The organism is Parvibaculum sp. (genome assembly GCF_030694575.1).
Taxonomy (GTDB): domain Bacteria; phylum Pseudomonadota; class Alphaproteobacteria; order Parvibaculales; family Parvibaculaceae; genus Parvibaculum.
In genome coordinates this window covers 55961-104509 of record NZ_JAUYUS010000016.1, presented here as the reverse complement: position 1 = coordinate 104509, position 48549 = coordinate 55961, and the positions used below count along the sequence as shown (strand labels likewise).

General features: G+C 63.3%; 52 protein-coding genes, 1 other RNA gene and 1 pseudogene (1 of these 54 running past the window's edge). 17 read left to right on the top strand and 37 right to left on the bottom strand.

Annotation, left to right across the window (positions count from 1 at the left end; all coding sequences use genetic code 11):
* The 10 genes and pseudogenes from Q8S60_RS03195 to purT all read right to left on the bottom strand — a co-directional run.
* Positions 1 to 266, bottom strand: a pseudogene (locus Q8S60_RS03195) (penicillin-binding protein 2); the annotation flags it as partial.
* Between the two features lie 23 nt (positions 267 to 289).
* Positions 290 to 823 (bottom strand): rod shape-determining protein MreD, encoded by a 534-nt coding sequence (gene mreD, locus Q8S60_RS03190; RefSeq protein ID WP_305276543.1) that lies wholly within the window; start codon positions 821 to 823, stop codon positions 290 to 292.
* Positions 824 to 827: 4 nt separating this feature from the next.
* Positions 828 to 1808, bottom strand: a complete 981-nt coding sequence (gene mreC, locus Q8S60_RS03185) for a rod shape-determining protein MreC (protein WP_305276542.1) — start codon at positions 1806 to 1808, stop codon at positions 828 to 830.
* 81 nt (positions 1809 to 1889) lie between these two features.
* On the bottom strand, positions 1890 to 2930 hold the full coding sequence (locus tag Q8S60_RS03180; protein WP_012111399.1) for a rod shape-determining protein: 1041 nt from the start codon (positions 2928 to 2930) through the stop codon (positions 1890 to 1892).
* Positions 2931 to 3087: 157 nt separating this feature from the next.
* Entirely contained in the window at positions 3088 to 4635 is a 1548-nt protein-coding gene (locus Q8S60_RS03175) for a 2-isopropylmalate synthase (RefSeq protein ID WP_305276784.1), read from the bottom strand.
* A gap of 498 nt (positions 4636 to 5133) precedes the next feature.
* Positions 5134 to 6093, bottom strand: coding sequence for a LysR family transcriptional regulator (locus tag Q8S60_RS03170; protein WP_305276541.1), 960 nt, complete (start codon positions 6091 to 6093; stop codon positions 5134 to 5136).
* Between the two features lie 86 nt (positions 6094 to 6179).
* Entirely contained in the window at positions 6180 to 7130 is a 951-nt protein-coding gene (locus Q8S60_RS03165) for a calcium/sodium antiporter (protein ID WP_305276540.1), read from the bottom strand.
* 134 nt (positions 7131 to 7264) lie between these two features.
* A complete protein-coding gene (locus Q8S60_RS03160; RefSeq protein WP_305276539.1) occupies positions 7265 to 7636 on the bottom strand; it encodes a DUF1330 domain-containing protein in 372 nt (123 codons plus the stop codon).
* Complete coding sequence (locus Q8S60_RS03155) at positions 7637 to 8401, bottom strand: YafY family protein (protein ID WP_305276538.1); 765 nt, start codon at positions 8399 to 8401, stop codon at positions 7637 to 7639. It abuts the gene before it with no gap.
* A 106-nt stretch (positions 8402 to 8507) separates the two neighbouring features.
* Positions 8508 to 9713: a formate-dependent phosphoribosylglycinamide formyltransferase gene (gene purT, locus Q8S60_RS03150; RefSeq protein WP_305276537.1), complete on the bottom strand. Its 1206-nt coding sequence runs from the start codon at positions 9711 to 9713 to the stop codon at positions 8508 to 8510.
* Positions 9714 to 9939: 226 nt separating this feature from the next.
* On the opposite strand from purT, the gene Q8S60_RS03145 reads away from it, so the two are divergent.
* From Q8S60_RS03145 to Q8S60_RS03130, 4 genes are all read left to right on the top strand, one after another.
* A complete protein-coding gene (locus Q8S60_RS03145) occupies positions 9940 to 10281 on the top strand; it encodes a helix-turn-helix transcriptional regulator (protein ID WP_305276536.1) in 342 nt (113 codons plus the stop codon).
* Positions 10282 to 10465: 184 nt separating this feature from the next.
* Positions 10466 to 11395: a cation diffusion facilitator family transporter gene (locus Q8S60_RS03140; protein ID WP_305276535.1), complete on the top strand. Its 930-nt coding sequence runs from the start codon at positions 10466 to 10468 to the stop codon at positions 11393 to 11395.
* Between the two features lie 100 nt (positions 11396 to 11495).
* A complete protein-coding gene (locus tag Q8S60_RS03135) occupies positions 11496 to 12233 on the top strand; it encodes a triacylglycerol lipase (RefSeq protein ID WP_305276534.1) in 738 nt (245 codons plus the stop codon).
* Positions 12234 to 12323: 90 nt separating this feature from the next.
* Entirely contained in the window at positions 12324 to 12761 is a 438-nt protein-coding gene (locus tag Q8S60_RS03130) for a globin (protein ID WP_305276533.1), read from the top strand.
* 142 nt (positions 12762 to 12903) lie between these two features.
* Here the strand turns inward: Q8S60_RS03130 and Q8S60_RS03125 are convergent, their stop codons facing one another.
* The 5 genes from Q8S60_RS03125 to miaA all read right to left on the bottom strand — a co-directional run bounded on the left by Q8S60_RS03125 (position 12904) and on the right by miaA (position 18092).
* Positions 12904 to 13596, bottom strand: a complete 693-nt coding sequence (locus tag Q8S60_RS03125) for an aspartate/glutamate racemase family protein (protein WP_305276532.1) — start codon at positions 13594 to 13596, stop codon at positions 12904 to 12906.
* 78 nt (positions 13597 to 13674) lie between these two features.
* Positions 13675 to 14694: a ketol-acid reductoisomerase gene (ilvC, locus tag Q8S60_RS03120; protein WP_012111386.1), complete on the bottom strand. Its 1020-nt coding sequence runs from the start codon at positions 14692 to 14694 to the stop codon at positions 13675 to 13677.
* A 29-nt stretch (positions 14695 to 14723) separates the two neighbouring features.
* The gene (gene ilvN, locus Q8S60_RS03115) at positions 14724 to 15236 is read right to left on the bottom strand and encodes an acetolactate synthase small subunit (protein WP_305276531.1); all 513 of its coding nucleotides are present in this window, start codon (positions 15234 to 15236) and stop codon (positions 14724 to 14726) included.
* 58 nt (positions 15237 to 15294) lie between these two features.
* Entirely contained in the window at positions 15295 to 17052 is a 1758-nt protein-coding gene (locus Q8S60_RS03110; RefSeq protein WP_305276530.1) for an acetolactate synthase 3 large subunit, read from the bottom strand.
* A gap of 95 nt (positions 17053 to 17147) precedes the next feature.
* Positions 17148 to 18092: a tRNA (adenosine(37)-N6)-dimethylallyltransferase MiaA gene (gene miaA / locus Q8S60_RS03105; protein WP_305276529.1), complete on the bottom strand. Its 945-nt coding sequence runs from the start codon at positions 18090 to 18092 to the stop codon at positions 17148 to 17150.
* Between the two features lie 25 nt (positions 18093 to 18117).
* On the opposite strand from miaA, the gene serB reads away from it, so the two are divergent.
* Complete coding sequence (gene serB / locus Q8S60_RS03100; RefSeq protein ID WP_305276528.1) at positions 18118 to 19005, top strand: phosphoserine phosphatase SerB; 888 nt, start codon at positions 18118 to 18120, stop codon at positions 19003 to 19005.
* Between the two features lie 7 nt (positions 19006 to 19012).
* On the opposite strand, the gene Q8S60_RS03095 is transcribed toward serB, so the two are convergent.
* The 4 genes from Q8S60_RS03095 to hflK all read right to left on the bottom strand — a co-directional run bounded on the left by Q8S60_RS03095 (position 19013) and on the right by hflK (position 22850).
* Complete coding sequence (locus tag Q8S60_RS03095; protein WP_305276527.1) at positions 19013 to 20488, bottom strand: DegQ family serine endoprotease; 1476 nt, start codon at positions 20486 to 20488, stop codon at positions 19013 to 19015.
* Between the two features lie 90 nt (positions 20489 to 20578).
* The gene (locus Q8S60_RS03090) at positions 20579 to 20764 is read right to left on the bottom strand and encodes a DUF2065 domain-containing protein (RefSeq protein ID WP_305276526.1); all 186 of its coding nucleotides are present in this window, start codon (positions 20762 to 20764) and stop codon (positions 20579 to 20581) included.
* A gap of 20 nt (positions 20765 to 20784) precedes the next feature.
* The gene (gene hflC / locus Q8S60_RS03085) at positions 20785 to 21657 is read right to left on the bottom strand and encodes a protease modulator HflC (RefSeq protein WP_305276525.1); all 873 of its coding nucleotides are present in this window, start codon (positions 21655 to 21657) and stop codon (positions 20785 to 20787) included.
* Positions 21657 to 22850: an FtsH protease activity modulator HflK gene (gene hflK, locus Q8S60_RS03080; protein ID WP_305276524.1), complete on the bottom strand. Its 1194-nt coding sequence runs from the start codon at positions 22848 to 22850 to the stop codon at positions 21657 to 21659. Before hflK ends, hflC begins: the two co-directional genes overlap by 1 nt.
* A 166-nt stretch (positions 22851 to 23016) precedes the next feature.
* Between hflK and apbC the strand changes: the two genes are divergently transcribed.
* The gene (apbC, locus tag Q8S60_RS03075) at positions 23017 to 24165 is read left to right on the top strand and encodes an iron-sulfur cluster carrier protein ApbC (RefSeq protein ID WP_305276523.1); all 1149 of its coding nucleotides are present in this window, start codon (positions 23017 to 23019) and stop codon (positions 24163 to 24165) included.
* A gap of 56 nt (positions 24166 to 24221) precedes the next feature.
* Here the strand turns inward: apbC and Q8S60_RS03070 are convergent, their stop codons facing one another.
* From Q8S60_RS03070 to Q8S60_RS03030, 9 genes are all read right to left on the bottom strand, one after another.
* Positions 24222 to 24557, bottom strand: a complete 336-nt coding sequence (locus Q8S60_RS03070; protein WP_305276522.1) for a hypothetical protein — start codon at positions 24555 to 24557, stop codon at positions 24222 to 24224.
* Between the two features lie 113 nt (positions 24558 to 24670).
* Entirely contained in the window at positions 24671 to 25588 is a 918-nt protein-coding gene (locus Q8S60_RS03065) for an SMP-30/gluconolactonase/LRE family protein (protein ID WP_305276521.1), read from the bottom strand.
* A 47-nt stretch (positions 25589 to 25635) separates the two neighbouring features.
* The gene (locus Q8S60_RS03060; protein WP_305276520.1) at positions 25636 to 26913 is read right to left on the bottom strand and encodes an NAD(P)/FAD-dependent oxidoreductase; all 1278 of its coding nucleotides are present in this window, start codon (positions 26911 to 26913) and stop codon (positions 25636 to 25638) included.
* On the bottom strand, positions 26910 to 27749 hold the full coding sequence (gene fghA, locus Q8S60_RS03055; protein ID WP_305276519.1) for an S-formylglutathione hydrolase: 840 nt from the start codon (positions 27747 to 27749) through the stop codon (positions 26910 to 26912). The genes Q8S60_RS03060 and fghA overlap by 4 nt, the downstream gene beginning before the upstream one ends.
* Entirely contained in the window at positions 27749 to 28858 is a 1110-nt protein-coding gene (locus Q8S60_RS03050) for an S-(hydroxymethyl)glutathione dehydrogenase/class III alcohol dehydrogenase (RefSeq protein ID WP_305276518.1), read from the bottom strand. Before Q8S60_RS03050 ends, fghA begins: the two co-directional genes overlap by 1 nt.
* Positions 28859 to 28977: 119 nt before the next feature.
* Positions 28978 to 29565, bottom strand: a complete 588-nt coding sequence (locus Q8S60_RS03045; RefSeq protein ID WP_305276517.1) for a nuclear transport factor 2 family protein — start codon at positions 29563 to 29565, stop codon at positions 28978 to 28980.
* A gap of 182 nt (positions 29566 to 29747) precedes the next feature.
* Positions 29748 to 30257, bottom strand: a complete 510-nt coding sequence (locus tag Q8S60_RS03040; RefSeq protein ID WP_305276783.1) for a dihydrofolate reductase — start codon at positions 30255 to 30257, stop codon at positions 29748 to 29750.
* 2 nt (positions 30258 to 30259) lie between these two features.
* A complete protein-coding gene (locus Q8S60_RS03035; protein ID WP_305276516.1) occupies positions 30260 to 30424 on the bottom strand; it encodes a hypothetical protein in 165 nt (54 codons plus the stop codon).
* Complete coding sequence (locus tag Q8S60_RS03030; protein ID WP_305276515.1) at positions 30424 to 31218, bottom strand: thymidylate synthase; 795 nt, start codon at positions 31216 to 31218, stop codon at positions 30424 to 30426. The genes Q8S60_RS03035 and Q8S60_RS03030 overlap by 1 nt, the downstream gene beginning before the upstream one ends.
* Positions 31219 to 31409: 191 nt before the next feature.
* Between Q8S60_RS03030 and Q8S60_RS03025 the strand changes: the two genes are divergently transcribed.
* Positions 31410 to 32576 carry a dipeptidase gene (locus tag Q8S60_RS03025; RefSeq protein ID WP_305276514.1) on the top strand — a complete coding sequence of 389 codons (1167 nt, stop codon included), beginning with the start codon at positions 31410 to 31412 and terminating at the stop codon, positions 32574 to 32576.
* Position 32577: 1 nt separating this feature from the next.
* Here Q8S60_RS03025 and Q8S60_RS03020 read toward each other — a convergent pair whose 3' ends face one another.
* Positions 32578 to 33177 (bottom strand): DUF1287 domain-containing protein, encoded by a 600-nt coding sequence (locus Q8S60_RS03020; protein WP_305276513.1) that lies wholly within the window; start codon positions 33175 to 33177, stop codon positions 32578 to 32580.
* A 26-nt stretch (positions 33178 to 33203) separates the two neighbouring features.
* Between Q8S60_RS03020 and ssrA the strand changes: the two genes are divergently transcribed.
* The 4 genes from ssrA to Q8S60_RS03000 all read left to right on the top strand — a co-directional run bounded on the left by ssrA (position 33204) and on the right by Q8S60_RS03000 (position 35981).
* Positions 33204 to 33559, top strand: a transfer-messenger RNA (tmRNA) gene (ssrA, locus tag Q8S60_RS03015).
* Positions 33560 to 33722: 163 nt separating this feature from the next.
* Entirely contained in the window at positions 33723 to 34205 is a 483-nt protein-coding gene (locus Q8S60_RS03010) for an SspB family protein (RefSeq protein ID WP_305276512.1), read from the top strand.
* A gap of 118 nt (positions 34206 to 34323) precedes the next feature.
* Positions 34324 to 35724 carry a class II fumarate hydratase gene (gene fumC, locus Q8S60_RS03005; RefSeq protein WP_305276511.1) on the top strand — a complete coding sequence of 467 codons (1401 nt, stop codon included), beginning with the start codon at positions 34324 to 34326 and terminating at the stop codon, positions 35722 to 35724.
* A 2-nt stretch (positions 35725 to 35726) separates the two neighbouring features.
* Complete coding sequence (locus Q8S60_RS03000) at positions 35727 to 35981, top strand: ribbon-helix-helix domain-containing protein (protein WP_305276510.1); 255 nt, start codon at positions 35727 to 35729, stop codon at positions 35979 to 35981.
* Position 35982: 1 nt separating this feature from the next.
* On the opposite strand, the gene Q8S60_RS02995 is transcribed toward Q8S60_RS03000, so the two are convergent.
* Positions 35983 to 39435, bottom strand: a complete 3453-nt coding sequence (locus tag Q8S60_RS02995) for an AsmA family protein (RefSeq protein ID WP_305276509.1) — start codon at positions 39433 to 39435, stop codon at positions 35983 to 35985.
* 129 nt (positions 39436 to 39564) lie between these two features.
* Between Q8S60_RS02995 and Q8S60_RS02990 the strand changes: the two genes are divergently transcribed.
* The 5 genes from Q8S60_RS02990 to Q8S60_RS02970 all read left to right on the top strand — a co-directional run bounded on the left by Q8S60_RS02990 (position 39565) and on the right by Q8S60_RS02970 (position 43570).
* The gene (locus tag Q8S60_RS02990; RefSeq protein WP_305276508.1) at positions 39565 to 39825 is read left to right on the top strand and encodes a DUF4169 family protein; all 261 of its coding nucleotides are present in this window, start codon (positions 39565 to 39567) and stop codon (positions 39823 to 39825) included.
* A gap of 187 nt (positions 39826 to 40012) precedes the next feature.
* Complete coding sequence (locus Q8S60_RS02985) at positions 40013 to 40648, top strand: TetR/AcrR family transcriptional regulator (protein ID WP_305276507.1); 636 nt, start codon at positions 40013 to 40015, stop codon at positions 40646 to 40648.
* Positions 40649 to 40651: 3 nt separating this feature from the next.
* Positions 40652 to 41461, top strand: coding sequence for an HlyD family secretion protein (locus Q8S60_RS02980; protein WP_305276506.1), 810 nt, complete (start codon positions 40652 to 40654; stop codon positions 41459 to 41461).
* Positions 41462 to 41466: 5 nt separating this feature from the next.
* Positions 41467 to 42432, top strand: a complete 966-nt coding sequence (locus Q8S60_RS02975) for an ABC transporter ATP-binding protein (protein ID WP_305276505.1) — start codon at positions 41467 to 41469, stop codon at positions 42430 to 42432.
* A gap of 4 nt (positions 42433 to 42436) precedes the next feature.
* Positions 42437 to 43570 carry an ABC transporter permease gene (locus Q8S60_RS02970; protein ID WP_305276504.1) on the top strand — a complete coding sequence of 378 codons (1134 nt, stop codon included), beginning with the start codon at positions 42437 to 42439 and terminating at the stop codon, positions 43568 to 43570.
* A 321-nt stretch (positions 43571 to 43891) separates the two neighbouring features.
* On the opposite strand, the gene Q8S60_RS02965 is transcribed toward Q8S60_RS02970, so the two are convergent.
* On the bottom strand, positions 43892 to 45286 hold the full coding sequence (locus tag Q8S60_RS02965) for an FAD-binding oxidoreductase (RefSeq protein WP_305276503.1): 1395 nt from the start codon (positions 45284 to 45286) through the stop codon (positions 43892 to 43894).
* A gap of 11 nt (positions 45287 to 45297) precedes the next feature.
* On the opposite strand from Q8S60_RS02965, the gene Q8S60_RS02960 reads away from it, so the two are divergent.
* Positions 45298 to 45639, top strand: a complete 342-nt coding sequence (locus tag Q8S60_RS02960; protein ID WP_305668364.1) for a hypothetical protein — start codon at positions 45298 to 45300, stop codon at positions 45637 to 45639.
* A 79-nt stretch (positions 45640 to 45718) separates the two neighbouring features.
* Here the strand turns inward: Q8S60_RS02960 and Q8S60_RS02955 are convergent, their stop codons facing one another.
* From Q8S60_RS02955 to Q8S60_RS02930, 6 genes are all read right to left on the bottom strand, one after another.
* Complete coding sequence (locus Q8S60_RS02955; protein ID WP_305668363.1) at positions 45719 to 46342, bottom strand: lysis system i-spanin subunit Rz; 624 nt, start codon at positions 46340 to 46342, stop codon at positions 45719 to 45721.
* On the bottom strand, positions 46339 to 46635 hold the full coding sequence (locus Q8S60_RS02950) for a hypothetical protein (protein ID WP_305668362.1): 297 nt from the start codon (positions 46633 to 46635) through the stop codon (positions 46339 to 46341). Before Q8S60_RS02950 ends, Q8S60_RS02955 begins: the two co-directional genes overlap by 4 nt.
* 2 nt (positions 46636 to 46637) lie before the next feature.
* Positions 46638 to 46991 carry a hypothetical protein gene (locus Q8S60_RS02945; RefSeq protein ID WP_305668361.1) on the bottom strand — a complete coding sequence of 118 codons (354 nt, stop codon included), beginning with the start codon at positions 46989 to 46991 and terminating at the stop codon, positions 46638 to 46640.
* Entirely contained in the window at positions 46992 to 47546 is a 555-nt protein-coding gene (locus Q8S60_RS02940) for a DUF5675 family protein (RefSeq protein WP_305668360.1), read from the bottom strand. It lies immediately after the preceding gene.
* Positions 47547 to 47682: 136 nt separating this feature from the next.
* Positions 47683 to 47970 (bottom strand): hypothetical protein, encoded by a 288-nt coding sequence (locus Q8S60_RS02935; RefSeq protein ID WP_305668359.1) that lies wholly within the window; start codon positions 47968 to 47970, stop codon positions 47683 to 47685.
* A gap of 16 nt (positions 47971 to 47986) precedes the next feature.
* Positions 47987 to 48549 carry the 3' portion of a hypothetical protein gene (locus tag Q8S60_RS02930; RefSeq protein ID WP_305668358.1) on the bottom strand. Its footprint extends 217 nt past the window's final position, so 563 of the gene's 780 nt are visible here — the last part of the coding sequence; its start codon lies off the right edge, out of view — the gene reads right to left on this strand; its stop codon occupies positions 47987 to 47989.

Here is a 48549-nt window from a genome sequence, read left to right as displayed (position 1 = left end):
GAAATCAACATCGCACGGTAGTTCTGCCGGTTGGAGGCCAGCACCCGGCCGAAACGATCCACTATATCGCCGCGCAGCGGTGCGAGAAGGCGCATGCTGACGCGGTTTTCCTCGGCAAGCATCCGGTATTGATCCGTCTTCCTTACCTGGAGGTAGTACATGCGGCCCGCCAGCGCGACAAAGGCAATGCCTTGCACGCCGGCGAGGAGCGCTGCCCGCCGGGTGAACGTCTGATAGCGCCCGCTGTCCCGCCCGCTTATCTGCATGACCAGCTTCCCATCGTCCCGCCCTAATTACCCTGCAGGACGCGCGTCTGAATACGCCCGAAAAGCATAACAAAGATCGGGAATACCGCCACCGTGACCGCCATGTGCCGGGCCACGGAACCTGGCGGAACGAACATGCCGTGAATAATGGAAATGATTGCCCATGCAAACGCGCCAGCGAAAGCCGCCGCGAACAGGAAGCCGACCCAGAATACCGAGAATGGCGCATTGACCACGAGCATGCGCTGCGAAATCACCACTGCATATGTGACGACATAGACGAAGGCCCAGAGACCGATCGCACCGCCGGACAACAAGTCGAAGATGAGCCCGACGGCAAATACGGCCAGCGGCGGAAACATCTCCGGCCGCACGATGGCCCAGTAGTAGATGGCCATGAGCGGAAAGGCCGGTGTGAGCGGCGAACCGACGATGCGCCCCAGCGGCACGAACGAAAGCAGGACGCAGGCCAGCCCCATCGCAAACGGCATCACCGTCATGACGATACGTCCGGCGCGGGCAGCGGGTGTCGGTGAATAGGGTTCGAGGCGGGGCATGGATTTACTGCGCTCCCGCCGTCGGCGCCGGTGAGGCACCACCTGCATTGCTGCCAGTGTTGGTGCCGGCTGTGCCCGGGCCCGGCAATGTCACAGGGCCGGGTGGCGGCGCGGAGGTTACCGGCGGTCCCTTCAGCACTTGGGGCGGGTCCTGCCGTTTTACCTGTGACGGAAATTCATATTGCAGCACCCGCACGAAATCGAGCCTGCCCCTGTCGCTGAACGTCTGTACGCGCAATCCGCCGTCGCTTGTCTGGATAACGAGGCCAACCGGCAGCCCGGCGGGAATCAACCCGCCGTCACCCGACGTGACCACGCGGTCGCCCGGCGACACCGCACTTTGCGCCGCAAGATATTCAAGCCTCGGCCAGGCTGTATTATCGCCGGCCAGGACGGCATTGTAATGCGCGGGTTCAATGATGACCGGCACGCGGCTGTTGAGATCGGTGAGCAGCAATACACGGCTCGCCTTGGGTCCGGTCGAGACGATCCGGCCGATGAGCCCATCCGTGTCGATGACGGCCTGCCCGCTCTCGGCGCCCTTGTCGGAACCGACATTCACCAGCACCGTATCGACAAAGGGCCCCCCGGAATCGCTGACAACCCGCCCGCTCACATAATTGATCGCCGGGTCCACCTGCACGTTGAGCAGCGCTTCGTAGCGCGCCACCTTGGCCTGCAGTTTCAGCGCTTCTTCCTTCCACGCCAGAAGCCGGGCGTTCTCCGCGCGTAGCCGTTCGTTCTCGTCAAAGACATAGGCGTATTCGTCGGTGCGCTCGATGACGCGCCGCGTCGCGGCGACGGGACGGGACGCGACTTCGAGAAGCGGCGCCGCGAGATCGGTCACGACCTGTCGCGCCCGGTCGAAGACATAGGTTTCCGCGCGACCGAGCAACAGCAACGCCGCCGCAAGCGTCAGCATGAAGACAAGCGATATCCGGTGCGAGAACTCGCGGAACGGCAGAGCTGTACGATTCGAGTCCATTACGACTTACTGCTCTCTCGCCAAGGCCGGCCCGCCCGCTCCTGTCAGACGCTACCCGCCGGGAACCCCGGTCCCGGTATTCTAGTACACCGACGACAAAACGTGCTTCATGGTTCTGATGTGTTCAAGCGCCTTGCCTGTACCGAGCGCCACGCAGGACAAGGGGTCGTCCGCGATGCTGACGGGGAGACCCGTCTCGTCGCGCAGGACCTGGTCGAGATTCGCGAGCAGCGCGCCGCCGCCCGTGAGCACGATGCCCTTGTCCACGATGTCGGCCGCGAGTTCGGGCGGTGTCGCCTCAAGGGCGACTTTCACCGCCTCGACGATCGCGCCTACGGGTTCCGCGAGGCTTTCGGCAATCTGCCGCTGGCCGATTGCGATTTCCTTCGGCACGCCGTTCATCAGATCGCGGCCCTTGATCTCGATCGTCATGCCATCGCCATCCGACGGAATGGCAGCCGACCCGACTTCCTTCTTGATGCGCTCGGCCGAGGCCTCGCCCACCAGAAGATTATGGTGACGGCGGATGTAAGCGATGATCGCCTCATCCATCTTGTCGCCACCGACGCGCACGGAACGCGCATAAACGATGCCGCCGAGCGAGAGCACCGCGACTTCCGTCGTGCCGCCACCGATATCGACGACCATCGATCCGGTCGGCTCCGTCACCGGAAGCCCGGCGCCAATCGCGGCAGCCATCGGCTCCTCGATCAGATAGACGCGGCGGGCACCGGCGGAGAGCGCCGATTCCTGGATCGCCCGGCGCTCGACCGCCGTCGAACCCGACGGCACGCAGACGATGATCTGCGGATTGGCGAAGGAGCGCCGGTTGTGAACCTTGCGGATGAAATGCTTGATCATCTCTTCCGCGATTTCAAAGTCGGCGATGACGCCGTCCCGCATCGGGCGGATTGCCTGGATGTTGCCGGGCGTTCGGCCAAGCATCATCTTCGCCTCCTCGCCCACGGCAAGAACCTGCTTCTTTCCGCCCTTTTCGATGATTGCGACGACCGACGGCTCATTGAGAACAATCCCTCGTCCCTTGACGTAGACGAGGGTGTTCGCGGTGCCGAGATCGATTGCCATATCGGCCGAGAACATGCCGAGCAGACCGGAAAGCATGCGTGTTTCTATCCTCTGACAGTGGGTCGCCAGGCACGCGATGCACCGCGGCAACGGTTAATAATGCGCCACTCAAAGTGGCTTTTTTGTTAAGACGCGTCCGGAAACCGGCCGCAAATCAGGAAAAGAACGGCGGACCCCTTCCGCCATTCCCCGGTTAGCTCGACGCCACCCACGCGGAAGGCGCCGCCTTCTCGCGTTTGACGAGCAATTTGTTGAGCGCACTGACATAAGCCCGTGCGGACGCGACTAGTGTGTCGGTATCGGCAGCCCGGCCCGTGACGGTCTTGCCCGCCTCCTCCAGCCGCACGCTCACTTCCGCCTGCGCGTCCGTTCCCGCCGTCACGGCATGCACCTGATAGAGCTGCAGCCGCGCATCGTGCGGGAAGATCGCCTTGATGGCATTGAAAGTGGCGTCGACCGGACCGTCGCCGGTGCAGGTGACCTTCTCCGAAACCCCATCGACCACGAGGTCCAGCGTCGCCTCCTGCGGCCCCTCCGAACCGGCGATGACGCGAAGCGACGCGACGCGAATGCGGTCGTTGCCGCGGGCGACTTCATCGTCCACCAGCGCGACGATATCGTCGTCGAACACATGCTTCTTCTTGTCCGCGAGGTCCTTGAAGCGGTTGAAGGCATCCTGCATGGCGTTCTGCCCGAGATCGTATCCGAGCTCGCGCAGCTTTTCGCGGAACGCATGACGGCCCGAATGCTTGCCCATCACGAGAGAAGACTTGGTGATGCCGACGCTTTCCGGCGTCATGATCTCGTAGGTCTGGTTGTTCTTCAGCATACCGTCCTGATGGATGCCGGACTCGTGCGCGAAGGCGTTCTGACCGACGATGGCCTTGTTATACTGGACGGGAAAGGCCGTGACCGAGGAAACGAGCTTCGAGGCTCGCGCAAGCATCGTCGTGTCGATACCGGTGTCGTAGGGCATCAGATCCCGCCGGACCTTGAGCGCCATCACGATTTCCTCAAGCGCGGCATTCCCTGCCCGCTCACCGATGCCATTGATCGTGCATTCGACCTGCCGCGCGCCGGCGGCAACGCCGGCGAGTGAATTCGCGACCGCAAGGCCCAGATCGTTGTGGCAATGCGTCGAGATCACCGCACGGTCGATATTGGGCACCCGCTCGCGCAGCATCGCGATCAGCGCACCATATTCGCTCGGTATCGTATATCCGACGGTGTCGGGAATGTTGATTGTAGTCGCACCGGCCTTGATCGCGGCTTCCACGCACCGGCAGAGAAAGTCATGGTCCGTGCGTGTCGCGTCTTCCGGCGACCATTCGACGTTGTCGACGAGATTGCGTGCAAGCGAGACGCTGGCGATCACCGCATCCAGCACGGCTTCCGGCTCCATCTGAAGCTTGTGCTTCATGTGCACGGGGCTGGTCGAAATGAAAGTATGGATGCGGCCGCGCTGCGCGGGCTGCAAGGCTTCCGCGGCGCGCTCGATGTCCTTTGCGCCGGCCCGGGCGAGGCCGCAGACGACGGCGTTCTTCACGACTTTCGAAACTTCGCGCACGGACTCGAAATCGCCATTCGACGCAATGGGAAAGCCGGCTTCGATCACATCGACGCCCATCGCGTCGAGCAGCTCCGCCACCAGCAGTTTTTCGTCAAGCGTCATCGATGCGCCGGGCGACTGCTCGCCGTCGCGAAGCGTGGTGTCGAAAATCAGAACATTGTCGTGGGGCATGGTCTCGTCAGCGTTTGCGGTCACAGTCCGGTCTTTCTCGTCTCCCGCGCCCGTCCGGCGGTCTGCGGTTCTGTCTCGGTTGATCTTGTCTTGCATCCCCTGAGAGCCCGCTTCCACTTTCCGGTAACGGCGCTCAGGGGCGGCTAAGGAGAAGGACCTCACCGATTCTCAGCATACGAACGATCTGCGACGAAACTGAGGCAAAACCGGCGGCGAGCGGCAGGCGCGGCGCAAAGTTCCTCGCCTCCATCGCCTCGCTTGCGGTCAACCGGGCCATCATTGTCTCCGTCCGCCTCGCCCGCGGATTTCCGAACCGGAATTTCGCGAATCGCCGTCTTCGATTTCAATGCGGGCACGCGCCCGCAGCCAACGCGGCGCTAACCATAGCGGCCAGAAAACTAAGAGCGCGTTAAGGCTAACCGGTCCCGCATCAGCACAAGGTTTTTACGCTGAAACCTCGCGCAAAAGCAATGGGCCCCGCCGAATTTCGACGGGTTTTCAAGGGTTTGGACGAGATCGCTGTGGCAGCTCCCGGACCTCGTGTTCGCGCCCCTCGATCCGCGCCCGGTGCCTCTTCACTGCATCCACGATGAATTCCATAACGGCGCGAACATGCGCAAGCTGGGCAAGATCGTTACGCGCCATGAGCCACATTTCGAGCGAGCCCAATACGTCGGGACCGAACACACGTTCGAGCCCCGGATCGACATCGCCGACGATGCAGGGCAAGGCGGCAAGTCCGAGGCCGCCGCGCGCCGCCTCCGCGCGCGCCTCGACGCTCGACGAGCGAAGCGCGACGCGGCCCGACTTCTCCGCGCGGGAGAACCACCACACCGGACCGAGCGGCGTTTCCGAGCGCGGGAAGCCGATGAGATCGTGGCCGGCGATGTCCTGCATGTGATGGGGCCGGCCGCGCGTTTCGAGATAGGCGGTGGAAGCATAAAGCCCGTATGCCATGTCGCCGATCTTGCGCATCAGCATGTCGCCCTGGGTAGGACGCGCGAGACGGACCGCGACGTCTACATCCTTGAGCGGATTACCTATTCTCGGCGCCGGCCCCAGCGAGCCGAAGCGCGGATCGGTCAGGATTTCGAGTTCGAGACCCGGATGCGCGCGCCGGAAGGACGGAAGTTCGACGGCCAGGAGGCGGGTGGCGACGACCTCGCCGGCCGCGAGGCGAACCGAGCCCTCGGCCCCCTCGCCCGCCGCCTCAAAATCGCGCGGAAGGGCGGAAAGCCGCCGATCCACGGGCTCCAGAGCCTCGACGAGCTTCTCGCCGGCGGCTGTCAGGCGGTAGCCAGTACGCTCGCGCTCGAACAGGCGGGCGCCGAGATCGTCCTCGAGGGAGGCCACGCGACGCAAAACGGTGGTCGTGTTGACGCCAAGCTGTTGCCCCGCGCCGGAAAGACTGCCCGCTGCCGCTACGGCAAGGAAGAATCTCAGGTCATCCCAGTTCATGGAAGAGAGGATAGCGCCTCGTCAAACGAGATGAAATGCGGAAATGCAAAAGGCAGTTTGCGGAAATGAAGGGGTCGACTGTCACACTACTGCAATAAAAACGTCACATAAGCCCCGTAGCCGGCCAGCAACAGAAGCGCCTCCCCCCGTCCGATCCGCGCGCCCGTCCACGCGAAGACGAGAAAGAGGACCGAGGCAGCAGCCATGACCCAGATGTCGAAGGAGGCAATGTCGGCCGGAACCGGAATCGGCTGCACGGCCGCAACGGTACCGGCAATGCCGAAGACGTTGAAGATGTTGGAGCCGATGACGTTGCCGATGGCGATGTCCGATTTGCGCCGGAAGGCGGCGAGGACGGAGGTCGCGACTTCCGGCAGCGAGGTGCCGATGGCGACCAGGGTGAGGCCGATCACGGAATCGGAGAGGCCGAACGCCGTCGCGATCTCGACGGCGCTGTCGACGAGCAGCGAGGCGCCGGCGACCAGCGCGACAAGACCGCCCAGCGCCATGACGATCTCGACGAAGAGCGCCATCTTCCGCCCCGGCTTCAGGAACTCGGCTTCGGCGGCATGGAGCTTCGCGGTGCCGTCCTGCCCCTTGCGGTCGGCGCGGCAGGTGTAGACGAGATAGACCGCGAGGAGCGCGAGAAAGCCGAACCCGACTTCCCGCGACAGGGCGCCGTAGACGCAGGCGGCGACCATCGCGACGGCTGCGATCAGAAGCATTGCGCCATCGCGCTTCAGCGCCCCGCGATCCACCGTCATCGGAAAGACGAGACCGGCAATGCCGAGGATGAGCAGGATGTTGGCAATGTTGGAGCCGACGACATTGCCGACGGCGATGCCCGGATAGCCCTGGAAGGCGCCTTCGAGACTGGCGACAAGCTCCGGCGAGGAGGTGCCGAAGCCGACCAGCGTGAGGCCGATGAGGAAGGGCGAGACGCCGAGGCGCGTGGCCAGCCCCGCCGCGCCCTTGACCAGAAACTCCGCCCCACCGAGAAGCAGCAGAAGGCCGACGACGAGAAAGAGATAGGTCAATCCGTGCTCCATGAACCGATGCCCGGAACGGGCCCCGTCAACATGGCGGAAGAGATAGCCCTCGCGCAACAGAACTGCGAGGGAATGGAAGCCGGAAAACGAAATTTATTTTGCGCCGGAGACAGGTCTGACGGTTACATCAAACCATCGATATGCCTCAAAGGTTGAAGCACGACATCGGCAATTGCTGCTTGTCCGACGTTGAATGCAATCCGGTATTCCGGATCGTCAACCATACTCTTGAATGCAGATCGACGTGGATATTGAACCAGCACGGCGGCATCCCATTCCTGCGCCTGCCCCGTCGTGAGCACCGGCAGACCATCGCCGCCGAAAAGGATTTTCGCACCAAATCGAGCGAGAATCGGCTTGGCCATTTGCAGGTATTCCAAATATCTCTCCCGCCCGCCATCCGGCGCGAACCGCAGGAGGTTCAACATTACGACGGCTGAATCGTCGTCTTCGGCCAGAAAGGCCTCGAAGGCGGCAGGTGAAAATGAAACCATTTATCTTTCCTCTGACATGGCACCGACGGTAAGGGCACCCGCCGATTGGTAGCGTGCCGGTGTGTCAGAAATTGTCAGCATCGAACGCCAGTCGCGATCCTGCTGCCGCCACTGCGTCACGATCGATTGACGTCTCCCGGGGTAGCGTTCCTCCAAAATCGTTTTCACACGCAAACGATCGATGCGGAAATGACGGAAGGCATATCTGCGTTCGCACCAGGCCGCCAATATACGGACATCGTCGAAATAGACGATGGTGATCGGCCAGACGATACGATCCGATAACGCACCTTGCGCGTCTTCATAGCCGATCGCAACTTTCCGTTGCCGGCGGATAGCATCCCGCAACAGAGCGGCCTGCGGAGGGTCCGCGGGCTCAGACGTCGAGGCCGCCGTTACGACAGCGGGTGATTGGGCGCTCGTTGAGCCGTTGTTTTTCGCGGAAAGTATTTTTGCCAAGGCGCTTTCGCTGCATCGTGCCAAGGCAGGATCAGCCCGCTGCCGCACCCAGCCCAGACCGAGAGCCAACGCGTCGAGTTCATCGGGCGAAAATGCGAGCTCCGGAAGAAAAAAGCCTTCTTTCAAACAATAGCCGATACCCGCTTGCCCTTCGATAGGCGCCCCTATCGAACGCAACGTGTCGATGTCGCGGTATATACTCCGCGGCGAGACACCAAGTTCGCGCGCGAGATCGGGGGCTGTAACGGGCATCCTGCGTGCGCGTAACACGCCGAGCAGCTCGAATAGTCGACTTGTTCTCGACATGTACGGAACCTCCTCGACAAACGCTTTGGGTCAGGCCAACCGGGGTCGCATCGGACATGAGCGAATGTCCGCTTTGCGAGCATGCCATACTTCAGACGAACGAGATTTATTTTGTACCGGAGACAGGTCTGACGGCATCCGCCGCCTGCTTCGCCACCTTGCGCGCCTCGTCCGTATCGGCGGCGCGGGCGAGTGCGACACCCATGCGGCGGCGCTCGAAGGATTCCGGCTTGCCGAACAGGCGGATGTCGGTGCCGGGCAGCGCGAGCGCCGCCTCGACGCCCTCGAAGGCGATGCCCTTCTCTTCGAGCCCGCCATAGATGACGGCACTGGCGCCGGGCGAGATCGTGTCGACGGTGACGGGGAGACCGAGGATCGCGCGGGCATGGAGCGCAAACTCGCTCTGATATTGCGTGATGAGCGTGACGAGGCCGGTGTCGTGCGGTCGCGGGCTCACTTCCGAAAACCAGACCATGTCGCCCTTCACGAAAAGCTCGACGCCGAAAATACCGCGTCCGCCCAGCGCCGCCGTAACCTTCGCCGCGATGTCGCGCGAGGCGGCGAGCGCCTTGCCGCTCATTTTCTGCGGCTGCCAGCTTTCGACATAATCGCCCTTGACCTGTCGATGGCCAACCGGCGCGCAGAACTGCGTTTCGATCTCGCCGCCCTCGCCTCGCGCTCGAACGGTGAGCTGCGTGATCTCGTAGTCGAAGTCGATCAGCCCTTCGACGATGACGCGCGGAGTTTCGACGCGGCCGCCCGCCATCGCATAGTCCCAGGCTTTGCGGATGTCCTCTTCGGAATGCAGCAGGCTCTGCCCCTTGCCGGAGGACGACATGACCGGCTTCACGAAGCAGGGAAATCCGATGCCTGCCGCTATTGCATCCTTCAGTTCCTGCGCCGTGGAGGCGAAGGCATAGGGCGAGACGGGAAGCCCGAGTTCTTCCGCCGCGAGGCGGCGGATGCCCTCGCGGTTCATGGTGAGCTGCGCGGCGCGCGCGGTCGGGATCACTTCGGCGAGCCCGTCCGCCTCGATGCGCGCCAGTTCGTCCGTCGCGATGGCCTCGATCTCCGGCACAATGAGATGCGGACGCTCCTTCTCGACCAGCGCGCGAAGCGCGTGTCCATCCGTCATGGCGATGACGTGGCTGCGATGCGCGACCTGATGCGCCGGCGCATTCTCGTAGCGGTCGACAGCGATCACCTCGACGCCGAGCCGCTGCAGCTCGATCGCGACTTCCTTGCCGAGCTCGCCCGAGCCGAGAAGCATGACGCGGAATGCGGAAGGGGAAAGCGGTGTGCCGATGCGCATGGAGCCTCCGGAGGTTGGACGGAGGGGGTTTAGCACATTGGGTATTGGATGTGACACACCCCCTGTTTCGTCATTGCGAGGAGCGAAGCGACGAAGCAATCCAGGACCGCTTGCTCTGTCGCCCCTGGATTGCTTCGCTGCGCTCGCAATGACGATTTGAAGAGGATTGCCAAGCCTGCCGTCTTCTGATAACACTTGAACAGTTGTTCAATTGAAAGCTTACCGTATGGCTTCCGCCGCAGGTCTGAAAAAACATGCCCCCTCACCCATCCCGTCGCTGCGCGACGACAAGACGATCGAGCTGGCCGACATGTTCAAGATGCTGGGCGACCCGAGCCGGCTGCGCATCGTGATCGCGACGCTGGAGGGACCGCGCTCGGTGGGCGAGATCGCGGAGGCGCTCGGCCTCTCGCTTTCGCTGGTAAGCCACCATCTGCGGCTGCTGCGCGCGGCGCGGCTGGTGACGGCGGACCGGCGCGGCAAGCAGATTTTCTACATGATCCACGATCAGCATGTAGCGCATGTCATCGCCGACATGATCGCGCATGTGAACGAGGACGCGGAATGAGCATGGCATATCTCTTCCCACCCTCCCCCTGTGGGAGGGTCGAAATTTGCGAAGCGAATTTCGGGGAGGGGTTGCAGCGGCAGCTGAATCGAAAGCGCGTCGTTGGAGGAGAGCGGAGCCCCCCTCCCCAAACGGCTTGCAGCCGTTTGACCCTCCCACGGGGGGAGGGTGGAAGGAAAGCGGGATGACTGCACATCAACATAACCATTCGCACGATCACGGCACACACGGCCACGCCCACGGGCTCGGCAACGAGCGCCGGGTGATGCTGGCCATGTGGCTGACGGGCGGCTTCATGGTGGTGGAGGCGCTGGGTGGCATCTTCTCCGGCTCGCTGGCGCTGATCGCCGATGCGGGACACATGCTGACCGACACGGGCGCGCTGATGCTTGCCTGGATGGCGACGCGGTTTGCCCGCCGCCCGGCCGACGTCGCCCATTCCTATGGCTATGCGCGCGCGGAAATCCTCGCCGCCTTCGCGAACGGCATCGTGATGATCGGCGTGGTCCTCTGGATTTTCTTCGAGGCCGTGGGCCGCATCATGGAGCCCGCGCCCGTTCTCGGCGGGCCGATGCTTGTCATCGCGGCGGCGGGACTCGCCGTCAACATCGTTGCGTTCACGCTGCTTCACGGCGGAGAAAACAATCTCAACATGCGCGGCGCGGCGCTCCATGTGCTCGGCGACATGCTCGGCTCCGTCGCCGCCATTGTCGCCGCCATCGTGATCCTTTTCACCGGCTACACGATTGCCGATCCGATCCTCTCGGTGCTGGTGGCGCTTCTCATCCTCCGCAGCGCCATCGCCATCACGAAGGAGAGCGCGCATATCCTGATGGAAGGAACGCCGGCGGGCACCGACGGGCGGACGATTGCCGACGACCTGATGGAAAATGTCGAGGGCCTCGCCGACGTGCATCACGTCCATGCCTGGTCGCTCGGCTCCAACCGCGCGGTGGCGACGCTGCATGCACAGTTGAAGCCGGAAGCAAACGCAGGCACCGCGCTCGACGCCATCAAGACGCGGCTGGCGGAAAAATTCGGCATCGGCCATGCGACGGTGCAGATCGAGCCGGAGGAGTGCCCGGATCACAATGACGGCGGTCGCAGGGATTGATCGGCTTTTCCACCATCCCCTGTGTGGAATAATTTAAATTCATTGCGCCTTCCATGTTGCGATGCGGTATGCTCGGCCAAGGTGCGTAAAGGGGCCGGGGATGACATATTCCATCGATTATCTGGACGATGACGACGAGGAACCGCGCGAACCGGGATGGCTGTCGCATCTCGGCGAACTGCGCATCTTCGCGGAACTCGGCACGCTGATGCCGGCGCTCCCCACGCTGCTGGCGGCGCCGCGCGGCGACGGCCATGCGGTGCTCGTGCTGCCGGGCGTGCTGACGGGCGACGAATCGACTTTCATCATCCGCCGCTATCTCGACGAACTCGGCTATGTGACGCATCCCTGGAAGCAAGGTCACAACTGGGGCCCGAGCCGGGAGCTGCATGAGCGCCTGCGCGCGCGGCTGCAGGAACTGGCCGCGCGCTACGGACGGCGCATCAGCATTGTCGGCTGGAGCCTTGGCGGGATTTTCGCGCGCGAACTGGCGCGGGAATTTCCATCCATCGTGCGCCAGGTCGTGACGCTGGGGAGCCCCTTCGGCTCGGACTACAGCATCGACGGCAGCCGCAAGCCCGACTCCGCCGCGCGCCGCCGCGTGCCGCCGCCGGTGCCCTGCACCTCCATCTATTCGAAGAGCGACGGCATCGTTTCGTGGGAAGCCTGCCGCGAACGGGAAACGCCGCAGACGGAGAATATCGAAGTGCCCGCCACCCATATCGGCATGGGCTTCAACCCGCTGGTGCTCTGGGCCATCGCCGACCGCCTCGCGCAACCGGAAGACGACTGGGCGCCGTTCGACCGGACGGGGTTTCACGGGGTGTTTTACGGGTAGTTGGGCCTGCGCCAAAACGCCCATGGATCCCGGCTTTCGCCGGGACGACATTGATGGTGTAGTGTTTTCCAAAAGAACGGGAAACGCGCCATGAGCCTGACAGAACAAGAAAAGCAACTCATCGAAAAATCCATCGAGCGCGTGGCGGATGTCGCCGGCGATCCGGCCTCGCATGTCTATGCGCGGCTGTTCGAGCAGCAGCCGGAGATGGAGGCGCTGTTCGTGCTCGATACGGACGGGAAGGCACGGGGGCACATGCTGTCGGAAGCGCTCGACTGCGTGTTCGATTATCTGGGACCGCGCGCCTACGCGCCCGTGCTGATCCAGAGCGAAATGACCAACCATGACGGCTTCGGCATCCCGCCGCGCGTCTTCGCGACATTCTTCAACGTGGTGATGGAGACGTTTCGCGACTTGCTCGGCGACGAGGGGACGTCGGAGACGGATGCGGCCTGGGCCACGCTTCTCGGCGAGTTCGACGCGACGATTGCGGAACATGCGGCGAAGAGCGGAACGGCGGTGGTGTGACGATCTTTTTCCACCTCGTCCAAAATAAAATTGTCATCCCGGCGAAAGCCGGGATCCATGAGCGGCACGTCGAATAAAAGCCTCGCCTGCGCAGGACGACAGGCCCATGGACCCCGGCTTTCGCCGGGGTGACATTTGTTTCTTATCCTTCCTGTACTCGCACCCCCGCGATCCTCGCCGCAGCTTCGAAGCCGATGCGGGGGCTTGAGAGAAGGGGCGCGCGGAGCGCGCCGGCGAGCGCGGCGGCGGGAGCCATCGAAGCCTGCGCGAGGACGAGAAGGTCGACGTGCTTCGATGCATCCGACAGGCGCGCGGCGACGCCTTCGTAATAGTCGTCGAGGCGGCCTTCGCGAAAGGCGGGCCAGACGTCGTCGAACAGGAATTCGCGGATGTCGCAGTCGCGCCCTGCCCGCGCGGCGGAACTCGCGATCAGGTCGCGCGTCGGCGCGAGCGTCGGCGCCAGCGTCGCGCAGATGCCGATGCGGCCGGCGTCGCGGACCGCGCGGTCGGCCATCGGCCGGTCGATGCGCATGACGGGCACATCCGCCTCGCGCGCTGCCTGCTCCGCCGCTTCGCCCAATGTCGAACAGGTGCAGACGACGACGCGCGCGCCGCCCTGCGCCAGCGCGAGCAAAGCCTCCTGCGTCCTGAGCGACGTCGCGGGCGTGAGGCCGCCCGCTTTCTCCGCCGCGATCAGCAGGTCTTCGCGCACGGCATGCGCGATCGCGAGGCCGGGCGCGAACTCGTCGCGCAGCGCGTTGAAGGTTTCGATATGGATCGCGGCGGTGTGCAGGAAGGCAATCGCCGCGCCGTGATATTGAAGCGATGGAGGCATGGGCCTCTCCTCAAAGAAAAAGGCCCTCCGCGATCTTCGCGGAGGGCCCCATGTAAGTCGGGCTGATGCGAGATCGCGTCAGTTCTTGGCCTTGTCTACGAGTTTGTTCGCCGAAATCCACGGCATCATCTCGCGCAGACGGGCGCCCACCTCCTCGATGGGGTGAGCGGCGGCGGCGGCGCGCGTCGCCTTGAAGCTCGTCTGGTTGACCTTGTTCTCGAGCATCCAGTCGCGCGTGAACTTGCCCGACTGAATGTCGTGCAGAACGCGCTTCATTTCCGCCTTCGTCTCCGGCGTGATGATGCGCGGGCCGGTGACGTATTCGCCGTACTCGGCCGTGTTCGAGATCGAGTAGTTCATGTTGGCGATGCCGCCTTCATAGATCAGGTCGACGATCAGCTTCACTTCGTGCAGGCATTCGAAATAGGCCATCTCCGGCGCGTAACCGGCTTCCGTCAGCGTTTCGAACCCGGCGCGGATGAGCTCGACCAGACCGCCGCAGAGCACGACCTGCTCGCCGAAAAGGTCCGTCTCGCATTCCTCGCGGAACGTCGTCTCGATGATGCCGGCGCGGCCGCCGCCATTGGCGGAAGCGTAGGAAAGGCCGACGTCATGGGCGTTGCCCGTCGCGTCCTGATGGACGGCGATGAGCGAGGGGACGCCGCCGCCGCGCTTGTATTCCGAACGCACCGTGTGGCCCGGGCCCTTCGGCGCGACCATCAGCACGTCGATGTCCTTGCGGGGCTCGATCAGGTTGAAATGGATGTTGAGGCCATGCGCGAAGAGAAGCGCCGAACCCGGCTTCATGTTCTCGTGCAGGTCGGCATAATAGATGTCGGCCTGGAGCTCGTCCGGCGTCAGCATCATCAGCACGTCGGCCCATTTCGCGGCGTCGGCGACCGTCATCACCTTGAGGCCCTCGCCTTCCGCCTTCTTGGCGGTGGCGGAACCGGCGCGGAGCGCCACGGCGACTTCCTTCACGCCGCTGTCGCGCAGGTTCAGCGCATGGGCATGGCCCTGGCTGCCATAGCCGATAATGGCGACTTTCTTGCCCTTGATCAGGTTCACGTCCGCGTCGCGGTCGTAATAAACGCGCATGGTTTCTATTCCTTCGGTTCGTCTCTAAATCACATCGCTTCCGGACCGCGGGCGATCGCCACCACGCCTGTCCGCGACACATCCACGAGGCCGAGCGGCCTCATCAATCCGATAAAGGCGTCGATCTTCGACGACGTACCCGTCACCTCGAAGACAAACGACGTATGCGTCGTATCGATGACGCGGGCGCGGAAGGCATCCGACAGCCTGAGCGCCTCGACGCGGCGCTCGCCGGTGCCGGCGACCTTGACGAGCGCCATTTCGCGCTCGACGGAATTCGTCTCGACCGTCAGGTCCATGACCTTGTGGACGGGGACGAGCCTGTCGAGCTGCGCCTTGATCTGCTCGATCACCATCGGCGTGCCGGCGGTGACGACGGTGATCCGCGACGTGTGCTCCGCCTGGTCGACCTCGCCCACGGTCAGGCTCTCGATATTGTAGCCCCGGCCGGAAAACAGCCCGACCACGCGCGCAAGCACGCCCGCCTCGTTGTCCACGAGGATGGCGATGGTGTGCCGCTCGACTTTTTCGTCCGTGCTCATGCGCGTCTCTGTATTGTGAATGAGGCTTTTGGGGAAGCTTATTCTGGCGTTTTCCCCGTCAGACCAGCATTTTGCCCTCTTCCGAGACGGTCGCCCCCTCGGCATCGTCGCCCAGGATCATCTCGTTATGGGCCGCTCCCGATGGGATCATCGGATAGCAGTTCTCGAACTTGTCGACCATGCAGTCGAAAATGACCGGGCCCGGCGTTTCGATCATCTTCCTGATCGCCGCGTCGAGTTCGGAGGGCTTTTCGGCCCGGATGCCCGTCGCGCCATAGGCCTCGGCGAGCTTCACGAAATCGGGCAGCGAATCCGAATAGGAATGGGAATAGCGGCCCTCATGGAGCAGTTCCTGCCACTGGCGGACCATGCCCATATATTCGTTGTTCAGGATGAAAATCTTGACCGGCAGCATGAATTGAACGGCGGTCGAGATTTCCTGCATGCACATCTGGATCGAAGCCTCGCCCGCAATGTCGATGACGAGGGCATCCGGATGCGCGATCTGGACGCCGACGGCGGCGGGCAGACCGTAGCCCATGGTGCCGAGGCCGCCGGACGTCATCCAGTGCTTCGGCTCCTCGAAGGGGAAGTGCTGCGCCGCCCACATCTGGTGCTGGCCGACTTCCGTCGTGATGTAGGTCTCGCGGTGCTTCGACAGTTCATAGAGCCGCTGGATCGCCTGCTGCGGTTTGATGACGTCTTCGCTGGTCTTGAAGGAGAGCGACTTGCGGCCGCGCCACGTCTCGATCTGCTTCCACCAGTCCGCCAGCGCGTCCTTGTCCGGACGGCGCGCCTTCGACTTCCAGATGCGCAGCATGTCCTCGAGCACATGGGCGCAATCGCCGACGATGCCGACATCGATGCGGACATTCTTGTTGATCGACGAGGCGTCGATATCGACATGGATCTTCTTCGAGTTCGGCGCGAAGGCGTCGAGACGCCCCGTCACGCGGTCATCGAAGCGCGCACCGATATTGATGAGCACGTCGCAATCATGCATGGCGTTGTTGGCCTCGAAGGTGCCGTGCATGCCGAGCATGCCGAGCCACTGCTTGTCGGAGGCCGGATAGGCGCCGAGACCCATCAGCGTCGAGGTGATCGGATATCCGGTGAGACGCACGAATTCGCGCAGCAACTGGCTCGCCAGATTGCCCGAATTGATGACGCCGCCGCCGGTGTAGAAGACGGGCTTCTTCGCATTGGCGATGAGGTCGACCGCTTCCTTGATCTTGTCGATGTCGCCCTTGACCTTGGGACGATAGGTGCGGTGAACGACGTTCTGGGGGCCTGCATACTCGCCCTTCTGGAACTGGACGTCCTTCGGGATGTCAATGACAACGGGGCCGGGACGGCCATGCGTCGCGACATAGAACGCCTCGTGCATGACGCGCGCGAGTTCCGGCGCGGACTTCACGAGCCAGTTATGCTTGGTGCAATGGCGCGTGATGCCGACCGTGTCGCATTCCTGGAAGGCGTCGGAACCGATGAGATGGGTCGCGACCTGCCCTGTCAGGCAGACGATCGGAATCGAATCCATCAGCGCGTCGGTGAGGCCGGTGACGGCGTTGGTGGCACCGGGGCCGGAGGTGACGAGAACGACGCCGGGCTTGCCCGTCGAACGCGCATAGCCCTCGGCGGCATGAACCGCGCCCTGCTCGTGGCGGACGAGGATGTGGCGGATATTGTTCTGCTGGAACAGCGCATCGTAGATCGGCAGCACGGCACCGCCGGGATAGCCGAAAATCGTGTCCACGCCCTGATCGACCAGCGCCTTGATGACGATTTCCGCGCCTGTCATTTCATGAGCCGCCATGGGTCCGGTCCTTCAAAACTCGAACGTCATGGCCGGCTTTCCGCGGGCCATGACGGTGAAAAGGCTTCTAAAAGCGCGCGCAACCTAGCCGCGCGTCAGGACCGGGTCAACCCCAAATCGTCAATAAACGGCAAGATTTTTGCCATTAGACTTTCCGAATCTTGCGCGGAAAAGGCATTCCACGCAATCATCTGCGTTCTAAGCCATGTTTCCTGCCGTTTCGCATAGGCCCGCGTCTCGGCCTTTCCGGCCGTCGCCGCCTCTTCCAGCCCGATTTCGCCCGCGAGATGCCCGATGAGGGGCCGCAGGCCCAGCGCCTTCATGGCGGGAAGCAGGGGATCGAGGCCGAGCGCGGCCATCGCCGCCGCTTCTTCCAGCGCCCCCTCCTCCAGCATCAGATCGAAGCGAAAGTCGCAGCGCGCCTGAAGCCAGGCCCGGTCCGGCATCAGCATGATTTTCGCGAAAGTACCGCTGACCAGCGGCTCCGGCGGTATCTGCTGCCAGGCACTCAGGGGGCGGCCGGTGGCGCGCGCCACCTCGATGCCCCGCGCGATGCGCTGCCTGTCCGAGGGACGGATGCCGGCGGCGAGCGCCGGATCGGCCTCGGCGAGGAGCGCATGGGCATGAGGCCCGGCATCAGCCACCTCGGCGCGGACAGCGGCGCGAATATCGTCGGGAATGGGCGGAATGGGCGCAAGACCCTCGACCAGCGCCCGGAAATAAAGCCCCGTGCCGCCGACCACGACGGGAACCCGCCCGCGCGCCGCGATCTCGCGCATCTTCGCCGCCGCCAGAACCGCCCAGCGCCCGGCCGAGAGCGGCGCTGCCGCCGCCGTCACGCCGTAAAGATGATGCGGGACCCGCGCTTCGTCGGCCGCAGAAGGCCGCGCCGTCAGCACCCGCATTTCCCGATAAACCTGCATGGAATCGGCGTTGACGATCTCACCGCCGAGCCTTTCGGCAAGCGCAAGCGCCAGCCCCGACTTGCCGCTGGCGGTCGGCCCTGCAATAAGGACGGCTCTGCCGACAGGCTCACTCACTGATGGCTCCGATACGGTTTTCGCGATGAAACATGTACTGACGCTGATAGGCAACAAAGCAACGCCGCTGGCAAGCGCGCATGTGGACGCGGCGCTCGCTGCCCTGCCCTCGCCCGGCGCGCCGGACTGGCTGGCGGCGGACCTCGCCTGCGACATTCCCTTCGACGGCGATCCGGCAAAAGCAGAAGCGGCGGCGCGCAAGGCGCTGGCCGGCGCGAAAATCGACCTGTCGGCGCAAGCCGCCGGCGGACGCCGGAAGAGACTCCTCGTCGCGGACATGGATTCGACCATCATCGGCCAGGAATGTATCGACGAGCTGGCCGCCGAGCTCGGCATCAAGCCGCAGATCGCCGCCATCACCGAACGCGCCATGCGCGGCGAGATCGAATTCGAACCCGCGCTTCGCGAGCGTGTCGGCCTGCTGAAAGGCCTGCCGCTCGAAGCCCTGCAAAAGGTCTATCACGAACGCATCACCGAGACGCCGGGCGCCCGCGCGCTCACCGCAACCATGCGCGCGCATGGCCATGCCTGCGCCCTCGTCTCCGGCGGCTTCACCTTTTTCACCGAGCGCGTCGCCCATGCGGTCGGGTTCAACGTCAATCAGGCGAACAGGCTCATCTTCGTCGACGGCAAGCTGACCGGCGGCATCGCCGAGCCGATCCTCGGCCGCGAGGCGAAGACCGAAGCGCTGGTGAGGCTGCGCGGCGAACTGGGCCTGCACCGCGAAGAGACGCTGGCGGTCGGCGACGGCGCCAACGATCTGGGCATGATCGGCGAAGCGGGACTGGGCGTCGCCTATCACGCCAAGCCCGTGGTCGCGGAAGCGGCGGACGCCCGCATCGACCATGGCGACCTGACGGCGCTGCTATATATGCAGGGCTACAGACGCGAAGAAATCGTGACGGGCCACTGAGGCGCTTCTAGCCGCCGAGGCGCAACGCGACGAAGCGGATTTCGCCGGCAAGCGACAGGCGGAACAGCACCGAGTTGCGCCCCGCTTTTTCTTCCGATTGCACGATCTTCTCGACATCCGCGGCCGACGATACGGGGCGCTGCGCCACCTCGACGATGATCTCTCCCGGACGAATGCCTTTTTCGGCGGCGGCGCTCAAGGGATCGACATCGGTGATGAGGGCGCCCGCCGTTTCCTTCGGCACGCCGAAACGCTGTCGCAGATCGTCGTTGAGATCGGCGAGAGCGAGGCCGAGGACGACGGTCGTTTGCGGCGAGGACCCCGCAGGACCGGGTATCTCCGTAGGCGCCACTTCTTCATCCTCCAGCCGCGCGACCTCGACCTTCCGCGTCAGCGTATCGCCGTTCCGAAAGAGCTGCACGTCCACCGTGGCTCCGATTTCCGCTTCGGCAACGACGCGCGGCAGGTCCCGCATGGTGGAAATGTTCTTGCCGTCGAAGGCGAGGATGATGTCGCCCGGCTCGATGCCAGCCTCGTCCGCGGGGCCGCCGGGGTTCACGCCGGCGACGAGCGCGCCGCGCCCCCGCCCGAGTCCGAGGCTCTCCGCGATTTCCGGCGTCACCGATTGAATGCGCACACCGAGCCAGCCGCGGCGCGTTTCGCCGTACTTCAAAATCTGCGCGACGACAGGCTTCACCGTGCTGGTCGGAACCGCGAAGCCGATGCCGACGGATGCGCCGGAGGGCGAGATGATGGCCGAGTTGACGCCGACAACGCGCCCGCTCATGTCGAACAGCGGTCCGCCGGAATTGCCGCGATTGATGGCGGCATCGGTCTGGATGAAATCGTCGTAATTGCCGGCATGGATATCGCGATTGAGCGCCGAGACGATGCCGGCGGTAACGGAGCCGCCAAGGCCGAAAGGATTCCCGATCGCAATCACCCAGTCGCCGACACGCGCCGTGTTGCTGTCGCCGAGTTCCACGAAGGGAAGCTTCCTGTCGCTCTTGACCTTGAGCACGGCAATGTCGGTTTTCGGATCGGTGCCGGCAACCGTTGCCGGGAGCGTCGTGCCGTCCGTGAACGTGACCTCGATCTTGTCCGCGCCCTCGATCACATGATTGTTGGTGATGACCACGCCGTCGGCGTCGATGACGAAGCCCGAGCCGAGAGACTGCACGCGCTGCGGGCGCGCGCCCTGCTGCTGCTCCAGAAACTCCTCGAAGAAGTCGTTGAGAGGCGAGCCGGGCGGGACGCCCGGAATGGTCATGTCGCCGGGCTGGAGAAGCTGCGAGGTGGAAATATTGACGACGGCGGGGGACAGACGCTCGGCAAGATCGGCAAAACTTTCGGGCGCGGCGCGCGCGAAGGCCGGAACGGCGGAAAACGGGGCGAGGACGGAAATGAGGAGCGCCGCAAAGAAGGTGCCGCGAAAGCCGAAAATAAAGTGCCGCGCCTGTCTCTCGCCGTTCGCCGATGCCATCTATACACGCTCCCCTGGGCCGCTACCCGCCGGACAAGCGGGGTCAGCTTCTATTGTGAGTTCGATTATGGACGAAATGAGGCGCAGATATTAACCGCGCACCAGCCAGACGATGAGAACGCCAAGCGCAAGGGCAACGAGGCCGCCCATTCGCAGCGCCTGATCCGGCTGGGCCGATACGGAAGCGAGCGCCCGCCGCATCGCCCCCGGAAAGGCGGCGTAAAGCGCGCCTTCCAGGGCAATGGCGAGGCCGAGCGCGGACAGAAGCTCAATCAATCCGGCCGCCCTTCACAACGTCAGCGACGGCCGCTTTCGTTACCGAAATAGCGGAAGAATTCGCTGTCGGGCGTCACGACCATGGTCGTGTTGTCGCCTTTCAGCCCTTCCCTGTAGGCTTCCATCGAGCGATAGAAGGCGAAGAACTCCGGGTCCGCCGAATAGGCTTCGGCATAGATGCTGTTGCGCGTCGCGTCGCCCTCGCCTCGGGCAATCTGTGCGTCGCGCTCGGCCTCGGCGACGATGACCGTGACCTCGCGGTCGGCGCGGCTGCGGATGCGCTGCGCTTCCTCGTTACCTTGCGCGCGGATTTCGGCGGCTTCGCGTTCACGCTCCGTCTGCATCCGCTGGAAAATCGCCTGGCTGTTCTGCTCCGGCAGGTCGGCACGGCGGATGCGGACATCGACCACCTCGATGCCGAACTGCTGGGCCGCACCGTTGAACGCCGTCTGGATGCGCTTCATCAGGCCGGCACGATTGTCGCGGACGAGTTCTTCCAGCGTGTGATCGCCGAGCACGTTGCGGAGCGACGACACGAAGTTGGGCTGCAACCTGTTGCTGGAATTACGCGGATCGCCGACGGACTGGTAAAAACGCAGCGAATCCACGATCCGGTAGCGCGCGAAGGCATCGACGACGAGCCGCTTGCGGTCCTTCGCGATGATTTCCTCCGGCGGAACGTTCAGGCTGAGGATGCGCTTGTCGATATAGACAACGTTCTGGATGATCGGCAGCTTCCAGTGAAGTCCCGGCGCCGTGACGACGGCACGCGGATCGCCGAACTGCAGCACGATCGCCTGCTGCGTCATGCCGACGGTGTAAGCGGAAAGATAGGCGATGAGCGCGGCGAGAAGGACGACGACGCCTGCGCCTATGGCAACAGATCTGTTCATCAGCGGCCTCCCGTCATTGTCTGGTTACTATTGCCGGATGAGGCCGGCGCGGCGGACGACGAAGACCGCCCTGCGGGCTTCAGTTCATTGAGCGGCAGATAGGGCAACACGCCCTGCCCGGCGCCGGACTTATCCATCAGCACCTTGTTCATGCCGCCGAACACATCCTGCATGGTTTCGAGATAGATGCGCCGGCGCGTCACGGCTTCGGCCTTCCTGTATTCGTTGTAGATGGAGGTGAAGCGCTTCGCATTACCTTCCGCTTCCGCGACGATCTGCTCGCGGTACGCTTCGGCGGCCTGCGTGATCTGCGCCGCATCGCCTCGGGCGCGCGGGATGACCGTGTTCGCGTAGGTCTGCGCCTGGTTGCGCAGGCGTTCCTGGTCGGCGCGCGCGGCCTGCACGTCACGGAATGCATCGAGCACCTGTGCGGGCGGATCGACCTTCTGCAGCTTTACTTCCGTGATCTCGATGCCGGCGCCGTAGCTGTCCAGCGTCGCCTGCAATCCTTCGCGGACCTGATTCTGCACTTCGTTACGGCCGACGGTCTGCAGCACTTCGATCTTCGACTGGCCGACCGCCTCGCGCATCATGCTTTCGGCGACCGCCTTGATGGCGAGATCGGTATTTTCCACGTTGAACAGGAAATCCGGCGCGTGACCCGCCTTGATGCGCCACTGCACGGAGAAGCTGATATCGACGATATTCTCGTCGCCCGTCAGCATCAGGCTTTCCTCCGGCACCGTGATCGGCGCGCCGCCGGATTGGCGCATGCCGATATCGATGCTGGTGATGTTCGTGACGGCGGGCGTCATCACCGTCTCGATCGGATAAGGGAATTTCAGGTGAAGGCCCGGCGCGGCGGAGCGAACATGTTCGCCGAAGCGCAGCACGATGCCTTCCTGGTTCGTATTGACACGGAAAAACGACGTGTAGGCGATGAGGCCGAGGATCACGAGGCCGACGAGAAAGAAAGGTCCGCGGCTGCCGCCCGTGCCGATGCCGCTGCCCGACCCCGTGCCGCCGCCACCCGGAAATATCTGCCGGAATTTTTCCTGCGCGCGGCGGATCAACTCGTCGAGATCCGGCGGCTGGTTGCCGCCGCCCGATGGACCCTGGCCCCATGGGCCCCGATTGTTGCCGCCTCCGCCACCCTGCCAGCCGCCGCCGCCGTTGTTATTGCTCCAGGGCATCAAAATTCCTTTGATTGCGAAGTGATAGATCGGTTGGAAAGCCTCATACCCGGGTTTATATGACAGAGCCCCACCCCGCGCAACGCGAACCGGACAGAGGGGGCGGTATACCGCACCACCACACGATTTCGTGACCGGCGCGGCGAGAATTCGAAAGAAAAAGCCCATGAATCGCGTAACCCGCGAAGACGTAGCCGCCGCCCTCGCAACCGTGACGGACGAGGAGACCGGCAAGGATGTGATGAGCGCGGGTGTCGTGCAGGGACTGGTCGTCCGCGAGGGCCATGTCGGCTTCTCGCTGGAGGTCGACCCGGCGAAGGGCGCGGCGAAGGAGCCGCTGCGCAAGGCCTGCGAGGACGCAGTGAAGCGGCTGCCGGGCGTGTTGAGCGTGACGGCGGTGCTGACCGCGCATCGCAACGCGCAATCGCCCGCCGCCGCGAAGGGACATTCGCATCCGCACACGCATGAGGCCGGACAACAACACCGCGCGCCGCAAGGCGCCCTCGCCATTCCCGGCGTGAAGAGCATCGTCGCGGTGGCAAGCGGCAAGGGCGGCGTAGGCAAATCGACCGTCGCGGTCAACCTCGCCCTCGCGCTGGCGAAACTCGGCCGCCGCGTCGGCCTTCTCGATGCGGATATTTACGGCCCCTCGATCCCCCGGATGATGGGTATCAAGGGCAAGCCCGAAAGCCGCGACGGCAAGAAACTCATCCCGATAAGGAATTACGGCATCGAGACCATGTCGATCGGCTTTCTCGTCGCCGAGGACACGCCGACGATCTGGCGCGGTCCGATGGTGCAGTCGGCGCTGACCCAGATGATGATGGGCGTCGAATGGGGCGAGCTCGACGTGCTGATCGTCGACATGCCGCCGGGCACGGGCGACGCACAGCTCACCCTGACGCAGCGCGTGCCGTTGACGGGCGCCGTCGTCGTCTCGACGCCGCAGGAAATCGCGCTTCTCGACGCGCGCAAGGGTTTTGCCATGTTCGAGAAGACGCATGTGCCGGTCTTCGGCATCGTCGAGAACATGGCCTATTTCGTCAGCCCCGGCTCGGGCGAGAAGTCCTACATCTTCGGCCAGGGTGGCGCACGGCGGATGGCGGAGACGCTCGGCTGCGATTTCCTCGGCGAAGTGCCGCTGCATATGACGATCCGCGAGACGTCGGACAGCGGCGAGCCTGTCGTCGCGACCGCGCCGGACAGCGAGGAGGCGAAGCCCTTCATCGAAATCGCGAAGCGCGTCGCCGCGCATCTCGACAAGGCGCTCGGTGCCGGCGCGCGCAAGGCGCCGGCCATTTCCATCGAAGAGTGAAAAGGAAACGGCCGGCCCGTTGCCGGACCGACCGTTCCGATCGTCAGGCTGAAGGTTCAGCGGCCGGCAACAAGCGTCGCCGTTTCCTTCGAGCCGTCGGGCGCCGTCAGTTCCCAGCTGTCGCCCACATTGCGGGCTTCGGCGGGAACGCAATAGGGCTGCTCGCCGCCGAGGAAGCAGGCCGTATCGCCCTCGACCGTGTACTTGCCTTCCGCCGTGCTGCCGTCCGGCAGCTTCTGCGAATAGCTGCCGCCCACGTCGATGAACACCGAGCGTTCACCGGCCGCACCCGACACTTTCACGGTATTGCCATAGAAATTCGCAAACGGATCGGCGAGAGCCGCTCCGGAAAACGCAACCAACGCAACGAGTACACTGAACAAAAGGCGCATTTCTTATTCTCCCTGATTTTAAACGATCGCCGTGTACCCCAAAGGCCGCGCATGGTTGCACGGCCTTTGTGATGGTTAAAGATACGTTCCGCTGCCGGAACATATCGGAACTGTCATTTATTGAGGAAGTTCAGCGGCAAGCCGGCTACCGGCCAGTCCGTGGAGACGAGCCGCCCGCTGGATGAGAGCGTGATGTAGGCCGTCTTGAGATCCTTTCCGCCGAAACAGATATTCGTGGTGATGAAATCGTCCGTCGGCGTATGGGTGATCTTCGAACCGTCGGGCGAAAAGGTCGTGATGCCCGCGTTGAAAATCGTCGCGACGCAGATATTGCCTTCGGCATCGACCGCGAGACTGTCGAAGAAGCAGAGCTGCGGACCGGAACCGACAAAGCGGCCGGGCAGCGGGCCGGGATTGGGCGCCACTTCACCCGGACCCTTGATGTCGAAGGCCCAGAGACGGCCCGGAATGGTGTCGGCGACATAAACCGTCTTCTCGTCGGGCGACAGGCCGACGCCGTTCGGCGAGGTGATCGGAAAGACGACTTCCTTGATGAACGAGCCGTCGATTTTTGCGTAGTAGAGACCGCCGCGATCCTGCGTGCGGCCGCGCCCCTTGCCGAGATCGGTGAACCAGAAGCCGCCCGACTTGTCGAAGACGATGTCGTTGGGCCCGTTCAGCGGAATGCCGTTGCACTCCTTGTAGAGTACCTTGAACTCGCCGGTCTTGAGATCGACACGCTCGATGCGGCCGCCGGAATAGTCGGCAGGTGCGTCGCCCGGCACAAGCGCGCCGTTGACCTCGTGGAATTCGAAACCGCCGTCGTTGCAGACGTAGCAGGCGCCGTCCGGCCCGATGGCCGCGCCGTTCGGTCCGCCGCCAAGCTCCGCGATCACCTCGGCTTTTCCCGCCGCCGTGACGCGCGTCAGCGTGCCGCGCGCGATCTCGACGAGCACGATGCTTCCATCCGGCATCGCGATCGGGCCTTCCGGAAACTTCAGGCCGTCGGCAATGAGTTTCATCTCCGCCATTTTATCCTCCCTGTTTTTATTGTCTGTTCTTGTTGGGCCGCATTCTGTCAACGCCCGCGCGCCTTCGCAATGGCGCGGCGAAGAAAAGCGGCCGCCTTGTCCGCCGCCTCGATGCCGGTGACATGGGCGCCCTGCACGGTGGAAAACCAGTCGGCCGAGACGGCCTCGCCCGCGAGGAAGAACCGTTCGTTCACCGGCTTGGCCAGCACCGCGCGCCGGTGCGCCTCGCCGGGCAGCGCGCATGAATAGGCGCCGAGCGTGTGCGGATCGGTCGTCCACGCGGTCGCGGCGATGCCGGTCAGCTCCTTGAAGATGCCGGTGCCGAAAATGTCGCCGAGCGCCGTGCGCGAAAAATCGACCATCTCCGCCTCCCCCGCCCGCTCGAGATTGGCGGCAAGATCGCCGCCGAGATAGGCGATGGCGAGCTCCGAACCGAAGGGCCTGATCTGGAACGAGCAGGCGGGCCGCGCCGCGTCGCGCTCATCCATGAAGCTCACATAGCTCGTGTCCGGAAGACCGAATATGTCGCGGCGGAAATGGAACGCCACCTTGTTGGCATTGCCGGTCGGCACGCCCGCAAGCGCGGCCTGCACCGCGTCCGGCAACGCGGGCGTGAAACGGATCGAGCCGGATGCAAGCACATTGGTCGAAACCGTGACGATGAGGCTGCGCGCCCGCACCGTTCCGCGCGGCGTGTCGAGCGCGATGTCGCCGCCGCTCGTATCGATGGCCGTCACGGGTGTCGAAAGCTCCACGGGAAGTCCCGCATAACGCGCCTCGAGAAGCGCGCCATAGCCCCGCTCCAGCGGCCAGTTCGCCTCGGTGTCGCGATAGGCTGCAATATCCGCTGTCGATATTTCGCTCGGCGGCAGGCCGGATATGGCGGTGAAGATGTGATGCACCATGCGCCGCCAGCGCGACGACGTGTCGATCGCGTCGGAGACGGCGACGTCCCTGCCCTCCGCGCCCGCCGCCGCCGCGCGGTCCATCGCCGTTTCGAACTCTTCGCGATAACCGCGCCATTCGGCCGGACCGCCCCAGCCATGGCCGAGATGGAAGCGCCCGTCGAAGGGCCGCGGGCGCGCCAGATAAGGATGGCCCAGTTCCTCCGCGATACGCGTCAGCGGATTGACGTCCGCCGAATGAAGCCAATGGGCGCCTCGATCCCATACCGCGCCGAGACTTTCCCTGTCGGTGAAGACACGGCCGCCGATGCGCGACTTCGCCTCGAACACAAAAACGGACAGGCCCAGTTCGTCGGCGCGCCGTGCGGCGGCAAGGCCGGCCGCGCCTGCGCCGACAATCGCGACGTCCACGGTCCTCATGAGAGATGCCGGGCGTGAAACTCCAGATGGTCGCCGATAAAGGTCTGGATGAAATAGTAGGAATGATCGTAGCCGGCGTGACGGCGCAACGTGAGTTTCTGGCCATGCGTCGCGCAGGCATCCTCGAAGAGTTCCGGTTTCAGTTGCTCTTCGAGAAAATTGTCGGCCAACCCCTGGTCGATCAGAATGTCCTCGAAATGACCGACCGCGCTGCCGCTCGTCATCAGCGCCGACGCATCATGCGCGGCCCATGCGGATCGGTCCGCGCCGAGATAGGCGGTGAAAGCCTTTTCGCCCCACGGGCAGCGGGTGGGCGAGACGATGGGCGCGAAGGCGGACACCGACCGGTAGCGATCGGGATATTTGAGCGCCAGCGTCAGCGCGCCGTGGCCACCCATGGAATGGCCTGTAATGCTTTGACGTTCGCCGTCGACCGGAAAATTGTCGCGCAGGGCGGCGGGAAGATCGCGCGCGATATAGGTCTCCATGCAGAAATGCGGCGCCCATGGCTTCTCGGTCGCATCGATATAGAAGCCGGCGCCTTGCCCCAGATCGTAGGCCGGATCGTCGGCAACGCCGTTTCCGCGCGGGCTCGTATCCGGCGCGATGAGGGCAAGACCGAGTTGGGCCGCCTTGCCGTAAGCGCCGGCCTTGAAGGTGAAGTTTTCTTCCGTGCAGGTGAGCCCCGCGAGAAAGGTGACCGCCGGGAACGGGCCCTTCCCTTCCGGCACGAAGATGGAAAAACGCATGGGCGTGCCCGTCGCCGCCGACTGGTGACGGCAAATGCTTACCGTGCCGCCGAAGCAGCGATGGGTTTCCAGCGTTTCCACTGTCATCAATAAACCACCACCGAGCGGATTGACTTGCCCTCGTGCATGAGGTCGAAGCCCTTGTTGATGTCTTCAAGCGGCAGCGTGTGCGTGATGAGGTCGTCGATATTGATCTTCCCGTCCATGTACCAGTCGACAATCTTCGGCACGTCGGTGCGGCCGCGTGCGCCGCCGAAGGCAGACCCTTTCCAGACGCGGCCCGTGACGAGCTGGAACGGCCGCGTCGAGATTTCCTGGCCCGCGCCCGCAACGCCGATGATGACGCTCTCGCCCCAGCCGCGATGGCAGCACTCCAGCGCCTGCCGCATCGTGTTCACATTGCCGATGCATTCGAAGCTGTAATCCGCGCCGCCGCCCGTCAGTTCCACGAGATGGCCGACAATATCGCCCTTGATCTCTTTCGGGTTCACGAAGTGCGTCATGCCGAATTCGCGCGCGAGGCTCTCGCGCGACGGATTGATGTCGACACCGACGATCATGTTGGCGCCGACCATCTTGGCGCCCTGAATGACATTGAGACCGATACCGCCGAGACCGAATACGACGACATTGGCGCCCGGCTCCACGCCCGCCGTGAAGATGACGGCGCCGATGCCCGTGGTCACGCCGCAGCCGATGTAGCAGATCTTGTCGAAAGGCGCGTCCTTGCGGACCTTCGCCAGCGCGATTTCCGGCAGCACTGTGTAGTTCGCGAAAGTGGAGCAGCCCATGTAATGCAGCACAGGCTTTCCCTTCCAGGAGAAGCGGCTGGTGCCGTCCGGCATCACGCCCTTGCCCTGTGTGGCGCGGATCGAGGTGCAGAGATTGGTCTTGTGGCTCGTGCAGCTTTTGCACTCGCGGCATTCGGGCGTGTAGAGCGGGATCACATGGTCGCCGACCGCAAGCGACTTCACGCCCGCGCCCACTTCAACCACGACGCCCGCGCCTTCATGTCCGAGGATCGCCGGAAACGCACCTTCGGGGTCTTCGCCGGACAGCGTGAAAGCATCGGTATGGCAGATACCGGTGGCCTTGATTTCGACCAGCACCTCGCCGGCTTTCGGCCCCTCAAGCTGCACCGTCTCGATTTCGAGCGGTTTGCCCGCTTCGAATGCCACCGCCGCACGCACGTCCATATGTCGTCTCCGTCTGGGAAAGCCGCAAAAATGCCAAGGCGCGCATTGTGGGACGCCCGGACGCGAAACTCAATCGCGGCGGCTTTCAAAACGGAGAGCGATTTCCCAAACGGGAAGTATCAGTTCCCGGCGAGCCAGGCATCGCCTTCCATGTGCAGCGTTGCAAGTTGGGGGCTTTTGTCCAGCACGGTGGTCTTCGAAAGTTCGACACCGCCCTTGTCGAGACTGGACGCAAGGAATCTCAATTCCGCCGGATAGCGGTCGAGCCCCTCGAAGAATGCCTCCGGCAGCGCGGGGCGGTCCACGGGATCGGTACGATCCTTTTCATAAACGGCGGTCCGTTTCAGTATCCTCCACACGCCATCCCGCTTTTCGATGCGATCGATGAACCGCGCATAAGAGGTCGTATCGACTTCACCGAACGGCGTCTTCGCGCGGACCATGATGGTGATATTGACTTCGCTCAACGCGCGGTCCCCGTCGATCCTGATCCGCGGCACACCGATATAATGCTTGAGCAGCGCGCGATTGCTCTTCGCGAGGTTTTGCGATGCCGCGACGAAGCCCTTGTGCGGCCCGTCGAACCAGCTCAACGAAATGGTGCCCTCGTCGTGAAAGGTTGCGCCAAGTTCGCTCCACGCTTCCTGGTCGCGATAAAATGCCCAGTTGTTGACGAGATCGGCGATTTCGGCGCTTGCATCGTTCACGGCGGAATTTTCCTTTCCTGTTTCGCCCTCCCAACAACCGGCGAGCACGAGCGAAAAAAGAAGAACTGCAATTTTTTTCATGGAAGCCCCGGGCGGCGAACGTCGCGCGAAGTATGGGGCGCAGGCTCGCGCAACTCAATTGCACGGGCAACCAACTGACTGATCGTCAGAAGCGCCTGGCGTCAGCCGCGCCGCTCAAGGAGGACAAGGGAATAATCCGCGCTGTCCTTCTCGCCTGCCTTGTGACGCTCGCGCGAAACTTCGCGCCAATGCGCCGCGTCAAAGGCAGGGAAACTGACATCGCCTTCCGGAGCCGCATGGACTTCGGTGATGTAGAGCCGCGTCGCGTCATCGAACATTTCTGCGTAAAGCTGCGCGCCGCCGATCACCATGATTTCGTCCGCGCCGCTCGCGGCGGCCAGCTCGCGCCCTCGCGCGAGCGCGGCCTCCGCCGAATGCACGACTTCCGCCCCTTCCGCCCGATACCCCGCATCGCGCGTCACGACGATGTTGGGACGGCCCGGCAAGGGCTTTCGTGGCAGCGACTCCCATGTCTTGCGGCCCATGATGACCGGCTTGCCCATGGTGATGCGCTTGAAAAACGCCATGTCGCCTGAAAGCCGCCACGGCAGCGCGTTGTCGCGGCCGATGACGCCGTTATCCGCGATGGCGACGACATAGGAAACATGCATGGTCACGCGGCCACCTCGACGTCACGCAGGGACGAGAAACCCGGCGTGCGCATCGCTTCCGGGTCGAGCGGCCGGATGCTGACAAGAATCGCGAACATCGCAAAGGCGGCGAGCAGCAGCACCGCGATCGTCAGCCCGAAGAGCAGCATCCGCTGCCGCGTGCGCATCAGACGGCGACTGGCGCGGCGATATGCGGATGCGCCTCGTAGCCTTCGAGCCGGAAATCGTCATAGGTGAAGTCGAAGAGGCTCTTCACATCCGGATTGATGTGCATGACCGGCAGCTTTTTCGGCTCGCGCGCGAGCTGCTTGTCCGCCTGCTCCAGATGATTGAGATAAAGATGGGCGTCGCCGAAGGTGTGGATGAATTCGCCCGGCTTCAGCCCCGTCACCTGCGCCACCATCATGGTGAGGAGCGCATAGGACGCGATGTTGAACGGCACGCCGAGAAAGATGTCCGCCGAACGCTGATAGAGCTGGCAGGAGAGCTTGCCCTCCGCGACATAGAACTGGAACAGGCAATGGCAGGGCGGCAGCGCCATGCTGTCCACATCCGCCACGTTCCACGCCGAAACGATGAGCCGGCGCGAATCCGGGTTGGTCCTTATCTGTTCGACGAGATTTCTGATCTGATCGATCTTGCCGCCGTCCGGCGTTGGCCATGAGCGCCACTGATGCCCGTAGACGGGGCCAAGCTCGCCGTTCTCATCCGCCCAGTCGTCCCATATGCTGACGCCGTTCGCCTTCAGGTAGCGGATATTCGTGTCGCCCGCGATGAACCAGAGCAACTCGTGGACGATCGACTTCAGGTGCAGCTTTTTCGTCGTGACGAGCGGAAACCCGTCCGCCAGATCGAAGCGCATCTGGTGGCCGAAAATGCTGCGCGTACCCGTGCCCGTGCGGTCGGTCTTGGTGACGCCCGTGTCGCGCGCCTTGCGCATGAGGTCGAGATATTGCTGCATCGGCTGGTCCTGAGATTCGGTCCCCCAGTCTAGCCGGAGGGGCCGCGTCCCGCCACCGCCCGCCCGGCGGGCCGTGACGATATCCACAATATGGATGCGAGAATGACAAAAGCGTGAGAACCACCGGAAAATATGGCGGTTCGCCGCCTGCTCCGCCAGAATGCGCGGCAAGAAATAAGATGGGGGAAACAATGAAACGCATCCTGATCGGCGCCGGCGGCGTTCTGGTCATCCTGCTGGTGGCGGCTCTCGCGCTTCTGCCGGGGGTGCTCGAGGGGCAGATCAACCGTATCGTCGAGCACGAACCCTATGCGGTTGCCCCCGAGGCGACGGCGCGGCATGGCGAACTGGCCGTGGTGGACCTTCACGCCGACACGCTGCTCTGGGCGCGTGATCCGCTGGAACGGGCGAGCCGCGGCCATGTCGACCTGCCCCGCCTCGTCGACGGCAATGTGACCCTCCAGGTTTTCTCTGTCGTGACGAAGGTGCCGCGCGACCAGCGTTATGTTGGCACCAGTGGCGACAGCGACGTCATCACGCTCCTCGCCATGGTGCAGCGCTGGCCCGCGCGAACATGGGACAGCCTCCTGGAACGCGCGCTCTATCAGGCCGGGAAGCTGCACCGCGCCGAAGCGGCGGCGCCGGACGAGCTGAAGATCGTGCGGACGGCCGCCGATATCGACGCCCTTCTCACCCTGCGCGGTGACGGCAAACGGCCCGTCGGCGGGCTGCTGGCGACGGAAGGCTCGCACCCGCTCGAAGGCAGGCTCGAAAACATCCAGCGTCTCTACGATGCGGGCTACCGGATGATGGGCCTCACCCATTTCTTCGACAACGAACTCGGCGGCTCGCTGCACGGGCTCTCCGGCGAAGGATTGACGGATTTCGGGCGCGATGCCGTCCGCGAGATGGAGCGGCTCAATATCGTCGTCGACCTCGCCCATGCCTCTCCGGCCGTGGTCGAGGATACGCTTGAAATCGCAACGCGGCCGGTCGTGATCTCCCATACCGGCATCAAGGGCGCCTGCGACAGCCCCCGCAATATCGAGGATGCGCTGATGAAGCGCGTGACGGACGCGGGCGGGCTCATCGGCATCGGCTACTGGAAAGGCGCCGTTTGCGACCCCGCTCCCGCCGAGGTGGTGAAGGCGATCCGCTATGCGATCGACTTCCTGGGCGTCGACCACGTGGCGCTCGGTTCCGATTACGACGGCGCGGTGCCCGTCGCCTTCGATACATCGGAACTGGCCGTTCTGACGGCGGAAATGCAGAAAGCGGGTTTTCGGGACGAGGAAATCGCCAAAGTCATGGGCGGTAATGCTCTTCGCTTCTTGCGCGAGCAATTGCCCAAGGGCTGAGTCAGGCGGCGGCGGGCAGGTAGCGGAAACGTCCGGTCACCGGGAACCGCGTCAATGTGTCGGCATATTCGACGCCATTGCCGAAGTTATGGATGACGAGCGGGCGCGGTGTCCCCGGAACGGGCCTGTCCGATACGATGGAGATATGCGGCAGCTCGCCCGCAATCATCTGCGTGACGAGATCGCCGGGTTGCAACGTCTCACGCGCGGCAAGCGTCGCGCCCTTCCGCACGAAGAAGGTCATCAGGTTCAAGACGCGGCGGTGGTCGATGCTCGTATCGGGCCCGGTCAGCCCCCATTTGGCGGGATAGACCGAAAAATTCTTCTGCATGTCCTCATGGACCAGGCTCTGAAAGTCGAGACCGAGCGCCGCGCGATAGGCTCGAATGACGACATCCGTGCAGACACCGCGCTCCGGTTCGATATCGCCGCCCGGATAGCCGATCTTGCGATAGGTGCCGTCATAAATGGTCGTGACGCCGATCTGGGCGTGGGCGGCGGCTACAAGCCGCGCCGCCGGTGGCGAGGGCGCAATGAGGTGGTCCGGCCGAAGGAGCGGCAGAACGGCGACCCCGAAGAGCATCTGGCGGCGCGATATCATGCCATTCCCCTGAAGGCCCTGATTTTGAGGTTTAAAACCGCAGGATTGCAACTATATTACAAAGGTCGGCGATCTCGCCGACTATGGCGATAAACGGATTGTGCAATAAACCATTCGGACCCGGGGGCGGTACCCGGCGCCTCCACCAAATTTCCCCTGTCGCGGCAGGGACCTTGGGGGCGAAACAGGATCGACGAGGGTGTAAAGACAGTCTTTTTGCCCGGCATGGTTCCGCCGTCATCGGGCCGTTTTATAGTTGCCAACGACAACTATGCTGAGGCACGTCTCGCTGCTTAATGCAGTGCGATGTCTTCAAATCAAGTCCTTATCTTTAGCCGGATAAGGCGGGGTTCGGGGGCACCTGGCAACAGAAGCCCCCACTTTTTTGCCTGCACCGCCGCAGGGGTGGCCAAGCCGGTGTCGCGAGCGCCACAAACAGAAAATCTCTTGGGCAAAGCGGCCGGCGGCATGGATTTAAGCGTTAAACGCTGATTGAATCTCCCCGGGCGGCAATTCCCGCCTCGACGTTCCACGGAGCATTGATTTTGGCCGAAGACCTGATGCGATACGACATGCTGGCGCAGGATGCCCTCCGGGGTGTGGTGCGCCGCGCGCTGAAGATCGCACGCGACGAGGGCCTGCCCGGCGAGCATCATTTCTACATCTCGCTCCGCACGGACGCACCGGGCGTCGAGGTCTCGGAAAAGTTGCGCAAGCAATATCCCGAGGAAATCACCATCGTACTCCAGCACCAGTTCTGGAATCTGGAGGTGAACGACGAACGCTTCTCGGTCGATCTCACCTTCAACAAGATTCCCGAACGCCTCGTCGTGCCCTTTTCGGCCGTCCAGGGTTTTTTCGATCCGAGCGTGCAATTCGGACTGCAGTTCCAGGTACAGGGCGTGAGCAGCGGGACGAATGTCGCCGAGGACAAGGCAGGCGTCGCGGCAACGGAGGCCTCGAAGCCCGAAGAACCTGCCCCGCCCGCGGGCGACGTCGTCAGCCTCGACGCCTTCCGGAAGAAGTAGCCCCGGCATCGATCGCGGCGGCCGCGCCTTGGCGGCCCCGGCCCCCCGTGCTAAATCAGCGCCCATCCGAATTTCTCGCCGGTCGAGCCGGCGGCAAGCCCCGCTGGAGCGCGACCTCATGGCCAACACACCCAAAACCCGCACCGAGACCGACACCTTCGGCCCCATCGAGGTCGCCGCCGACAGATACTGGGGCGCGCAAGCCGAACGCTCGCGCGGCAATTTCAAGATCGGCTGGGAAAAGCAGCCGCTCCCCGTGGTCCGCGCGCTCGGCATCGTGAAGCGCGCCGCCGCGGAAGCGAATATGGAGCTTGGCCGGCTCGATCCGAAGATCGGTGAGGCCGTCGTGAAAGCCGCGCAGGAAGTGATCGAGGGCAAGCTCGACGAACACTTCCCCCTCGTCGTCTGGCAGACGGGCTCCGGAACCCAGTCCAACATGAACGCGAACGAGGTGATCTCCAACCGCGCCATCGAAATCATGGGCGGTGAGATGGGTACGAAGAAACCGGTTCACCCGAACGATCATGTGAACATGAGCCAGTCGTCGAACGATACCTATCCGACGGCCATGCATGTCGCCTGCGCGGAGGAAATCCACCACCGCCTCCTGCCCGCCCTTCAGAAGCTGCGCAACGCGCTGAACGACAAGGCGCAGGCCTGGAACCACATCATCAAGATCGGCCGCACCCACACGCAGGATGCGACGCCGCTGACGCTCGGGCAGGAATTCTCCGGCTACACCGCGCAGGTCGAGAACGGCATCGCGCGCATCGAACAGACGCTGCCGAAGCTGATGGAACTCGCGCAGGGCGGCACCGCCGTCGGCACAGGCCTCAACGCGCCCGTCGGCTTCGCGGAAAAGGTTGCCGACAAGATCGCCGCGATCACGCATCTCCCGTTCAAGACCGCCCCGAACAAATTCGAAGCACTGGCCGCGCATGACGCCATGGTTTTCAGCCATGGCGCGATCAATACGGTTGCCGCCTCGCTCTTCAAGATCGCGAACGACATCCGCCTGCTCGGCTCCGGCCCGCGCTCGGGCCTCGGCGAATTGTCGCTGCCGGAAAACGAGCCCGGCTCGTCGATCATGCCGGGCAAGGTGAACCCGACGCAGTGCGAGGCGATGACGCAGGTTTGCGTGCAGATCTTCGGCAATCATGCGGCCCTCACCTTTGCGGGCAGCCAGGGCCATTTCGAGCTGAACGTCTACAACCCCGTCATGGCCTACAACTTCCTCCAGTCCGTGCGTCTGATGGCGGATGCGGCCGTGAGCTTCACCGACAATTGCGTCACCGGCATCGAGCCGCGCGAAGACAACATCAAGGCGGCGCTCGAACGCTCGCTCATGCTCGTCACAGCGCTCGCGCCGAAGATCGGCTACGACAACGCCGCGAAGATCGCCAAGACCGCACACAAGAACGGAACGACGCTGCGAGAGGAAGCGGTCGGCGGCGGTTACGTCACCGACGAGGAATTCGACGCGGTAGTCCGCCCCGAAAAGATGATCGCTCCGGAATAGTCATGAGCGCCGGCGAAACAGGTGAAATCAAACGGTCCGTGACCATCGCCGGTCATCGGACCAGCATTTCGCTTGAACGGCCGTTCTGGGATGCGCTGAAGGAGCTCGCCTGCACCGAGAAAACATCCGTGAACGAACTCGTGCGGCGCATCGATACAAAACGCGGAGGTCAGGGAAGCCTTTCCTCCGCGATCCGCCTCTACGTTCTGGATGCCCTGCGCAACAGGGCGAATACCGCCTGCGCCCCCCGCGACTGATTCAATTCGCAATCGACGGGCGCGGCAACGGCACGGCCGCCGCGGTGCCCTGAGGCAGATCCATCAGATCGCGCAAGTCCTGCGGGACGTCGGCACCCGATTCCCGGACGCTCTCGGCGAGCACGCGCCGGGCTACGAAATTCTGCAGCTCCAGCGTGTTCGTTTCCACATTCATGTAGCTGGGCCGCCCGGCCGCCGCGATGGAAAACGCAGGCGCGCCGGAAGGCTCATCCGGTTTCACGGTCAGACCGGCGCTCGACACGAGCCGGGGCAGATCGTAAAGCGCGGTAAGCTTCGCCGTACCGCCTTCAAGCGACACTTGATCGTCTGCGAACCGCAGCACCCCATCCTCCACGATGAACTCACCGCCGATGTCGCGTGCCTCCGTCGCACCTGTCCGCAGGTTCTCTTCGACGACGTCCGAAAACCCGTCGATGGATTTAAGCTTCGTCAGCGCGGTGCCGAACCCGGCAACATCGAGCGGCCTGAACGCAGCGTCGGAAACGCCGATCGTACCGACACCGCTGGTCGAGGAGACGAGCGCCAGCCAGCTTCGCCCCTGCCCCTGCAATTGGGCAGTGAGATCGAAACGGCCGCTCCCGGGCGTGGCACCGAATGCAGCGCCGAACGCGCGGGCTATATCCGCTTTCTCGACGGTCACTGTAAGTCCGATGCCGGGCTCACCCGTTCCACCCTCGATGCGAGCGCCGATGGAAGCGCGACCGCCGGCAAAGCCCCCGGTAAAAGGCGACGCCGTAAGAACGCCGTGCGAAACGGCAATATGAGCAGCGGCATCGACGATGGACAACGTGCCCAGCGAAACCCGCTCGGCCTTTACGTCTACACCTCCGTCGAAAGCGGCGAGCGGCGACCAGTCCAGTGCGGACACGGGCCAGATATCGCCGCCGTCTTCCTCGTTCATCGCAAGCGAGGTCAGGTCGATCCTGTTCGCTTCCAGCGTGCCCGAAACGGAAGGCAGCTTTCCTTCCGCGCCGGCGCGCCAGCCTGCGGTGCCCGAGAGACGGAAATTCCCCGCCACGCTTTCGAAACCTTTGAGCGCCAGGCTTTCCTTGTCCCAAACCACATCCGACGAAAAGACAAAGCCGGGGCCGGATGCCTGCTGGCCCACCCATGCCGCGAGCGCGGCCGGCGCACCGAAAGCACCAAGCGCATGCATCACACCCGACGCCGCGATTTCGGCTCGACCGGTGAATCGCAATGCTTCGAATGGATCGGCCACCTCCCCCCGCGCGGTCAGTGTCGTGCCGTTCACGTTGGCGCGAAAATTGGTGTCGTAAGTCCCGTTCTTGCCGCCGGTGAGCTGCAGAGCGACCGCGCCTGTCCCCGTGAGATCGGGCCGTGGCGACAGGCCGAGTTGTTCGAGCAGGATACGGCCATCGTCATTCGTTGCGTTCGCGATGATATCGAGACCATCGAGACCGCCCGACGTTTCATGCCGCCGCTTCACAACGCCGTCCACGCGGCTGCCGCGAACCGTTCCCTGCAACGTCAATGTATCGACCCGCGCCTGGCTGTCGTCGGCCTCGCCCGATGCGCCGGTAAAAAGCAGATCGACCGGACCTTCGACATCGGGCACGTCGAATCCGCCGAGCCCGAGGAGACCTCCGAAGCGTTCCGCCTGAACGGTACCGGTAAAGTTCCCCTTCACGTCGTCGCGCTTGCCCGTCACCACGCCGTCGAGTTTGCCCGAAAACGAAAGGCGCGCGCCCGCAATATCCACAACATCGAGCCTGGCGACGGTGAGCGTCCCTGCATCGAGCGACATATCGGCGCCAACGCCCCGCATCGTCTTTTCGAAAGCAGTGAGGCGTTCGGCGTCGAGGGCGAGGTCGACGTCATGCGCGGCGAGAAAGACGAGAGGATCGTTTTCCTTCGGCAATAACGCGATAAGGGGATCTGCGTCGAACTCCTCTATATCGAGCCTGACGTCGAGACCGGGTCGCGCCTTCGATGAGCGATAGACAATCGCGCCACGGAGCGCAGGCGTTGCCGGCAGGTTACGTGCATAATCGGCAACGAGGTTGCTCACCGCAACTTCCTGCGGCGTGATGCGCAACGTCGCGCTGGCGGCAAACGGACTGCCGCGCGGGGTAGCCTGGGCGCCGTTTCCGTTTTGCGCGAGCGACGAGAGCCAATGTGAAAACGCCGCAATATTGCCGCTCTCCACCTGGGCGACACCGTCGAAGCGCGGACCGTCGTCAAACTGTGCAAGCCTGCCCGAAAGCGCGAATTGCGTCGCGCCGCCGAGTTCGCCTTGCGCCGTCTCGACGGCGAGGATGCCGTCGCGCAACGAAAGATTGAGCGCCGCGTCGCGAATGAGCGCGTTGCGAACCATAAGCGTGCCGGCCTCGACCTGGGCACTGCCGTCCACCCAGGCGGGCACGGGAAGCGAAAGCAGCATCGAGACAAGGCTTTGCTCGCTGCCCTCCTCATCGCCAACCCCGATCCTGTCGAGCAGCGGATCGAGCGTGAAGTTCTCGGCGGCAAGCTGCAACGAGAAAGTAGACGACTGGTCCCAGCGCGCTTCCGCCGAACCGCGCAGAGACGTTCCTTCCGCCGTAACCGAAAGATTGCGCAAGCTCGCGCGGCGGGCGTTGAGTACCATCCCCGCATCCATCCTGACAGGCGCGATTTTCCCGCCATCCGTTTTCGCCGACGCGGATCCGATTTCGAGCCGGCCATTGCCGTCGAGCCGCGCTGCCATGGAAAAATTCGTCGCGACGCCGGAGAAGAGGAATTTGAGCGGATAGTCGAGCGTCTCCACTTCCGCTGTCACCCGGAAAGCTTTGTTCGCGGCAAAGTTTCCCAGACCGATACGCAGCGCCACGGGCACCCCGCCGATATTCGCCTCGAGTTCCGAACGCAGCGGACCGAGCAACGATGTCGCGATGACTTCGCCCTGAACCTGCTGCGCCTTCCAGCTACGGCCGTTCACGCGGTTCCGGTAGTTGATCGTGCCGTTTTCGAAACTCGCTTTTTCCAGGCTTATGGATTCTAGCGAGAACATGCCCTCTTCCGGCACGCGGCCGGCAAAGTCCAGTCCACGCCAATTGACGGTGCCGTCGGGGAGAACCTCGAGATTGATCTGCGGTCGCACGATCCGGACGCGCGTGATCTGCACATCGCCACTCAGAAGCGGCGCAAGCGCCATCTCCGCGTCGATCTCGTCGAAGCTCGCGAAATGGGGGACGGAAGGCAGCGAACTCGTGTCCGGATCGTTGCCAATTCTGATTTTTCCGAGCGTCAGATGCGGCGCGGGAAGAATCCGAAAACGGATATCGCCATCGATGCTGACAGGCCGCCCGGCAACCTCGGAAGCCTGTGCCTCGATACCCGCACGGAATTGATTCCAGTCCACGAGCCCCGGACCGACCAGTGCCGCGAACAGCAAAATGACGAGGAGGCCCGCGATGTAGGTCAGTATCGAATTCAAAAGTATCTCCAGCTCTCAAAGCCAGAGGCGGAACGGCCTCGCACGGGTTTCCGGCGATCCGCCTTTTGGCCTAAGCTCGCGGGCGTACAAGGGCGACTGTTTCGCTGTACAGCCAATGGCAGGCAAATTATGGCTTCGGATGGCGGAAATATAGTTAATTTGTCGTCTTTCAGGAAAATGTCGCGCGAGGAGAAAAAGCGCGCGGCAAAAAAGCAGAAGGACGAACAAGCGGCGGCGAACCGCGTTCGCTTCGGCCGCACCGGCGCGGAAAAGAAGATCGCGAAACTCGATCGCGAGCGCATCCTTCAGGACCATGAAGGCAAACGGCGCGACCGCACCGGAGAAGGCAATGCCGATGGCGAAGACGAGGACGGCGGCACGTCGTCCTAGCCACGGGGCAGCTCTCTTCCAGCGTCGGGGTCCCCTGCCGCGCGCATCCGGCGCTTCGACCTGCGCAAAGAAAATTCAATTAAATCAATCAATTAGCCTACCCCTCTTGACCTCAAGCGCTTTCCGAATTAATAACTGACTAGTCAGTTATTAATTTCATACGATTTGGCAGGGCGCGATCGAGACGATGAACACTTCCTCCAGCGAGCAGAAATGGCAGCGGCGAAAGGAAGACCGGCCTGCCGAAATCATGACGGCGGGCCTCCGGATTTTCGCGGACCGGGGCTTCGCCGCGACGCGGCTCGAGGACGTGGCGGAAGCGGCGGGCGTCAGCAAGGCGACGATCTATCTCTACTTCGCCAGCAAGGCGGAACTCTTTGCCGCCATCGTCCGCGACATCGCGGTGCCCCGCTTCGACGAGATCGAAAAACTGCTCGACGCTTATGACGGACCGAGCGCCGACCTTCTCTCATTCGTGATGGACCGGCTGCGCGACATCGCCACGACGACTCAACTCCCCGCGCTGGCAAAAATCATTCTCGCCGAGTCGCACAATTTTCCCGAGATCCGCGCCTTCTACCGCGACCACATCATCCTGCGCGGCTTCGGCAATCTTTCGCGCATCCTTCACCGCGGCATCGAGCACGGCGAATTCCGCCCCTGCAATGTCGAGGCAGCCGTCCAGAGCATCATCTTCCCGATCCTCATGAACGCGCTCGCGCGAAATACCTTCGGCGAACTTCCGCAACTCGATCCCGACGGCTTCTTCGCCGCCCATGCGGAGTTCGTTATGCGCGGCCTCGCCGCGAACAGGGAGGCGTAGACGATGCGCCTCCATTCCCTCCTGTTCGCGAGCGCGGCCGCGCTCCTTCTCACCGCCTGCGACGAGCACCCGAAGGATACGTGGCAAGGCTATGCTGAAGGCGAGTATGTGCGCGTCGCCCCGATCGACGGCGGCACGATCGAAGCCATCGAGGTGAAGCGCGGCGACCGCGTGAAAGGCGGTGCGCTCCTCTTCCGGCTGGACGCAACATCGGAGAAAGCCGCGCGCGACGCCGCCGCCGCCAATCTCGCCGAGGCGAAGGCGACGCTGCAGGAAGCGCAACTGGACCTTCAGCGCAAGATGGAACTGCGCAAGCAGCGCAACGTTGCACAGGCCGAACTCGACACGGCGCGTGCACGGCGCGACCGCGCGGGGGCGGCAACGCTCGCCACGGCATCGGCGCTCGACCAGGCGGAATGGCGCTTGAAGCGGCGCGAAGGCCATGCGCCCGCGGACGCGCTCGTGCAGGACGTATTGTTCCGCCCGGGCGAGTTCGCGGCGGCGAGCCAGCCTGTCGTCTCGCTGCTGCCGCCGCAGAACATCAAGGTGCGCTTCTTCGTGCCCGAAGCGGAGCTTGGCCGCATCCGCGCAGGCGGCGCGGTGCTGTTCTCATGCAGCGGTTGCCCGGAAAATTTCGCGGGCACCATCCGTTTCGTCTCGACGGAAGCCGAATTCACCCCACCCGTCATCTACAGCGACAGGTCGAAGGAAAAACTCGTCTACATGGCTGAGGCGACGCCGGACGAAACGCCGGAAGCCCTGCATCCGGGACAGCCCGTCACCGTGACGCTGCGCGACCTTCCCAAGGAGTGAGCGCGATGAACCAGCCGCATGCAAGCGAACCGGCGGACGACGCGCCGCTCGTCATCGATGTGCGCGGCCTCACGAAAAGTTTCGGCGGCACAAAAGTCGTCGACGATGTCGACATGCAGGTGGCGGAAGGCGAAATCTACGGCTTCCTCGGACCAAACGGCAGCGGCAAGACGACGACGATCCGCCTGCTCTGCGGACTGCTCACGCCGGACGCGGGCACCGGCACCTGCCTCGGCCACGACATCCTGACGGAGAGCGCGCGCATCAAACGCGAAGTCGGTTACATGACGCAGCGCTTCAGTCTCTACGAGGATTTGTCGATCCGCGAGAACCTGCACTTCGTCGCCTCGATCTACGGATTGAAGCGCCCGCGCAAGATAGTGCAGGAAACGCTGGAGAAACTGAACCTCGAGAACCGCGCGCATCAGCTCGCGGGCACGCTGTCGGGCGGCTGGAAACAACGGCTCGCACTCGCCGCCGCGATCATGCACGGGCCAAAACTGCTGCTGCTCGACGAGCCGACGGCGGGCGTCGACCCGAAGGCGCGGCGCGAATTCTGGGACGAGATTCACCGGCTCGCCGACAGCGGTCTCACGGTGCTCGTCAGCACCCACTACATGGACGAGGCCGAACGCTGCCACAAGATCTGCTATCTCGCCTACGGCAAGCTGCTCGCGCGCGGCACGGTGCATGACGTCATCGCACAATCGGGCCTCGCAACCTGGCATGTCAGCGGCACGTCGCAACGCCGGATCAACCGGCTCGCGCACGACCTCGCCGGCAGGGGCGGCGTCGACATGGTGGCCCCCTTCGGCACGACGCTGCATGTGAGCGGCGCCAACGACAATGCGCTCGACGCGGCGGTGGCGCCCTGGCGCGGCGAGGATGGATTGAACTGGCGCAAGGTCGAGCCGACGCTCGAGGATGTCTTTATTCACATGATGCAGGGCGCATCGGATAATTTCGGGTGATGCCATGCGACGCTTCTCGCTCTTCCGGCTCGGCGCGCTGATCCGCAAGGAATTCATCCAGATGCGGCGCGACCGGCTCACCTTCGCGATGATGCTCGGCGTGCCGGTGATGCAGCTCGTGCTGTTCGGCTATGCGATCAACTCCGACCCGAAGCATTTGCCGACCGCCCTCTTCTCGCAGGATCATTCTGTCTTCACGCGGACGCTGGTGAAGGGTCTCGAGAACTCGGACTATTTCGACATCGTGGGAGAGGCCCGAACGGCGGCGGAAGCGGAGGACATGATCCGCACCGGGAAGGTGCAGTTCGTGGTGCAGATACCGCCCGGCTTCAGCCGCGACATGCAGCGCGGACAGCGGCCGCAATTGCTGCTCGATGCCGATGCGACGGACCCCGCCGCGACGGGGAATGCCGTTGCCGGCCTGCAGCTTCTCGCAACAACGGTTTTCAATCGCGATCTTCAGGGATCGCTTGCAGCGCAGCGCGCGGGAACCTCCCTTGTCGATGTCGTGATCCATCGGCGCTACAACGCGGAAGGCCGTACGGAACTCAACATCGTGCCGGGATTGATCGGCGTCATTCTCACCATGACGATGATCATCTTCACCGCGCTTGCGATGACGCGCGAAATCGAACGCGGCACGATGGAGAACCTGCTGACGATGCCGGTGCGGCCGCTCGAAGTGATGATGGGAAAGATACTGCCCTACATCATGATCGGCTACATCCAGACGGCCGTCGTGCTCGCCGCCGCCTACTGGCTTTTCGAAGTGCCGATCGTCGGCAGCCTGTGGCTGCTGTCGTTCGTTCTGTTCTTCTTCGTTGCCGCGAACCTCGCCGTCGGTTTCACTTTCTCGACGCTGGCACGCAATCAGTTGCAGGCGATACAGATGACGATCTTTTTCTTCCTGCCGTCGATCCTGCTTTCCGGATTCATGTTTCCGTTTCGCGGCATGCCGGTATGGGCGCAATGGCTCGGCGAGGTTCTTCCGCTTACGCACTTTCTCCGCATGGTGCGCGGAATTCTACTGAAGGGAAACGGGTTTGCGGAGATCGTGCCGGACATGGCGGCGCTTCTCGCCTTCCTTGTCGGGGTCTCCATCGTCGCCCTGAATCGCTATCGCCAGACGCTGGATTGAGGGTATGAAAACGGGGATAAAACCGGCTTATCCCGCGACTGTCATCGAACTGTCAACGATTTGTCACAAACGATTTCGGGGTGATGTTGTCCCCGCTTCGTTTCGGTTACACGGTCGTATTTTTTGCTTCTGAAAAATTTGTTATCCCCGGTTTTGACGACGAGACGATCAAAAGCAGGTGTCACCCCGGCGAAAGCCGGGGGCCATGAGCCTCTTGTCATATAGCGTGAGCGTACAAGTTAACCGGCTGGCGCGCCGTCCATGGATCTCAGCTTTCGCCGGGATGACATTTTTTGTTTGTATACTGAATAATAAGGCACATCAGACCGGAAATATCTTCCCCGGATTCAAAATCCCCTTCGGGTCGAGCGCCTGCTTGATGGCGCGCATGACGGCGACGCCGGTTCCGTGTTCCGCTTCGAGGAACTTGATCTTGCCCTCGCCGATGCCGTGTTCGCCGGTGCAGGTGCCGTCGAGGGAGAGGGCGCGGGCGACCATGCGGTCGTGAAGGCGAGTGGCTTCCGCGAGGTCCTGCGGGTTCGCGGGGTCCATCAGCAGCAGCATGTGGAAATTGCCGTCGCCGACATGGCCGACGATCGGCGCTTTCAGGAACGAGGTTTCGAGATCGGCCAGTGTGCCCCTTATCGCTTCCGCAAGGCGCGAGATCGGCACGCAGACATCGGTGACCATGCCCTTCTTGCCGGGCGCATAGGCGAGCGCGGCGTAATAGGCGTTATGGCGCGCCTCCCAGAGCCTCGTGCGGTCTTCGGCTTTCGTCGCCCATTCGGATACACCGCCGCCATGCTCGGAGGCGATGGCACCGAAGCGTTCCGCCTGTTCGGCGACGGAGGCATCCGTGCCGTGAAACTCGACGAAGAGCGTCGGCACCTCCGCGAGCGTCAGTTTGGAATAGGCGTTGCAGGCGCGGATCGACAGGGGATCGAGGATTTCGATGCGCGCGACCGGAAGGCCCGACTGGATGGTTTCGATGACGGCATCGACCGCGCCTTCGATACTGGCGAAGGGGACGACACCGGAACGGATAGCTTCCGGTATGCCGTAAAGCCGGAGCGTCACTTCGGTGACGATGCCGAGCGTGCCTTCCGAGCCTATCAGCAACCGCGTGAGATCGTAGCCTGCGGATGACTTGCGCGCCCGCCGCGCGGTCCGCACCACGGAACCGTCCGCCATGACGGCGGTGAGGTTCAGCACGTTTTCGCGCATGGTGCCGTAGCGGACTGCGTTGGTGCCGGACGCGCGCGTCGCGACCATGCCGCCGATGGTGGCGTTGGCGCCGGGGTCGATGGGAAAGAAGAGTCCCGTGTCGCGCAGATAGTCGTTGAGCTGCTTGCGCGTGACGCCGGCCTCGACGCGCACATCGAGATCGGCCGCGTTCACCTCGAGAATGGCGTTCATCTGCGAGAGGTCGAGCGAGAGGCCGCCATGCACGGCCGAGACATGGCCTTCAAGCGAGGTGCCCGCACCGAAGGGAATGATGGGCATGTCGTGAGCCGAACAGATGCGGACAATGGCGGCGACTTCCTCCGTCGTCCGCGCGAAGGCGACCGCATCGGGCATCGCAACGGCATGCCAGCTCTCGTCGCAGCCATGGGCCTCGCGCATCGCCGCCGCTGTCGTCAGCCGGTCGCCGAGAAGCGCCTGCAATTCGCCAAGCGCCGCCGCCCTTCCCTCGTCCCTCGCCGCTGCCCTGCTCATGGCCGCGCTCCTTGATCGCCGTTTTGGTTACTTTAACACGGAATTTTCCATTCACGTCATTGCGAGGAGGCGTAGCCGACGAAGCAATCCAGCCCTACGATGCCGCTCCTGGATTGCTTCGCTTCGCTCGCAATGACGAAAATAAAAAGGAAACGCCGATGACTGCCCTCTTCACCGCCGGACAGCCGCTCGAATGCCCGCTTCGCAAGGTCGAGAAGCAATGGGTGGATTTCAACGGACATCTCAACATGGCCTATGATTGCAATAGGCCTGCTGTAAATTCCGAAAACGTCAATTATAACAATGTGTTATATGATTTTCAGAAAACGGAAAATGCTCGCTGCCAGCGGTAATGCTGGCGGTTTCGTCGAAGCATAACGCTACTTCCCCGACAATCACTCAGGTTCCCGCTACATCCCAGAAGTGAAGATTTCAGCGGGCGCGAGGAGCCGTCGACACCGAAGGTGGAGCCGTCCTTTGCGCCGCTGAAATAGCCTGGCAAGCGCGAAGCTTCGCATCGTCAACGATCAGTCCGGCGCGGAGATCGAGAACAGCTTGTCCAGCTTCTGGACTGAGTTCGACGGAGGTTCCATCACCCATGACGGCATCGGAACCGGCGCCGGGCAGGAGTTCGCCATCGGCAGGATTTGAGGGCGAGGCTCCTCGGACGGCGATGCGCAGCCGAACAATGCCATCCCGCACATCGTCACGAAGCCGATCATTTTCAGCACGCGCATTTTGCATCTCCTTAAAGCTCTTGGCCTCGATGTTGGAAATCAGACCTTGCAGGCGCTCAATCTCTGCCATCTTCGCGAGAAGGTCTGCGGAGGCCTCAATCGCGATGATACGAAGATCCTCGCCGTGAGCGGCCTCGGCCTGGGCAACTTTGGTATTCAGTTCGGCGACCTGCTTGCCGTAGATCACATCCTGCGTCTTCCACGCGGCGACACCGCCGACGCCGAACGCGACGCCGGCGATGATCGCGTAGAGATACCATCCGCCGGCCGCCTTCGACGCGAGTCCGGTAGCGCCCCTCACGAGACTGGAAATGTTCATTTCGTCACCGGGCCAGAGAGGGAGCGCCACCAGCTATTGAGCAAACGGATTGCCTCGTGGCGACGGTGGGCAAGCATATGCAGCGCGACACCAAGAGCGAGCGCCGCGCCCGCCCATCGATCATCCGCCCCAATCGCCGCAGGTTCGGTCAGGACGCCGAAGGCTCCCACAGCCATGAGAACGAACGCCGCCCGCAGAACGTGGCTTGTCTGCCGGCTCATGCCATTCAGCTCGCAAAGCGAGAAGGCGAAGATCACCAAGCAGGCGGCCAGAGTGAGAAGGTAAAGGATCATTGTCAGCCTCCGTTGCTGCCATCTTGTGACGGCGGCGACGGAGGAATGCCTGTCACGGCAGACGTGGGGTTTTTTCGGAAATAGGCGCTCAGAGCGAGAATGCCTGGGATGAGGTTCATCGCCGTGAGGCCGGTGAGGAATGCGGCGCCGTTCTGGACTTCAGACGGGAGATGAAAATAGGCGAGCACGGCCGGCGTGAGATAGCCAGCGGTAACGGTGCCGATCGCGACGGCGCCCACCATCTGCATCCGCGTGAGTTCTTTCACGAAGGAGAGGGAGACGACGGCGCCCATGAACCCCGCGAGCAAGGTTGCCCAGCGCACGCCGATCACTTCCTGGATAGTCGGTTCCGGCATCTATGCCCCCTGCTTCGCGCGATCCGGCCGCTCCAGCGGCACGGGTGCGCGCACGGGATCGGAGGCAGACGGAGTGCCATCGAGATTTCGAATGTGGATAAAGGCTCGGTCTCCGCGTATCAGCGGCGCGGAGAGAACGGGATACGTCTTTTGATACGCTGGCCGGCTCATCCCGACGGCGAGCGACCCATCCTTTGGCGACGACATCTTGGTCATCCCACCAAGCAGGCAGCCCTCAGTGTCGTGCTGGTCGTTACCCCAATGATAGAGCACTTCAGAGAAATTCGGCACGGCGATCAGGCGGATCATGCCGTGATGCGCAAGGCCGGCCGCCGCCATGATTTCCGTCGCCACCTTGTCGAAGCGAGAAGTGCCGACCGGCTTTAGTTCAATTTCGTAGAGCCCATCCGGTATGCGCGTCGACCCCGGCACCTTGACCTGGCGATAGCGATCTTCGGCTATATAGCAAAGCCAAGTGCCGCCGGCCAGAAGCTCGCCACGTGTGGCTAGGCCGTCATGTTCGAGGCGGTTCAGAGTGAACGTAACCTCTCTCATGACGCCAGTGCCTTCTGAATATGGTCCAGCGAGATTCTGATCATGATGCAGCGTTGCATCACGACCAGATCGGAAGTGATTCAGTTAGCAGCGCCAGTGCCCTCGCCCGTCAAGGGCGAGGGGCTGGCGGCTGGGCCTAATCTTCCTCTTCCACCCACGGATTGAAGGTGGGCACGATGACGGCGTCGGCGCGCAGGGCTTCGAGGCCTTCGGGCTCCTCGATCTCGACGAGACCATCGCCCCAATCGTATTTCGCCGGTGCGGCGCAATGCGACACGACTGGCTGGCCGAATTCGTCCATCAGCAACGGCGCCCACGGGTCGCCCGTGAGGGCCGTCCATTTTGCGTTCTGCTCGTTCATGTAAGCCGTCGCCTCGGCGAGCTTGCCGAGGGGCCAGACCAGAAAATTATTGTCCTGAGACACTTTCAATCCTTTCTACTCATGCGGCGGGGATGTCGGCGAGGCACATCTGCCGCCACGACTCAAGTGCCTCGTATTCTTCTGGGTCGAGAAGGTCGGTGATGACGGAAGCACGCCAGAGGCCGTGCCAAATGTTGCCTGCTGTATTGAGAGACGAGGCGCCGATCCGCGTCCGCACAGTGCCGACCTCCAGCACCGACGGGAAGGGCCCGTTCACATTGCCGTCTACCGTCAGAGTATTGCTGTCGGCCGCAAACCTCCCGTTCAGATGATGAATGCCGCTCAGGTCGACGGTGCTACCGGCAACGGTGACGGCCCCTCCGACCGTCGTGGCGGTGACCATCTCGCCGCGATTTACGCCGCCCGATACGATACGGCCGAGACGGCACTGTCCGACCGAACCCGCGCCGCCGTAGCCGACTATCTGGCGGCGTCCCGTCGAGGCCGCCAGCGCGTCCTGCCGCACGAGCGCCTGAATTTCGAACGGGTCACTACCCCAGGCCATACCCTCGTAGTTGAGAAAATCGTCGTTGCTGTCGAAGGCGGCGTTCTTTCCCTGCTGGATAGGCCGCTGCGAGGAGA

What these genes read in the sequence shown, in the direction of transcription:
- mreD (WP_305276543.1), bottom strand. Translation starts at nt 823, where the DNA reads ATGCCCCGCCTCGAACCCTATTCACCGACACCCGCTGCCCGCGCCGGA.
- mreC (WP_305276542.1), bottom strand. Translation starts at nt 1,808, where the DNA reads ATGGACTCGAATCGTACAGCTCTGCCGTTCCGCGAGTTCTCGCACCGG.
- Q8S60_RS03180 (WP_012111399.1), bottom strand. Translation starts at nt 2,930, where the DNA reads ATGCTTTCCGGTCTGCTCGGCATGTTCTCGGCCGATATGGCAATCGAT.
- Q8S60_RS03175 (WP_305276784.1), bottom strand. Translation starts at nt 4,635, where the DNA reads ATGCCCCACGACAATGTTCTGATTTTCGACACCACGCTTCGCGACGGC.
- Q8S60_RS03170 (WP_305276541.1), bottom strand. Translation starts at nt 6,093, where the DNA reads ATGAACTGGGATGACCTGAGATTCTTCCTTGCCGTAGCGGCAGCGGGC.
- Q8S60_RS03160 (WP_305276539.1), bottom strand. Translation starts at nt 7,636, where the DNA reads ATGGTTTCATTTTCACCTGCCGCCTTCGAGGCCTTTCTGGCCGAAGAC.
- Q8S60_RS03155 (WP_305276538.1), bottom strand. Translation starts at nt 8,401, where the DNA reads ATGTCGAGAACAAGTCGACTATTCGAGCTGCTCGGCGTGTTACGCGCA.
- purT (WP_305276537.1), bottom strand. Translation starts at nt 9,713, where the DNA reads ATGCGCATCGGCACACCGCTTTCCCCTTCCGCATTCCGCGTCATGCTT.
- Q8S60_RS03145 (WP_305276536.1), top strand. Translation starts at nt 9,940, where the DNA reads ATGGCTTCCGCCGCAGGTCTGAAAAAACATGCCCCCTCACCCATCCCG.
- Q8S60_RS03140 (WP_305276535.1), top strand. Translation starts at nt 10,466, where the DNA reads ATGACTGCACATCAACATAACCATTCGCACGATCACGGCACACACGGC.
- Q8S60_RS03135 (WP_305276534.1), top strand. Translation starts at nt 11,496, where the DNA reads ATGACATATTCCATCGATTATCTGGACGATGACGACGAGGAACCGCGC.
- Q8S60_RS03130 (WP_305276533.1), top strand. Translation starts at nt 12,324, where the DNA reads ATGAGCCTGACAGAACAAGAAAAGCAACTCATCGAAAAATCCATCGAG.
- Q8S60_RS03125 (WP_305276532.1), bottom strand. Translation starts at nt 13,596, where the DNA reads ATGCCTCCATCGCTTCAATATCACGGCGCGGCGATTGCCTTCCTGCAC.
- ilvC (WP_012111386.1), bottom strand. Translation starts at nt 14,694, where the DNA reads ATGCGCGTTTATTACGACCGCGACGCGGACGTGAACCTGATCAAGGGC.
- ilvN (WP_305276531.1), bottom strand. Translation starts at nt 15,236, where the DNA reads ATGAGCACGGACGAAAAAGTCGAGCGGCACACCATCGCCATCCTCGTG.
- Q8S60_RS03110 (WP_305276530.1), bottom strand. Translation starts at nt 17,052, where the DNA reads ATGGCGGCTCATGAAATGACAGGCGCGGAAATCGTCATCAAGGCGCTG.
- serB (WP_305276528.1), top strand. Translation starts at nt 18,118, where the DNA reads ATGAAACATGTACTGACGCTGATAGGCAACAAAGCAACGCCGCTGGCA.
- Q8S60_RS03095 (WP_305276527.1), bottom strand. Translation starts at nt 20,488, where the DNA reads ATGGCATCGGCGAACGGCGAGAGACAGGCGCGGCACTTTATTTTCGGC.
- hflC (WP_305276525.1), bottom strand. Translation starts at nt 21,657, where the DNA reads ATGAACAGATCTGTTGCCATAGGCGCAGGCGTCGTCGTCCTTCTCGCC.
- hflK (WP_305276524.1), bottom strand. Translation starts at nt 22,850, where the DNA reads ATGCCCTGGAGCAATAACAACGGCGGCGGCGGCTGGCAGGGTGGCGGA.
- apbC (WP_305276523.1), top strand. Translation starts at nt 23,017, where the DNA reads ATGAATCGCGTAACCCGCGAAGACGTAGCCGCCGCCCTCGCAACCGTG.
- Q8S60_RS03070 (WP_305276522.1), bottom strand. Translation starts at nt 24,557, where the DNA reads ATGCGCCTTTTGTTCAGTGTACTCGTTGCGTTGGTTGCGTTTTCCGGA.
- Q8S60_RS03065 (WP_305276521.1), bottom strand. Translation starts at nt 25,588, where the DNA reads ATGGCGGAGATGAAACTCATTGCCGACGGCCTGAAGTTTCCGGAAGGC.
- Q8S60_RS03060 (WP_305276520.1), bottom strand. Translation starts at nt 26,913, where the DNA reads ATGAGGACCGTGGACGTCGCGATTGTCGGCGCAGGCGCGGCCGGCCTT.
- fghA (WP_305276519.1), bottom strand. Translation starts at nt 27,749, where the DNA reads ATGACAGTGGAAACGCTGGAAACCCATCGCTGCTTCGGCGGCACGGTA.
- Q8S60_RS03050 (WP_305276518.1), bottom strand. Translation starts at nt 28,858, where the DNA reads ATGGACGTGCGTGCGGCGGTGGCATTCGAAGCGGGCAAACCGCTCGAA.
- Q8S60_RS03040 (WP_305276783.1), bottom strand. Translation starts at nt 30,257, where the DNA reads ATGCATGTTTCCTATGTCGTCGCCATCGCGGATAACGGCGTCATCGGC.
- Q8S60_RS03035 (WP_305276516.1), bottom strand. Translation starts at nt 30,424, where the DNA reads ATGCGCACGCGGCAGCGGATGCTGCTCTTCGGGCTGACGATCGCGGTG.
- Q8S60_RS03030 (WP_305276515.1), bottom strand. Translation starts at nt 31,218, where the DNA reads ATGCAGCAATATCTCGACCTCATGCGCAAGGCGCGCGACACGGGCGTC.
- Q8S60_RS03025 (WP_305276514.1), top strand. Translation starts at nt 31,410, where the DNA reads ATGAAACGCATCCTGATCGGCGCCGGCGGCGTTCTGGTCATCCTGCTG.
- Q8S60_RS03020 (WP_305276513.1), bottom strand. Translation starts at nt 33,177, where the DNA reads ATGATATCGCGCCGCCAGATGCTCTTCGGGGTCGCCGTTCTGCCGCTC.
- fumC (WP_305276511.1), top strand. Translation starts at nt 34,324, where the DNA reads ATGGCCAACACACCCAAAACCCGCACCGAGACCGACACCTTCGGCCCC.
- Q8S60_RS03000 (WP_305276510.1), top strand. Translation starts at nt 35,727, where the DNA reads ATGAGCGCCGGCGAAACAGGTGAAATCAAACGGTCCGTGACCATCGCC.
- Q8S60_RS02990 (WP_305276508.1), top strand. Translation starts at nt 39,565, where the DNA reads ATGGCTTCGGATGGCGGAAATATAGTTAATTTGTCGTCTTTCAGGAAA.
- Q8S60_RS02985 (WP_305276507.1), top strand. Translation starts at nt 40,013, where the DNA reads ATGAACACTTCCTCCAGCGAGCAGAAATGGCAGCGGCGAAAGGAAGAC.
- Q8S60_RS02980 (WP_305276506.1), top strand. Translation starts at nt 40,652, where the DNA reads ATGCGCCTCCATTCCCTCCTGTTCGCGAGCGCGGCCGCGCTCCTTCTC.
- Q8S60_RS02975 (WP_305276505.1), top strand. Translation starts at nt 41,467, where the DNA reads ATGAACCAGCCGCATGCAAGCGAACCGGCGGACGACGCGCCGCTCGTC.
- Q8S60_RS02970 (WP_305276504.1), top strand. Translation starts at nt 42,437, where the DNA reads ATGCGACGCTTCTCGCTCTTCCGGCTCGGCGCGCTGATCCGCAAGGAA.
- Q8S60_RS02965 (WP_305276503.1), bottom strand. Translation starts at nt 45,286, where the DNA reads ATGAGCAGGGCAGCGGCGAGGGACGAGGGAAGGGCGGCGGCGCTTGGC.
- Q8S60_RS02955 (WP_305668363.1), bottom strand. Translation starts at nt 46,342, where the DNA reads ATGAACATTTCCAGTCTCGTGAGGGGCGCTACCGGACTCGCGTCGAAG.
- Q8S60_RS02950 (WP_305668362.1), bottom strand. Translation starts at nt 46,635, where the DNA reads ATGATCCTTTACCTTCTCACTCTGGCCGCCTGCTTGGTGATCTTCGCC.
- Q8S60_RS02945 (WP_305668361.1), bottom strand. Translation starts at nt 46,991, where the DNA reads ATGCCGGAACCGACTATCCAGGAAGTGATCGGCGTGCGCTGGGCAACC.
- Q8S60_RS02940 (WP_305668360.1), bottom strand. Translation starts at nt 47,546, where the DNA reads ATGAGAGAGGTTACGTTCACTCTGAACCGCCTCGAACATGACGGCCTA.